Annotated in this window: 66 protein-coding genes (2 of these 66 cut by a window edge); 30 read left to right on the top strand and 36 right to left on the bottom strand. The window is 65.5% G+C overall.

The window, feature by feature from the left end:
* Window positions 1-266, bottom strand: partial view of an aspartate aminotransferase family protein gene (locus ACFSX5_RS08810; protein ID WP_386835610.1) — the start only. 1,015 nt of this gene lie to the left of the window's left edge; the window shows 266 of its 1,281 coding nt (coding positions 1-266); its start codon is at window positions 264-266; the stop codon falls past the left edge of the window.
* A gap of 160 nt (window positions 267-426) precedes the next feature.
* On the opposite strand from ACFSX5_RS08810, the gene ACFSX5_RS08805 reads away from it, so the two are divergent.
* Window positions 427-1,146: a TetR family transcriptional regulator C-terminal domain-containing protein gene (locus tag ACFSX5_RS08805; protein ID WP_386832919.1), complete on the top strand. Its 720-nt coding sequence runs from the start codon at window positions 427-429 to the stop codon at window positions 1,144-1,146.
* Between the two features lie 33 nt (window positions 1,147-1,179).
* Here ACFSX5_RS08805 and ACFSX5_RS08800 read toward each other — a convergent pair whose 3' ends face one another.
* The 12 genes from ACFSX5_RS08800 to rph form a co-directional block, all read right to left on the bottom strand.
* Window positions 1,180-1,563 carry an HIRAN domain-containing protein gene (locus tag ACFSX5_RS08800; RefSeq protein ID WP_386832917.1) on the bottom strand — a complete coding sequence of 128 codons (384 nt, stop codon included), beginning with the start codon at window positions 1,561-1,563 and terminating at the stop codon, window positions 1,180-1,182.
* A 9-nt stretch (window positions 1,564-1,572) separates the two neighbouring features.
* Window positions 1,573-2,397, bottom strand: coding sequence for a manganese catalase family protein (locus tag ACFSX5_RS08795; protein ID WP_386832916.1), 825 nt, complete (start codon window positions 2,395-2,397; stop codon window positions 1,573-1,575).
* Between the two features lie 104 nt (window positions 2,398-2,501).
* Window positions 2,502-2,666, bottom strand: coding sequence for a hypothetical protein (locus ACFSX5_RS08790; protein WP_386832915.1), 165 nt, complete (start codon window positions 2,664-2,666; stop codon window positions 2,502-2,504).
* Window positions 2,667-2,730: 64 nt separating this feature from the next.
* Window positions 2,731-3,363, bottom strand: a complete 633-nt coding sequence (locus tag ACFSX5_RS08785; protein WP_386832914.1) for a MarC family protein — start codon at window positions 3,361-3,363, stop codon at window positions 2,731-2,733.
* A gap of 6 nt (window positions 3,364-3,369) precedes the next feature.
* Window positions 3,370-3,564 (bottom strand): DUF2283 domain-containing protein, encoded by a 195-nt coding sequence (locus ACFSX5_RS08780; RefSeq protein WP_386832913.1) that lies wholly within the window; start codon window positions 3,562-3,564, stop codon window positions 3,370-3,372.
* Entirely contained in the window at window positions 3,561-3,818 is a 258-nt protein-coding gene (locus ACFSX5_RS08775; RefSeq protein WP_386832912.1) for a DUF4258 domain-containing protein, read from the bottom strand. Before ACFSX5_RS08775 ends, ACFSX5_RS08780 begins: the two co-directional genes overlap by 4 nt.
* Entirely contained in the window at window positions 3,819-4,763 is a 945-nt protein-coding gene (gene gshB / locus ACFSX5_RS08770; protein ID WP_386832911.1) for a glutathione synthase, read from the bottom strand.
* Window positions 4,764-4,833: 70 nt separating this feature from the next.
* On the bottom strand, window positions 4,834-5,214 hold the full coding sequence (locus tag ACFSX5_RS08765; protein ID WP_386832909.1) for a YraN family protein: 381 nt from the start codon (window positions 5,212-5,214) through the stop codon (window positions 4,834-4,836).
* On the bottom strand, window positions 5,183-6,067 hold the full coding sequence (gene rsmI / locus ACFSX5_RS08760; RefSeq protein WP_386832908.1) for a 16S rRNA (cytidine(1402)-2'-O)-methyltransferase: 885 nt from the start codon (window positions 6,065-6,067) through the stop codon (window positions 5,183-5,185). Before rsmI ends, ACFSX5_RS08765 begins: the two co-directional genes overlap by 32 nt.
* Before the next feature lie 90 nt (window positions 6,068-6,157).
* A complete protein-coding gene (gene hemW, locus ACFSX5_RS08755; RefSeq protein WP_386832907.1) occupies window positions 6,158-7,312 on the bottom strand; it encodes a radical SAM family heme chaperone HemW in 1,155 nt (384 codons plus the stop codon).
* 93 nt (window positions 7,313-7,405) lie between these two features.
* The gene (locus tag ACFSX5_RS08750) at window positions 7,406-8,041 is read right to left on the bottom strand and encodes a non-canonical purine NTP pyrophosphatase (protein WP_386835609.1); all 636 of its coding nucleotides are present in this window, start codon (window positions 8,039-8,041) and stop codon (window positions 7,406-7,408) included.
* 190 nt (window positions 8,042-8,231) lie between these two features.
* Window positions 8,232-8,948: a ribonuclease PH gene (rph, locus tag ACFSX5_RS08745; protein WP_386832906.1), complete on the bottom strand. Its 717-nt coding sequence runs from the start codon at window positions 8,946-8,948 to the stop codon at window positions 8,232-8,234.
* Between the two features lie 139 nt (window positions 8,949-9,087).
* On the opposite strand from rph, the gene hrcA reads away from it, so the two are divergent.
* Both hrcA and grpE read left to right on the top strand, forming a co-directional pair.
* Window positions 9,088-10,161, top strand: coding sequence for a heat-inducible transcriptional repressor HrcA (gene hrcA / locus ACFSX5_RS08740; RefSeq protein ID WP_386832904.1), 1,074 nt, complete (start codon window positions 9,088-9,090; stop codon window positions 10,159-10,161).
* Between the two features lie 46 nt (window positions 10,162-10,207).
* Window positions 10,208-10,834, top strand: a complete 627-nt coding sequence (grpE, locus tag ACFSX5_RS08735) for a nucleotide exchange factor GrpE (RefSeq protein WP_386835608.1) — start codon at window positions 10,208-10,210, stop codon at window positions 10,832-10,834.
* A gap of 834 nt (window positions 10,835-11,668) precedes the next feature.
* On the opposite strand, the gene pncA is transcribed toward grpE, so the two are convergent.
* Window positions 11,669-12,304 (bottom strand): bifunctional nicotinamidase/pyrazinamidase, encoded by a 636-nt coding sequence (gene pncA / locus ACFSX5_RS08730; RefSeq protein WP_386832903.1) that lies wholly within the window; start codon window positions 12,302-12,304, stop codon window positions 11,669-11,671.
* 154 nt (window positions 12,305-12,458) lie between these two features.
* Here pncA and ACFSX5_RS08725 point away from each other — a divergent pair, with 154 nt between their 5' ends.
* From ACFSX5_RS08725 to dnaJ, 4 genes are all read left to right on the top strand, one after another.
* Window positions 12,459-12,791, top strand: a complete 333-nt coding sequence (locus ACFSX5_RS08725) for a hypothetical protein (RefSeq protein ID WP_386832902.1) — start codon at window positions 12,459-12,461, stop codon at window positions 12,789-12,791.
* A gap of 255 nt (window positions 12,792-13,046) precedes the next feature.
* A complete protein-coding gene (dnaK, locus tag ACFSX5_RS08720) occupies window positions 13,047-14,954 on the top strand; it encodes a molecular chaperone DnaK (RefSeq protein WP_386832900.1) in 1,908 nt (635 codons plus the stop codon).
* 296 nt (window positions 14,955-15,250) lie between these two features.
* The gene (locus ACFSX5_RS08715) at window positions 15,251-16,297 is read left to right on the top strand and encodes an alpha/beta hydrolase (RefSeq protein WP_386832899.1); all 1,047 of its coding nucleotides are present in this window, start codon (window positions 15,251-15,253) and stop codon (window positions 16,295-16,297) included.
* Between the two features lie 174 nt (window positions 16,298-16,471).
* A complete protein-coding gene (gene dnaJ / locus ACFSX5_RS08710) occupies window positions 16,472-17,602 on the top strand; it encodes a molecular chaperone DnaJ (protein ID WP_386832898.1) in 1,131 nt (376 codons plus the stop codon).
* Window positions 17,603-17,855: 253 nt separating this feature from the next.
* On the opposite strand, the gene ACFSX5_RS08705 is transcribed toward dnaJ, so the two are convergent.
* Window positions 17,856-18,263, bottom strand: coding sequence for a VOC family protein (locus ACFSX5_RS08705; protein WP_386832896.1), 408 nt, complete (start codon window positions 18,261-18,263; stop codon window positions 17,856-17,858).
* Between the two features lie 117 nt (window positions 18,264-18,380).
* Here ACFSX5_RS08705 and ACFSX5_RS08700 point away from each other — a divergent pair, with 117 nt between their 5' ends.
* The 5 genes from ACFSX5_RS08700 (at window position 18,381) to ACFSX5_RS08680 (ending at window position 22,455) form a co-directional block, all read left to right on the top strand.
* Window positions 18,381-18,926 (top strand): NADPH-dependent FMN reductase, encoded by a 546-nt coding sequence (locus tag ACFSX5_RS08700; RefSeq protein WP_386832894.1) that lies wholly within the window; start codon window positions 18,381-18,383, stop codon window positions 18,924-18,926.
* A 5-nt stretch (window positions 18,927-18,931) separates the two neighbouring features.
* Window positions 18,932-19,537 carry a histidine phosphatase family protein gene (locus ACFSX5_RS08695; protein WP_386832893.1) on the top strand — a complete coding sequence of 202 codons (606 nt, stop codon included), beginning with the start codon at window positions 18,932-18,934 and terminating at the stop codon, window positions 19,535-19,537.
* Between the two features lie 57 nt (window positions 19,538-19,594).
* On the top strand, window positions 19,595-20,296 hold the full coding sequence (pyrF, locus tag ACFSX5_RS08690) for an orotidine-5'-phosphate decarboxylase (protein ID WP_386832892.1): 702 nt from the start codon (window positions 19,595-19,597) through the stop codon (window positions 20,294-20,296).
* Entirely contained in the window at window positions 20,293-21,078 is a 786-nt protein-coding gene (locus tag ACFSX5_RS08685; RefSeq protein ID WP_386835606.1) for a TIM barrel protein, read from the top strand. The genes pyrF and ACFSX5_RS08685 overlap by 4 nt, the downstream gene beginning before the upstream one ends.
* A 105-nt stretch (window positions 21,079-21,183) precedes the next feature.
* Window positions 21,184-22,455: an Hsp70 family protein gene (locus ACFSX5_RS08680; RefSeq protein ID WP_386832891.1), complete on the top strand. Its 1,272-nt coding sequence runs from the start codon at window positions 21,184-21,186 to the stop codon at window positions 22,453-22,455.
* Here ACFSX5_RS08680 and ACFSX5_RS08675 read toward each other — a convergent pair.
* On the bottom strand, window positions 22,439-23,002 hold the full coding sequence (locus tag ACFSX5_RS08675; RefSeq protein ID WP_386832890.1) for a TetR/AcrR family transcriptional regulator: 564 nt from the start codon (window positions 23,000-23,002) through the stop codon (window positions 22,439-22,441). The genes ACFSX5_RS08680 and ACFSX5_RS08675 overlap by 17 nt on opposite strands.
* 58 nt (window positions 23,003-23,060) lie before the next feature.
* Here ACFSX5_RS08675 and ACFSX5_RS08670 point away from each other — a divergent pair, with 58 nt between their 5' ends.
* The gene (locus ACFSX5_RS08670; protein ID WP_386832888.1) at window positions 23,061-23,495 is read left to right on the top strand and encodes a DUF2214 family protein; all 435 of its coding nucleotides are present in this window, start codon (window positions 23,061-23,063) and stop codon (window positions 23,493-23,495) included.
* Here ACFSX5_RS08670 and nth read toward each other — a convergent pair.
* Window positions 23,492-24,172: an endonuclease III gene (gene nth, locus ACFSX5_RS08665; RefSeq protein ID WP_386832887.1), complete on the bottom strand. Its 681-nt coding sequence runs from the start codon at window positions 24,170-24,172 to the stop codon at window positions 23,492-23,494. The two genes, ACFSX5_RS08670 and nth, sit on opposite strands and share 4 nt — an antisense overlap.
* 41 nt (window positions 24,173-24,213) lie before the next feature.
* On the opposite strand from nth, the gene ACFSX5_RS08660 reads away from it, so the two are divergent.
* From ACFSX5_RS08660 to ACFSX5_RS08650, 3 genes are all read left to right on the top strand, one after another.
* On the top strand, window positions 24,214-24,693 hold the full coding sequence (locus tag ACFSX5_RS08660) for a DUF2244 domain-containing protein (protein ID WP_386832886.1): 480 nt from the start codon (window positions 24,214-24,216) through the stop codon (window positions 24,691-24,693).
* Between the two features lie 85 nt (window positions 24,694-24,778).
* On the top strand, window positions 24,779-25,645 hold the full coding sequence (locus ACFSX5_RS08655) for a methylated-DNA--[protein]-cysteine S-methyltransferase (RefSeq protein WP_386832885.1): 867 nt from the start codon (window positions 24,779-24,781) through the stop codon (window positions 25,643-25,645).
* 75 nt (window positions 25,646-25,720) lie between these two features.
* On the top strand, window positions 25,721-26,803 hold the full coding sequence (locus tag ACFSX5_RS08650; RefSeq protein ID WP_386832884.1) for an AI-2E family transporter: 1,083 nt from the start codon (window positions 25,721-25,723) through the stop codon (window positions 26,801-26,803).
* Here the strand turns inward: ACFSX5_RS08650 and ACFSX5_RS08645 are convergent.
* Together ACFSX5_RS08645 and dapB are read right to left on the bottom strand one after the other, a co-directional pair.
* On the bottom strand, window positions 26,755-27,369 hold the full coding sequence (locus ACFSX5_RS08645; protein ID WP_386832883.1) for a 2,3-bisphosphoglycerate-dependent phosphoglycerate mutase: 615 nt from the start codon (window positions 27,367-27,369) through the stop codon (window positions 26,755-26,757). The genes ACFSX5_RS08650 and ACFSX5_RS08645 overlap by 49 nt on opposite strands.
* Before the next feature lie 25 nt (window positions 27,370-27,394).
* Complete coding sequence (gene dapB / locus ACFSX5_RS08640) at window positions 27,395-28,201, bottom strand: 4-hydroxy-tetrahydrodipicolinate reductase (protein WP_386832882.1); 807 nt, start codon at window positions 28,199-28,201, stop codon at window positions 27,395-27,397.
* A gap of 118 nt (window positions 28,202-28,319) precedes the next feature.
* Between dapB and ACFSX5_RS08635 the strand changes: the two genes are divergently transcribed.
* Window positions 28,320-28,670 carry a VOC family protein gene (locus ACFSX5_RS08635; protein WP_386832881.1) on the top strand — a complete coding sequence of 117 codons (351 nt, stop codon included), beginning with the start codon at window positions 28,320-28,322 and terminating at the stop codon, window positions 28,668-28,670.
* A gap of 163 nt (window positions 28,671-28,833) precedes the next feature.
* Here the strand turns inward: ACFSX5_RS08635 and coaA are convergent, their stop codons facing one another.
* From coaA to hisB, 8 genes are all read right to left on the bottom strand, one after another.
* Window positions 28,834-29,781, bottom strand: coding sequence for a type I pantothenate kinase (gene coaA / locus ACFSX5_RS08630; protein ID WP_386832880.1), 948 nt, complete (start codon window positions 29,779-29,781; stop codon window positions 28,834-28,836).
* A complete protein-coding gene (locus tag ACFSX5_RS08625; protein ID WP_386832879.1) occupies window positions 29,778-30,095 on the bottom strand; it encodes a phosphoribosyl-ATP diphosphatase in 318 nt (105 codons plus the stop codon). Before ACFSX5_RS08625 ends, coaA begins: the two co-directional genes overlap by 4 nt.
* A 61-nt stretch (window positions 30,096-30,156) precedes the next feature.
* Entirely contained in the window at window positions 30,157-30,954 is a 798-nt protein-coding gene (gene hisF, locus ACFSX5_RS08620; RefSeq protein WP_386832877.1) for an imidazole glycerol phosphate synthase subunit HisF, read from the bottom strand.
* Window positions 30,951-31,295 (bottom strand): hypothetical protein, encoded by a 345-nt coding sequence (locus tag ACFSX5_RS08615; RefSeq protein ID WP_386832876.1) that lies wholly within the window; start codon window positions 31,293-31,295, stop codon window positions 30,951-30,953. Before ACFSX5_RS08615 ends, hisF begins: the two co-directional genes overlap by 4 nt.
* Window positions 31,292-32,023 carry a 1-(5-phosphoribosyl)-5-[(5-phosphoribosylamino)methylideneamino]imidazole-4-carboxamide isomerase gene (gene hisA, locus ACFSX5_RS08610; protein ID WP_386832875.1) on the bottom strand — a complete coding sequence of 244 codons (732 nt, stop codon included), beginning with the start codon at window positions 32,021-32,023 and terminating at the stop codon, window positions 31,292-31,294. The genes ACFSX5_RS08615 and hisA overlap by 4 nt, the downstream gene beginning before the upstream one ends.
* Window positions 32,020-32,670: an imidazole glycerol phosphate synthase subunit HisH gene (gene hisH, locus ACFSX5_RS08605; RefSeq protein ID WP_386832874.1), complete on the bottom strand. Its 651-nt coding sequence runs from the start codon at window positions 32,668-32,670 to the stop codon at window positions 32,020-32,022. The genes hisA and hisH overlap by 4 nt, the downstream gene beginning before the upstream one ends.
* Entirely contained in the window at window positions 32,667-33,014 is a 348-nt protein-coding gene (locus ACFSX5_RS08600) for a DUF2628 domain-containing protein (protein WP_386832873.1), read from the bottom strand. Before ACFSX5_RS08600 ends, hisH begins: the two co-directional genes overlap by 4 nt.
* Before the next feature lie 138 nt (window positions 33,015-33,152).
* Window positions 33,153-33,740: an imidazoleglycerol-phosphate dehydratase HisB gene (gene hisB / locus ACFSX5_RS08595; protein ID WP_386832872.1), complete on the bottom strand. Its 588-nt coding sequence runs from the start codon at window positions 33,738-33,740 to the stop codon at window positions 33,153-33,155.
* Window positions 33,741-34,085: 345 nt separating this feature from the next.
* Here hisB and hslV point away from each other — a divergent pair, with 345 nt between their 5' ends.
* From hslV to hslU, 3 genes are read left to right on the top strand one after another with little or no spacing between them, the layout of a single operon-like run.
* Complete coding sequence (gene hslV / locus ACFSX5_RS08590; protein ID WP_386832871.1) at window positions 34,086-34,646, top strand: ATP-dependent protease subunit HslV; 561 nt, start codon at window positions 34,086-34,088, stop codon at window positions 34,644-34,646.
* Window positions 34,643-35,161 (top strand): GNAT family N-acetyltransferase, encoded by a 519-nt coding sequence (locus ACFSX5_RS08585; protein WP_386832870.1) that lies wholly within the window; start codon window positions 34,643-34,645, stop codon window positions 35,159-35,161. Before hslV ends, ACFSX5_RS08585 begins: the two co-directional genes overlap by 4 nt.
* Entirely contained in the window at window positions 35,158-36,465 is a 1,308-nt protein-coding gene (hslU, locus tag ACFSX5_RS08580; protein ID WP_386832868.1) for an ATP-dependent protease ATPase subunit HslU, read from the top strand. Before ACFSX5_RS08585 ends, hslU begins: the two co-directional genes overlap by 4 nt.
* Window positions 36,466-36,612: 147 nt before the next feature.
* Here the strand turns inward: hslU and ACFSX5_RS08575 are convergent, their stop codons facing one another.
* Genes ACFSX5_RS08575 through ACFSX5_RS08565 form a run of 3 tightly spaced genes read right to left on the bottom strand, consistent with a single transcriptional unit; the run spans window position 36,613 to window position 38,296 of the window.
* A complete protein-coding gene (locus tag ACFSX5_RS08575; RefSeq protein ID WP_386832866.1) occupies window positions 36,613-36,978 on the bottom strand; it encodes a helix-turn-helix domain-containing protein in 366 nt (121 codons plus the stop codon).
* On the bottom strand, window positions 36,975-37,565 hold the full coding sequence (locus ACFSX5_RS08570; protein WP_386832865.1) for a Smr/MutS family protein: 591 nt from the start codon (window positions 37,563-37,565) through the stop codon (window positions 36,975-36,977). The genes ACFSX5_RS08575 and ACFSX5_RS08570 overlap by 4 nt, the downstream gene beginning before the upstream one ends.
* Before the next feature lie 23 nt (window positions 37,566-37,588).
* On the bottom strand, window positions 37,589-38,296 hold the full coding sequence (locus ACFSX5_RS08565; RefSeq protein WP_386832863.1) for a Tim44/TimA family putative adaptor protein: 708 nt from the start codon (window positions 38,294-38,296) through the stop codon (window positions 37,589-37,591).
* Window positions 38,297-38,457: 161 nt separating this feature from the next.
* Between ACFSX5_RS08565 and ACFSX5_RS08560 the strand changes: the two genes are divergently transcribed.
* Window positions 38,458-38,916: an FxsA family protein gene (locus ACFSX5_RS08560; protein ID WP_386832862.1), complete on the top strand. Its 459-nt coding sequence runs from the start codon at window positions 38,458-38,460 to the stop codon at window positions 38,914-38,916.
* A 77-nt stretch (window positions 38,917-38,993) separates the two neighbouring features.
* On the top strand, window positions 38,994-39,530 hold the full coding sequence (secB, locus tag ACFSX5_RS08555; protein WP_386832861.1) for a protein-export chaperone SecB: 537 nt from the start codon (window positions 38,994-38,996) through the stop codon (window positions 39,528-39,530).
* Window positions 39,531-39,690: 160 nt separating this feature from the next.
* On the opposite strand, the gene dnaQ is transcribed toward secB, so the two are convergent.
* The 4 genes from dnaQ to ACFSX5_RS08535 are packed head-to-tail and all read right to left on the bottom strand — an operon-like array spanning window position 39,691 to window position 42,422.
* Window positions 39,691-40,413 (bottom strand): DNA polymerase III subunit epsilon, encoded by a 723-nt coding sequence (gene dnaQ, locus ACFSX5_RS08550; RefSeq protein ID WP_386832860.1) that lies wholly within the window; start codon window positions 40,411-40,413, stop codon window positions 39,691-39,693.
* A gap of 1 nt (window position 40,414) precedes the next feature.
* Window positions 40,415-41,005, bottom strand: coding sequence for a dephospho-CoA kinase (gene coaE, locus ACFSX5_RS08545; protein ID WP_386832859.1), 591 nt, complete (start codon window positions 41,003-41,005; stop codon window positions 40,415-40,417).
* Window positions 41,005-41,832 (bottom strand): shikimate dehydrogenase, encoded by an 828-nt coding sequence (locus ACFSX5_RS08540; RefSeq protein WP_386832857.1) that lies wholly within the window; start codon window positions 41,830-41,832, stop codon window positions 41,005-41,007. The genes coaE and ACFSX5_RS08540 overlap by 1 nt, the downstream gene beginning before the upstream one ends.
* Window positions 41,829-42,422 (bottom strand): Maf family protein, encoded by a 594-nt coding sequence (locus tag ACFSX5_RS08535; RefSeq protein WP_386832855.1) that lies wholly within the window; start codon window positions 42,420-42,422, stop codon window positions 41,829-41,831. Before ACFSX5_RS08535 ends, ACFSX5_RS08540 begins: the two co-directional genes overlap by 4 nt.
* A gap of 430 nt (window positions 42,423-42,852) precedes the next feature.
* Here ACFSX5_RS08535 and hemE point away from each other — a divergent pair, with 430 nt between their 5' ends.
* The 8 genes from hemE to ACFSX5_RS08495 all read left to right on the top strand — a co-directional run bounded on the left by hemE (window position 42,853) and on the right by ACFSX5_RS08495 (window position 51,376).
* Entirely contained in the window at window positions 42,853-43,893 is a 1,041-nt protein-coding gene (hemE, locus tag ACFSX5_RS08530) for a uroporphyrinogen decarboxylase (protein ID WP_386832854.1), read from the top strand.
* A gap of 10 nt (window positions 43,894-43,903) precedes the next feature.
* Window positions 43,904-44,329 carry a protoporphyrinogen oxidase HemJ gene (gene hemJ, locus ACFSX5_RS08525; protein WP_386832853.1) on the top strand — a complete coding sequence of 142 codons (426 nt, stop codon included), beginning with the start codon at window positions 43,904-43,906 and terminating at the stop codon, window positions 44,327-44,329.
* A gap of 202 nt (window positions 44,330-44,531) precedes the next feature.
* On the top strand, window positions 44,532-45,797 hold the full coding sequence (gene rho, locus ACFSX5_RS08520; RefSeq protein WP_386832851.1) for a transcription termination factor Rho: 1,266 nt from the start codon (window positions 44,532-44,534) through the stop codon (window positions 45,795-45,797).
* A 4-nt stretch (window positions 45,798-45,801) separates the two neighbouring features.
* Window positions 45,802-47,091: a tRNA uridine-5-carboxymethylaminomethyl(34) synthesis GTPase MnmE gene (mnmE, locus tag ACFSX5_RS08515; RefSeq protein ID WP_386832849.1), complete on the top strand. Its 1,290-nt coding sequence runs from the start codon at window positions 45,802-45,804 to the stop codon at window positions 47,089-47,091.
* A gap of 80 nt (window positions 47,092-47,171) precedes the next feature.
* Complete coding sequence (gene mnmG, locus ACFSX5_RS08510) at window positions 47,172-49,034, top strand: tRNA uridine-5-carboxymethylaminomethyl(34) synthesis enzyme MnmG (protein WP_386832847.1); 1,863 nt, start codon at window positions 47,172-47,174, stop codon at window positions 49,032-49,034.
* On the top strand, window positions 49,034-49,675 hold the full coding sequence (rsmG, locus tag ACFSX5_RS08505; protein ID WP_386832845.1) for a 16S rRNA (guanine(527)-N(7))-methyltransferase RsmG: 642 nt from the start codon (window positions 49,034-49,036) through the stop codon (window positions 49,673-49,675). Before mnmG ends, rsmG begins: the two co-directional genes overlap by 1 nt.
* 23 nt (window positions 49,676-49,698) lie before the next feature.
* On the top strand, window positions 49,699-50,499 hold the full coding sequence (locus ACFSX5_RS08500) for a ParA family protein (RefSeq protein WP_386832844.1): 801 nt from the start codon (window positions 49,699-49,701) through the stop codon (window positions 50,497-50,499).
* Between the two features lie 10 nt (window positions 50,500-50,509).
* Window positions 50,510-51,376 carry a ParB/RepB/Spo0J family partition protein gene (locus tag ACFSX5_RS08495; RefSeq protein WP_386832843.1) on the top strand — a complete coding sequence of 289 codons (867 nt, stop codon included), beginning with the start codon at window positions 50,510-50,512 and terminating at the stop codon, window positions 51,374-51,376.
* On the opposite strand, the gene holA is transcribed toward ACFSX5_RS08495, so the two are convergent.
* Both holA and lptE read right to left on the bottom strand, forming a co-directional pair.
* Window positions 51,373-52,395, bottom strand: a complete 1,023-nt coding sequence (gene holA, locus ACFSX5_RS08490) for a DNA polymerase III subunit delta (protein ID WP_386832842.1) — start codon at window positions 52,393-52,395, stop codon at window positions 51,373-51,375. The genes ACFSX5_RS08495 and holA overlap by 4 nt on opposite strands.
* A protein-coding gene (gene lptE / locus ACFSX5_RS08485; RefSeq protein ID WP_386832841.1) for an LPS assembly lipoprotein LptE crosses the window boundary here: on the bottom strand, window positions 52,395-52,681 show its 3' portion. It continues 226 nt past the right edge of the window; only the last 287 of its 513 coding nucleotides appear in the window; its start codon lies beyond the right edge, outside the window — the gene reads right to left on this strand; the stop codon is at window positions 52,395-52,397. The genes holA and lptE overlap by 1 nt, the downstream gene beginning before the upstream one ends.

Genomic DNA, 52,681 nt, shown 5'->3' with positions numbered 1-52,681 from the left:
CCTTGCGGGGCGATGTCGACGATGCGGTTGGCGAGTTCAAAGGCCTTGGGGTGGCCCATCTGGAAAGCCGGGGCGTAGTCGAGCTCGGCCGCCTGTTTGGCGATGGCTTCGACGATGCGCGGCCGGGCATGGCCGGCATTGACGCACCAGAGCCCGGCAGTACCGTCCAGCACCTGGCGGCCATCGGAGGTGGTGTAGTGCATGTCCTTGGCGGCAACGAACATGCGCGGCGCCTTCTTGAACTGCCGGTTGGCAGTGAAGGGCATCCAGAAGGCGCTGAGATCGTTCGGCGCAACGCTGGTTACGGACACGGTACATCTCCCCCTGCGGTCTTTGCGATTCTGGCCTTGACGCTTGGCGTCAATGACCTGAATTTTGACCAGATGGAAAAATGTTAGCACTCCCGCTTCCCTAAGCAAGGCGAAAATGCCCCCTGCCAAAGTGAAACGTGCCGAAGCAACAAGCAGCCGCAAGCGCCAGCACAAGGCGGAGGCAGAATTGCCGGCGTCCTCCCAGGCGCGGCCATTGACGCGCATCCAGCGCGAAAAGCAGGACCTGATCCTGTCGGCAGCGCTGGAAGTGTTCTCGGTACACGGCTTCCGTGGTGCCACCATCGACCAGATCGCCGAGGTTGCCGGGATGAGCAAACCGAACCTGCTCTACTATTTCCCCCGCAAGGAAGAGATCTACCGGCGGCTCCTAGCGGAACTGCTCGACACTTGGCTGGCCCCGCTCAGGGAAATGAACGCCGATGGCGACCCCTTCCCCGAGATCCGTTCCTATATCCGCCGCAAGCTCGAGATGGCGCGCGACTACCCGCGCGAATCACGGCTGTTCGCCAACGAGATGCTGCAGGGCGCCCCGCGGGTGAAGGAGATGATCGAGGTCGACCTCAAGGCGCTGGTGGACGAAAAGGCCAAGGTGCTGCTGGGCTGGATGGACGAGGGCAAGCTCGCCCGCACCGACCCCTACCACCTGATCTTTTCGATCTGGGCGACAACGCAGCACTATGCCGATTTCGACGTGCAGGTGCAGGCGGTGCTGGGGCCCGGCCGCAATGGCGAAGGGCGCTTCGAGGACGCGGCGCGTACCCTTGAGCACCTCTACCTGCACGGGCTGGTGCCGAAACCGGTACCGGCCGCGTAGAACGGCACCGCCTGCTGGCGGCGCCGTTCTGGTTCAGGCGCCGCCCAGATAAAGATCGACGTCGATGGCGGGCGTGACGCCGGCCCGAACGTTGGTCACCCGGGCGGCAAGGGCCACGCCGTTGTCGAGCAGCGGCGCGACCAGCTTGCCAGCAGTGCCGGGCAGATAGCCCAGATGCCGCTCACCGGCCAGCACCGCTACGGCGGTGGCCGGCTCGAACCGCCGGGACGGGTCACGGCGCAGCGTCAGGGCGGAGCCCGGTGCGACCGCGGCCAGGGCTGATGGCTCTAGCGCGGTGATGTAGCTGCCGGTCAACCGTTGCTGCCCAGCCGGCGTTCGACCGGCAAGACCTCCGGCCAGCAGGGGTGCCGTTGCCAGCGCACTGGCGCCGGCGGCGAGAAAGGCGCGACGGAACATCACCGCCTCCTAGAGCTGTTCCGCCTGGGCGCCGAGGCCCGGACGCGCGCGGCCGAGGTTGGGCACTTCGCCCAGGGGCTCCATGTTGCGGGTCTCGAACTGATCGTTGCCGTCGATCGACTCGCCCTCCGACCAGCGCCCCTGAGCCGGCTCGCTGCCGTCGTTCTTGAAGCCCAGATAGGAATAGCTGAACTCGCGCTTCTCCTCGTCCTGCGGGTGGCTGTTGGGAATGGGGAACACCTCGGTGGCGCCGCCCAGTTCTTCCAGAGCCGCCAGCCACTGGTTCTGGTGCATGGTGTCGCGAGCGATCAGGAACTGCAGCATGTCCTTCATGCCGGGGTCGTTGGTCATGTTGTAGAGCCGCACCGCCAGTACGCGCCCGGTCGATTCGGCGGTTACGTTGGCGGTCATGTCGGCGGCGATGTTGCCGCTGGCATAGATATGGCTCATGTCGAAGGGCACGCCATCGGAGTCGACGGGCATTGCCGAAAGGCCAGCCGACAGGAAGTTCTTGAGGTTGATACCCCCGAGCACGGATCCGCCGACCGGGTCGCGCGCCGCCTCTTCCTGCAGACCAACGGGAGCACCCTCGAGATTCATGGCAACTGCCGTCGCCAGCATTTCGATGTGCCCGAGTTCCTCGGTGGCGGTGTTGAGCAGCAGGTCGCGGAACTTGGGATTGCCGCGAGCGCCCATGGCCTGGAAGAAATACTGCATGGCCACGCGGATTTCGCCCTCGACGCCGCCGATCGCCTGCTGCAGGGCGCGTGCGAACAACGGATCCGGTGTTTCGACGCGCACGGGGTACTGCAGTTTGCCGTCTGTGTAGAACATGCTGATCTCCGTGGTGGGATTGGAGACCAGTGAACACCGTCACCCCGGCAGCGTTGCGAATTCGCTGCGCCTACGATGCGTGTTAACTCGCTGTCAGCTTCGCCTCAGCCGGGCGGCAGACCGGCCGCGATCGGGCTCAGGATTTCCGAGCGCGCCGCACTCGTATTGCTGGCGGTGGCAGCCAGCATGGCGAGGATCATCAGCGTCAGCATCACGGCAATGCGCATGGCGGCACCCAAAAGGGACAGAAGCTCTTCATGATGGCTCAAGGGGCGGCGGTCAACGCTAACGTAAAGACGTCATTAACCCTGCAATTTTTACCAAATGTGGGCGTCAGTTGCCCAAAAGACCGCTGGTACGGATGCCGTCGAAGACGAACTGCACGGCCAGCGCCGCCAGCAGGATTCCCACCACACGCGACACCACCGACAGGCCGGTCAGCCCCAGCATACGCTGGATCGGCATGGCCACCAGCAAGGTAATCCAGGCGAGACCAAGCACCAGCACCAGCGCCGCGATGACCAGCCAGAAATCGCCGTCCGTCCGAGCACCCGTTGCCAGCAGGATCACCGCGCTGATGGCTCCCGGTCCGGCGAGCAGCGGCATGGCCAGCGGAAAGACCGAGATATCCTGGGCTTTTCGGGCCTCGTCCTCCTCTTCGTGGGTCGTGCCGGTGCCACCCGAATGACGGGCAAAGACCATGTCGATGGCGATCAGCAGCAGCAAGACGCCACCGGCCGTGCGTAGCGCCGGGATGGTGATCCCGAACACATCGAGGATCGCGTTGCCGAGAAAGGCAAAGAAAATGAGGATGACGAGCGCAATGACCACGCCCCGAGTGGCAGACAGCCGCCGCTCCGCCGGGGTGTTATCCTTGGTCAACGCCGCGAAGATAAAGGCGATGTCGGCAACACCGACAGTGGCGAACAGCGTGGCAAAGGCGACGAGGAAGGGGGAGGTGTCCACGGGCGATCAGGCCGCGCGCTCAAGCAGTTGCGGAGAAAGATGCGTGCGGGCGTCCAGCACTTCCATGCCCACGATCCGCCCTTCTGCATCATAGTCGAGCACGATGCCGTCGGACACCTCCTCGCTCGCCTCGACGGGCTCGAGCGACAGCCGGATATAGGCAGCATCGGCGTCGGCGTCGTAGGTCACCGTCGGTTTCACTTCGGTTTGGCTCCGCGATCGAGGAATGCGGTCAATATACGAATTTCGGTTGCCGTTTCCACCACCACCACGACCCTGAGATAGCGTCCCTGCCGTTCCGGCAAAGCGCGGTAAAATCGCCGCGTACCTGGTCTGGATGGATCCGGCTCCACCCAATCTGGCGCAGCAAGGGTGGCTTCCACCCACGCGCGCTGCAACTCTCGTTCACGCAGCACATCAAGGGCGTGCTGGGTGTAGACGAGGGTTGGCGCCATTCAGCCGCGCCGCCGCTCGATGGCGTCCCAGATCATAACGGCGATGTCGGGGCCGCCGAAACGCTTGATTTCGCGGATGCCGGTAGGAGAGGTGACGTTGATCTCGGTGAGATAGTCGCCGATGACATCGATGCCGACGAAGATCATGTCCCGCTCCTTGAGCGCCGGCGCGATGGTGGCGCAGATTTCGCGCTCGCGGGCGGTGAGTTCGCTGAGTTCGGGCCGGCCGCCGACATGCATGTTGGAACGCGCCTCGCCCTCGGCCGGGATGCGGTTGAGTCCGGCGACGGGCTCGCCATCGATGATGATGATGCGCTTGTCGCCCTTGCGGACGTCCGGCAGGTATTTCTGGATCATGAAGGGTTCGCGGAAGCTGTTCTCGAACAGCTCGAGAAGGCTGGCGAGATTGTGGTCTCCCTCCTGGATGAAGAACACCCCTGCCCCGCCATTGCCGTAGAGCGGCTTGACGATGATGTTGCCGTGCTGCTTGCGGAACTGGTGGATCAACTGGCGATCGCGCGTCACCAGCGTGGGCGGCATCAGTTCGGGAAACTCGGTGACGAGGATTTTTTCCGGCGCGTTGCGGACGGCGGCGGGGGGGTTCACCACCAGCGTTTTGGGGTGGATCCGCTCCAGGATGTGCGTGAGCGTGATGTAGTTCATGTCGAAGGGCGGGTCCTGCCGCATCAGCACCACGTCCTGGGTGCCGAGATCGACGCGCTCTGCCTCGCCGAGGGTGAAATGCTGCCCCTTCTCCGCATCGGTGACGGTGATCGGCTGTGCCAGGGCGGTGACCCGGTTGTTCTCCAGCGCCAGCGTATCGGGGGTGTAGTGCAGCAGAGTGTGCCCACGCGCCTGTGCCTCCAGCATCATGGCGAAGGTGGAATCACCGCGCGGGTTGATGGTCTGGACGTGGTCCATCTGGACGGCGACTTTGAGCGTCATGAGCGGCGATCCGGCTTGGGAGCGTGAGTGTTGCCATGACATCGCCTGTCGGCGGGAGCGGCGCAAGAGCCTAGAGGCGGAAGGCGTCCACCCGGTGGCTGGGCCAGCGGCCCGGCGACACCAGCACCAGATCGAAGCGCAGCGTGTGCTCGGCGTAGGCCGGATGCTTCATCAGCCAGTATTCGGCGGCACGGCCGATGCGGTCGGTGTTCACGGCTTCGAGGATGTGCTCCTCGCTGGTGCCGCGGGCGCGGGTTTTGACCTCGACAAAGGCGACAGTCCCCCAGCGCTCCGCGATCAGGTCGATTTCGCCGACCGGGGTGCGGAAGCGGCGGGCGAGAATTCGGTAGAACTTGAGGCGGAGCAGCAGTGCTGCCAGCGCCTCGCCACGCTGGCCGCCGCGCTCGGCTTCGATACGTCTATTGCTGGGCCTTGAGCCGGAGGGCGGCATCGTAGACCTCCTTGCGCTTGAGGCCGTAGCGGGCGGCGATTTCGTCGACGGCGGCGCGCAGGGGCTGTTCCACCATCGCCTCCTCCAGCGCCGCCTGCCAGTCTTCGGCGGCGACGACGGTCTCGGTGGCTCCGGCGACGACGACCACCGCTTCCCCCTTCACCTCCTCGTCGGCGAAGGCGGCGGCGAGTTCGGCGAGGGTGCCGCGGCGGGTGCGCTCGAAGCGCTTCGTCAGCTCCAGCGCCACCACGGCCTTTCGCTCGCCGAAGGCTTCGGTCATGGCCGCGAGCGTATCGCTGAGCCGCCGGGGGGACTCGTAGAAGACCAGCGTTTCACGTGAATCCCTCATCGTTGCCAACGCATTGGCGCGGGCGCCGCTCTTGGGAGGCAGGAAACCGCGGAAGCTGAACGCATCGGTCGGCAGGCCCGCCACCACCAGCGCGGCGAGCAGGGCCGACGGCCCGGGAATGGGGATGACCGGCAGTTCGGCCTCGGCCATGGCGCGAATCAGCGGGAAACCGGGGTCGGAGAGCAGGGGGGTGCCGGCGTCTGAAATCAGAGCGATGGCCTCGCCGGCGGCTATGCGGGCGACGATGTCGGCGGCGCGGTCGCGCTCGTTGTGCTCGTGCAGGGCCATGCGGCGGCCCTTGATGCCGTAATGGTCGAGCAGCTTGGCCGAGGTGCGGGTGTCTTCACACAGAATTATGTGAGCAGCAGCAAGGGTTTCGAGGGCGCGGATGGTGATGTCGCGCAGATTGCCGATGGGAGTGGAGACCACATAGAGGCCGGCGGTGAGCGGGGGGGCAGCGAAGCCGGTGCCGCCGATGAAGTAGGCCGGAGTCGGGTCTGACATGCTGGATCGGTCGCCTTTCCGTGAAGGATTGGTTGCTTACCGTTACCAGAAACCCGGCTTGGTGGGCATTTCTGCTGCGTTTTTGGGAAACTAGGCGGCGAGGTCCGCCACCACGGCGTCGAGGACCGGAAAGCCCTTGTCGGTGACGCGCAGATTGCCGTTCGGCAGGGTCTCGAGGAAGCCATAGCCCTTGAGGGCGGCAATCTGGACCGGTGAGATCTGCCGGCCGGAAATGGCGGTGAAGCGGGCCGGGGAAATGCCTTCCTTGAGGCGGAGGCCCATCACCAGGAATTCGTCGCCCTGCTCTTCCCAGGTGAGGACGTCGTCGGTGACGAGACCGTGGCCGCGGCTGTTGACGCGCTTCTGCCATTCGAAGGGCAGTTTTTCGGCGGCGGTGGCATGGCGCTGGTTGTTGATCATCAGCCGGCCATGGGCGCCGGGGCCGATGCCGGCATATTCGCCATAGCGCCAGTAGAGGAGGTTGTGCCGCGACTCCTGGCCCGGGACGGCGTGGTTGGAGATCTCATAGGCCGGCATGCCCGCCTCGGCGGTGAGGTCCTGGGTCAGCTCGTAGAAGTCGGCAGCGAGATCCTCGTCCGGCATTTTCAGCTTGCCGGCCTGGTGGAGGTCGAAATAGCGCGTCCCCTGCTCGATGGTGAGCTGGTAGAGGCTGATATGGCCGTGGGCGAGCCACAGACCTTCCTTGAGCTCGTCTTCCCAATCCTCGAGCGTCTGGCCGGGACGGGCATAGATGAGATCGAAACTGGAGCGGTCGAACACCGATTGCGCGATGCGGACGGCCGCGACGGCTTCGTCGACAGTGTGGCGGCGGCCGAGTTCGGCAAGCGGCCCGGGGCGCAGCGACTGGACGCCGAGCGAAACCCGGTTGATGCCGGCGGTGCGGTAGCCGCGGAAGCGGTCGACCTCCACCGAGGTCGGGTTGGCCTCGAGCGTGATCTCGGCGTTGTTCTGCACGGTCCAATGCCGCGCGATGGCGTCGAGGATGCGCTCCACGGCCACCGGGCTCATCAGCGAGGGCGTGCCGCCGCCGAAGAAGATCGACTGGACGACGCGGCCGGGGACCAGCGCGGCCGTCGAGGCGATCTCGCGTTCATAGGCGGCAACGAACCCGTCCTCGTCGAAGGGGCCGCGATGGACGTGGGAATTGAAGTCGCAATAGGGGCACTTAGCCGCGCAGAACGGCCAGTGCACGTAAACCCCGAACATGTCGTTGGTGTTGGTCATGACCCGCGCTCCCGCAGCGAGGACGATGCGCCCCCTCCCCTCAAGGGGGAGGGAGGCGCAGGCAGCCGGAGCTCCATCGATGTGGAGAGACCGCTAGCGCTCAATCTGATTCTCCACGAACAGGGCGAAGGCGCGGGCGCGGTGGCTGAGGCCCTGTTCTCCCGGCGTCCAGGAGTGCTTCATCTCGGCGGGCATCTGGCCGAAGGTGATGTCGTAGCCATCGGGCATGAACATCGGATCGTAGCCATGGCCGCGTTCGCCGCGGGGTGGCCAGACCAGCTTGCCATCGCAACGGCCGTGGTAGATCACGTCGCGGCCATCGGGATGGGCGAGGCAGAGCGTGGCGTTGAACGAGGCACGGCGGCGGGACGGCTCGGTGGCATTGGCCGCCTGCAGCGCATCTTCCACCCGCTTCATGGCGCGGTTGAAATCGCGCGGTACGCCGGCCCAATCGGCGGTATAGACGCCGGGATCACCGCCGAGCGCATCGACGCAGAGGCCCGAATCGTCGCTGAGCGCCAGCATGCCCGATCCCTGGGCTGCGGCGTGGGCCTTGAGCCGGGCGTTTTCGGCAAAGGTGGTGCCGGTTTCCTCGGGCTCGGGCAGGCCGAGCTCTCCGGCGGAGACGAGCTCGAGACCGAAGGGAGCGAACAGCTCCTGAAATTCGGCGAGCTTGCCGGCATTGTGAGTGGCCAGGACGAGCCGGTCGCCTTCGCGGAGGCGGGGAATGGCGGTCACTTGGCGCCTCCGGGCTTCAGTTCCAGGGCGCGGGCGATGTCGTTCCAGATGGCGCAATCGGGTGCGGGCGAACCCGCCTCACCCCGCCCCTGAAGGAGAGGCGAAGAAGCTTCCACAGCACCAGCCCTTTCCTGCAGGGAGCGGTCGGTGGGCTTCGGTGCGCGCTGGAGGAGTTTGCCGATCATGCTTCGAGCGCCGCCTTCTGGATCAGGCTCAGTTCGCCGATGCCCTTCTCGGCAAGCAGCATCAACTGGTCGAGCTCTTCACGGCTGAAGGGTGCGCCCTCGGCAGTGCCCTGTATCTCGACGAACTTGCCGGAACCGGTCATGACGAAGTTGGCATCGGTCTCGGCCTCGACATCCTCGAGGTAGTCGAGATCGAGCAGTGGAGTGCCGCGATAGACACCGCAGGAGACGGCAGCGACCGAGTCGCGCAGCGCCGGACCGCGGGTGAGCTTGCGCTCGTCCATCCAGCGGATGGCTTCGGCCAGGGCGATATAGGCTCCGGTGATCGAGGCGGTGCGGGTGCCGCCATCGGCCTCGAGCACGTCGCAGTCGACCGTGACCTGGTTCTCGCCCAGCTTTTCGAGATCGACCACGGCGCGGAGCGAGCGACCGATCAGGCGCTGGATCTCCTGGGTACGGCCCGACTGCTTGCCGGCTGTGGCTTCACGGCGGGTGCGGGTGCCGGTGGCGCGGGGCAGCATGCCGTATTCGGCGGTGACCCAGCCCTGGCCCTTTCCCCGCAGCCACCCGGGCAGGCTTGTTTCCACCGAAGCGGTGACCAGCACCTTGGTGTTGCCGAAGCTGACGAGGCAGGAGCCTTCCGCCTTCATGGCGACGCCGCGCTCGATGGTGACGGCGCGCATCTGGTTGGGTTCACGGCCGGAAGGGCGCATCGGAAGTCCAGGGTCGTTGCAGTTAACCGCGTCTTAACCCTACGAGGCCCCTGCCACAAGCGCCCGAGCCTTGGCGCGGGGCGGCTATGCGCTTAAATAGGGGAGCACAGTTAAAGCCGACGATTTGAATCGAAACCCCATGCGTCCAGCCGAAGACTTTCTCTCCGTGCTCAACGCGCGCAGCCAGGACATCTTTCGAAAGATCGTTGAACGATATCTCGAAACCGGGGCCCCGGTGGGTTCGCGCGACGTCAGCCGCATGCTGCAGGTGGAGCTGTCGCCTGCTTCTGTCCGAAACGTGATGGCCGACCTCGAAGACCTCGGCCTGATTGCCGCCCCCCATACCTCTGCCGGACGCGCCCCAACCCAGGAAGGGTTGCGCTTTTTCGTCGACGCCATGCTGGAGGTGGGGGACGTCGACGAACGGGAACGCCAGCGCATCGCCCACTCCATCGGCGGGCAGCCGCAGGGACGGGTGGAAGATGTGCTGACCGAAGCCAGCCAGTTGCTGAGCGGGCTCAGCCACGGCGCCGGGGTGGTGATCGCCGTCAAGGCCGACATGGTGCTGCGCCATCTCGAATTCGTGCGACTCGACGCCACCCGGGCCATGGCCATTCTGGTCGGCCAGGATGGACAGGTGGAAAACCGCATCATGGAGCTGCCGCCGGGCTTCACCGCCTCGGCACTGCAGCAGGCGGGCAATTACCTTGCCCACCATGTGGTGGGGCGCACCCTTTCGGAAGCTCGCAAGGCGCTGACCGAACAGCGGGCGCTGCAACGGGCGGAGCTCGACGAGTTGACCGCCAAGCTGGTCGACGCCGGCATCGCCACGCTCAGCCGCCCCGGTCCCGACAACGAGCCGACGGTGATCGTGCGCGGCCGCGCCAACCTGATCAACGACGCCATGGCCTCGGACGACCTGGAGCGCATGCGCCAGCTCTTCGATGAACTCGAGAGCAAGGATGGGCTCCTGGAACTGCTCGGCGACACCGAGAAGGCGCAAGGGGTGCGCATCTTCATCGGCTCGGAGAACAAGCTGTTCTCGCTATCCGGCTCGTCGGTGATCCTGTCCCCCTACAAGGATGCCAGCGACAAGGTGGTGGGCGTGCTCGGGGTGATCGGGCCGACACGGCTCAACTATGCGCGGATCGTGCCGGTGGTGGATTATACCGCCAATGTCATAACCGCGATGATGGCGCGGCGCGACCGCTGAACCTTGCGGGTTCCCGAGGGTTGAAAAGAAGAACCCGTTGGCCGATATGGCTCAGCAAAACCCCAGTCCAAATGCGGATAGTGAGATGATGAGCGACGAAACCGCCGCCCAGGCGACAGAGGCCGAGATCGAGACCCCTGCCGAGGAGACCCCCGAGGTCGACCCGCTGGAGGCCCTGCGTGCCGAGAATGCCGAACTGCGCGACCGGCTGCTGCGCAGCGTGGCGGAGATGGAAAACCTCCGCAAGCGCACCGAGCGCGACGTGGCCGATACCCGCTCCTACGCCATTTCCGGCTTTGCCCGGGACATGCTGAGCGCCACCGATGCGCTGAACCGGGCGCTGACCATGCTGCCAGCGGAAGCGCGCGAATCCACCGATCCGACCGTGAAGTCGCTGATCGAGGGCATCGAGCTGGCCGAGCGCGAGATGCAGCGGCTCCTCGCCAAGCATGGCGTGACGCCGATCGAGGCCGAAGGGCTGAAGTTCGACCCGCACCGCCACCAGGCGATGTTCGAAGTGCCCGACCCGTCGCGGCCGGAAGGCACGGTGGTGCAGGTGGTGCAGGCAGGCTTTGCCATCGGCGACCGCGTGCTGCGGCCGGCCATGGTGGGCGTCGCCAAGGGCGGCCCGAGCCATGCCGCGGGCGACGAGGCGGTCGACAAGAGCGCCTGAGGCCCCACGCAGACTTGCTGTATGATAGCCCCCGGTTTGCCGGGGGCTTTTCTTTGTCGGGGGGCGTGCGCAGCGCCTGCGGGCTTGACCGGCCGTCTGCTTCGGTCTGCGGCGCCTTGGTGAGCACATGTATTTACCAGCCCCAGACTGCCCTCGGGCGAAGACCCGAGGGCCTGTCGCCGCCGCCATCGCAGCGTCGGTTTGCGCCGATAGTGGCCCTCGGGTCACGCCCGAGGCGCAGTGGGTGGGGCGGGAGTGCTTCCTTTGGACTTCTGAAGCAAAGGAGTGGTCGAGCGCTGAAGCCTCGACCTCCCTCCCCCTTGAGGGGAGGGGTGAGGGGTGGGGGTGTCGGAGGATGTGCACACTGGGAGTTCCCGGTCTGTCTTGAGCTCGACACCCCCACCCTCGTTCCCTCCCCTCAAGGGGGAGGGAGGCGATGGAGCCGACACCGCGGTGCACCTCAAGCGCCCTACCCCAAGATCTCGCGGCTCATGACGCGCCGGACGTCGGCGGCGTCCAGATCGGCGAGCGCCCGCTCCAGCGAGCCATCGCAGCGTCGGTGCGCGCCTATAGTGGCCCTCGGGTCACGCCCGAGGGCAGCGCAGTGGGAGGGGCGGGAGCGCTCCCTTTGGACGTCTGAAGCGAAGGAGTGGTCGAGCGCGGAAGCGTCAGGCTCCCCTCCCCCTTGAGGGGAGGGGTGAGGGGTGGGGGTGTCGGAGGATGTGCACACTGGGAGTTCGGGGGCTGTCTTGAGCTCGACACCCCCACCCTCATTCCCTCCCCTCAAGGGGGAGGGAGGCGATGGAGCCGACACCGCGGTGCATTTCAAGCGCCCTACCCCAAGATCTCGCGGCTCATGACGCGCCCGACGCCGGCGGTGTCCAGGTCGGCGAGCGCCCGCTCCAGCGAGCCGTTGCTGTCGATGGCGCGCGCAGCGTCTTCGATGACGGTGACGTCGAAACCGGCGGCGGCGCCGTCCACCGCCGTCCAGGCGACGCAGAAATCGAGCGCCAGTCCGACGACGAAGAGCCGGCCGAGGTCGCGCTCGTTGAGGTAGCCGGCAAGGCCGGTGGTGGTCTCGCGGTCCGCTTCCTCGAAGCCGGAATAGGAATCAATCTGGCGGTTGTAGCCCTTGCGGATGATGAGCTGGGCGTGGGGAATGTTGAGATCGGCCGTGATCTCGGCGCCGCGGGTGCCCTGCACGCAATGATCCGGCCACAGCACCTGCGGGCCGTAGGGCAGTTCGACCATCTCAAACGGTGCCTTGCCCTCATGCTGGCTGGCAAAGGAGATGTGATCGGCCGGGTGCCAATCCTGGGTCAGCACCACATTGCGGAAGCGCTTGGCCAACTGGTTGATCAGCGGCACGATCTCGTCGCCGCCGGCGACGGCGAGGCTGCCCTCGGGCAGGAAATCATACTGCATGTCGACGACCACCAGGACGTCGTCGGGATTGATCGCGATGGGCATGGGGCGGTCTCTCGGGCCTCGGCTATTAACCTCATGCAGCAGATTGCCCTCTCCCGAGCGCCGCGGGCAAGGCGCAATATCTTGGCGACGGCCCGGCAGCATGGCACAAGAGCGCACCGGCGGCGCGTACGCCCCGGCTGAGGGACCTTTCCAAATGCAGACCTTGATCAAGGGCGGCCGTGCCGCCCTGGCGCTCGTTGTGGGCGCCGCTTCCGTGCAAGCGCAGGACATCGAGTTCACGCTGATCAACAACAGCTCGCAGTCGCTGCACTATTTCTACGCCGCGCCGAGCAATACCAGCGACTGGGGCGACGACCTGCTGGGCGAGACCGGCACGCTCGAAGCCGGTTACCAGGGCACCGTGTTCATCGGCGACGGCTCCGACCAGTGCCTCTACGACTTCCGCTTCGAAACCGCCGAGGGCGGCCTGCTGGAAGCCTGGGAAGTCGATATCTGCTCGCTGGGCAGCTACACCATCACCGACTGACGGCGAGGCGCGCGAGGGCGCGATCCCCAAACCTCCACCACTGCTGCAGCGCCGCCTGACCGGGTTGGCGCTGCATGTTTTTCCGCCGGCCAAATGTGGCGCACGGCGCTTGAAGCAGTTGGGGCACCCCCCTATATACCGCCCGAGGCCCGGTAGCCGGGCAGATATTTTCCAAGGAACCCCGGCCGGATAGGCCAAGGCGCCGCTTCGCCAGAAGGGCTCCGCGACGGGTTTGCTATAGAGAGGCTAGAGTAAATGGCTAAAGTCATCGGTATCGACCTCGGCACCACCAATAGCTGTGTCGCCGTCATGGACGGTTCCAATCCGAAGGTGATCGAGAACGCGGAAGGTGCTCGCACCACCCCCTCGATGATCGCTTTCTCCAAGGATGGCGAGCGTCTGGCCGGCCAGCCGGCAAAGCGCCAGGCCGTGACCAACCCCGAGAACACCCTGTTCGCAGTGAAGCGCCTGATCGGCCGCCGCTACGACGACAAGACCGTCGAGAAGGACAAGGGCCTGGTTCCCTACAAGATCGTGCGCGCCGACAATGGCGACGCTTGGGTCGAGGCCAATGGCGAAAAGTACTCGCCGTCGCAGATCTCGGCGATGATCCTGCAGAAGATGAAGGAAACCGCCGAATCCTATCTCGGCGAGACCGTGACGCAGGCCGTCATCACCGTTCCGGCCTATTTCAACGACTCCCAGCGCCAGGCCACCAAGGACGCCGGCAAGATCGCCGGCCTCGAAGTGCTGCGCATCATCAACGAGCCGACTGCTGCCGCGCTCGCCTATGGCCTCGACAAGAAGAACACCGGCACCATCGCGGTCTATGACCTTGGCGGCGGTACCTTCGACATCTCGATCCTCGAGATCGGCGACGGCGTATTCGAGGTGAAGTCCACCAATGGCGACACCTTCCTCGGCGGCGAGGACTTCGACATGCGCCTGGTCGACTACCTGGCCGACGAGTTCAAGCGCGAGCAGGGCATCGACCTGCGTTCCGACAAGCTGGCGCTGCAGCGCCTCAAGGAAGCGGCGGAAAAGGCCAAGATCGAGCTGTCGAGCGCGACCCAGACCGAAATCAACCTGCCCTTCATCACCGCCGATGCCTCGGGTCCGAAGCACCTGACGCTGAAGCTGAGCCGCTCCAAGCTCGAATCGCTGGTGGAAGACCTGATCCAGCGCACCATCGAGCCGTGCAAGCAGGCCATGAAGGACGCCGGCGTCTCCGCTTCGCAGATCGACGAAGTGGTGCTGGTGGGCGGCATGACCCGCATGCCCAAGGTGCAGGAAGCGGTGAAGCAGTTGTTCGGCAAGGAGCCGCACAAGGGCGTCAACCCGGACGAAGTGGTGGCCATGGGTGCTGCCATTCAGGGTGGCGTGCTGCAGGGCGACGTCAAGGACGTGCTGCTGCTCGACGTGACTCCGCTGTCGCTCGGCATCGAGACGCTGGGTGGCGTGTTCACCCGCCTGATCGACCGCAACACCACCATCCCGACCAAGAAGTCGCAGACCTTCTCGACCGCCGAGGACAACCAGTCGGCCGTGACTATCCGGGTGTTCCAGGGTGAGCGCGAAATGGCGGCCGACAACAAGCTGCTCGGCAATTTCGATCTCGCCGGCATTCCCCCGGCCCCGCGCGGCGTGCCGCAGATCGAGGTGACCTTCGACATCGACGCCAACGGCATCGTGCAGGTGTCGGCCAAGGACAAGGGCACCGGCAAGGAGCAGCAGATCCGCATCCAGGCCTCGGGTGGCCTGAGCGACGCCGACATCGAGAAGATGGTCAAGGAAGCCGAGGCCAATGCCGAGGCCGACAAGCGCAAGCGCGAGGCGGTGGAAGCCAAGAACCAGGCCGAGTCGCTGATCCACTCGACCGAGAAGTCGCTCAAGGACTATGGCGACAAGGTTTCGGCCGAGGACAAGACCGCCATCGAGACCGCGATCACCGATCTCCGCGGCGTGCTTGAGGGTGACGACGCCGAGGCGATCCGCAGCAAGACCGAAGCGCTGGCCCAGGCCTCGATGAAGCTGGGCGAGGCCATGTACAAGGCGTCGCAGGCCGAAGCCGAAGCCAAGGCGAGCGGCACCGCGGATGCGGATGACGACGTGGTCGACGCCGAGTTCGAAGAGGTCAAGGACGACGACCAGAAGTCCGCGTAAGCGGTTCTGGGAAGAACAGGAGGCCCGGCGCAAGCCGGGCCTTTTTTTGTTCACTCCCTAACCTCTCCCCCGAGGGGAGAGGTCGCTGCGCAGCGGCGGGTGAGGGGTTCAGAGTTGCGGTTCCTGCCGAGAGGGTGAACCCCTCACCCTAACCCTCTCCCCTCAGGGGAGAGGGGACGCGGAGCGGAGGGCCCCTGCCTGTTCCACGTGAATCACTGCCGCGAAATGGGCTAATTGGCGCCCAAGTAGCGGCCGGTTCTTGGCTCCTACTGGCCGCTCAGCAGCGAGGCGGCGGCATGAGCAACGTGACATCGGAACATTCGGGCGACAGCATCGGCAGGCTGGCGGAACTGATCGGTGGCAGTCCAGGCGATCGGCTCGATAGCGACATCAAGCACGTGCTCGACGTGCTCGAGGAGCTGGGTGCCGCGCCGCTCGAACTCGCCAGTCCGGAACGTGCGCGCCGGATGCCGAAGCCGGCAGACGCCATCGGAGCGATCTTCGCCCGTCAGCAGCGGGATCTGCCCGACGATGGGGTCAGCGCCGAGGACACCGAGTTCACCAGCGGCGAAACCCACCTGCCTGTGCGCCTCTACCGGCCGCCGGGGCTGCTCAGCCGGCTCAATCCGGTGCTGCTCTATTTCCATGGCGGCGGGTTCGTGACCGGCGACCTCGACAGCCATGACGATTCGGCGCGGGCGCTGGCGCGCCGCACCGGTGCGCTGGTGGTTTCGGCCGACTACCGGCTGGCGCCGGAGCACCGCTTCCCCGCAGCGCACGAGGATGCTCTCGCCGCCTGGCGCTGGCTGACCCGGCAAGTGCATGCGCTCGGGGGTGACCCGCGGCGGATCGCCATTGCCGGCGAGGACGCCGGCGCCAATCTGGCGATGAACGTCGCCCTGACGGCTCGGGACGGGTATGGCGTCCGGCCGGTGCACCTGCTGCTGATCCACCCCATCGCCGGGCATGATTTCAGCACCCCGTCCTATGGCGAGGCGCTGCGGGCCCGCCCGGTCGGCATGGCGGCGATGCGCTGGCGCTTCCGCCATCTTGCGGCCAACGCGGCCGAACTCGACGACCCCCGCATTGACCTGGCGGCCCGCAAGGATCTCCGCGGCTTGCCATCGACCTCGATCGTGCTTGCCCAGGTGGACCCGCTGCGGTCGGAAGGCGAGGCGCTGGCCGAAGCGCTCTCGGCGGCAGGGGTGAACACCGAGTGCTGGGTCTATGAGGGGATGGCGCAGGGCTTCTTCGGCCTTGGCCAGATGGTCACCCGCGCGCTGTTTGCGCAAGCGGACGCGGCCGGAGCCCTCTACCGGGCGTTCACGACTCCGCGCGCCTGAGGCGAAACGGGGCAGCATTATTGCCCCAATCGGCCGCTCTTGCTAAGCACCATGCCTGTTCCGACCCCATGCCCCTCTTGCGGGCGGTGGGGCCGATGCTCATCTAGGGGCATGCAATCAGGGCATTGAAGCGGGGCGCGCTGTCGCGACCTGCCGGTTCGGAGTTGAATTTTCTTGGCCAAACGGGATTTCTACGAGGTGCTCGGCGTTGAGCGGGGAGCCGACGAGGCAAAGCTCAAAAGCGCCTATCGCAAGCTCGCGATGCAATTCCATCCCGATCGCAACCCGGGCGACAAGGAAGCCGAAGGCAAGTTCAAGGACATCAACGAAGCCTATGACACGCTGAAGGACCCGCAGAAGCGGGCAGCCTATGACCGCTTCGGCCATGCCGCCTTCGAAAATGGCGGCGGGCGCGGCCCGGCCGGGTTCGGGCCGGAATTCACCTCGTCCATGTCCGATATTTTCGAGGACATTTTCGGGGATTTCATGGGCGGCGGCCGGCGCAGTGGCGGCGGTGCCGCACGCATGCGCGGCAGCGACCTGCGCTACAACCTAGAGATCAGCCTCGAAGAGAGTTTCGACGGCCGCACCGTCGAAATCGACGTGCCGACGCTGGTCGGCTGCACCACCTGCGAGGGCACCGGCGCCAAGCCCGGTACCGGCACTCACACCTGCCGGCAGTGCAATGGCCACGGCAAGGTGCGTGCGGCTCAGGGCTTCTTCACCATCGAACGCACCTGTCCGGTTTGCCAGGGCCGCGGGCAGATGATGGACCAGCCCTGCACCGATTGCGGTGGCCAGGGTCGCCGGCAGGAGAACCGCAAGCTCTCCGTCGATATTCCCAAGGGCATCGAGGACGGCACCCGCATCCGCCTTGCGAACGAGGGTGAGGCCGGTATTCGCGGCGGCCCGTCGGGCGATCTCTACATCTTCGTGTCGATCCAGCCGCACGACCTGTTCCAACGAGACGGCGCCGACCTCTATGCCCGCGTGCCGATCTCGATGACGACGGCAGCGCTGGGCGGCGAGTTCGAGGTGCCGACGCTGGACAATGCCCGCGCCAAGGTGAAGGTCGCCGCCGGCACGCAGCCCGGCCAGCGCGTCCGCCTCAAGGGCAAGGGCATGCCTGTGCTCCGCTCCAAGGATGTCGGCGACCTTTACGTGCAGCTCGATATCGAGACGCCGCAGAACCTGTCGCGGCGCCAGCGCGAACTGCTCGAAGAGTTCGCGCGGCTCGAGACCGAAGAAACCAGCCCGACCTCGGGCGGCTTCTTCGAAAAGCTCAAGAAGATGTTCGACGCCTAAGCTTCAGCCGGCGGCGCTGGGCGTAACCAGCCTGCTGTCGTCCAGCTCGCGCGAGAGAGCCGTCAGCGCCTCGCGCGCTGCGGCTTCCACCCCCTCGATCGAGGTCCCGAAGGGCACCTCGAGGCCGAGGCGCTTTTACGGATCATCGGCCCAGACGAACGACACATAGGACTTGCGTGCCGCAAGGTCGTGGCTGAGATGCGTGACGTTGAGCGTGGAAGCCATGATCTTCTCCAGGTGTGTGGCCCGGCTATTACTCCGTCGGCATCTGGCTCATGTCCATCCAGATGAACTCCCAGACATGGCCGTCGACGTCGGCGACGGCGCGCGAATACATGAAGCCGTAATCCTGCGCGGCGCGCACTTCGCGGCCACCGGCCTTGATGCCGGCTTCGGCAATGGCATCCACCCCTTCACGGCTGTCGCGCGAGAGCCCGTACAGCGCCTGGGTCTGGGTGTTCGGATCGGGAATCGGATTGGGCGAGAAGCTGAGGAACTTCTCATGGGTGAGCACCATGAAGTAGATGCTCTCGTCGATGACGATGCAGGAGGCGGTCTCGTCGGTGAACTGCGGATTGTGATCGAAACCGAGCGCCTTGTAGTAGGCCATCGAGGCCTTCAGGTCGCGCACCGGGATGTTGACGAAGATCGATGACGGCATGCTCTGGATCCTTATGCTTGGGCTACTGAGTGTAGGCGGTACGGCCACTCGGGCTGTTTCCCTTGCACCGACGAAGCAGCCGGGCCAGTTTCGACATGCCATATCGAGGGAGACGACATGAAGACGGCCCTTACCCTGTCGGGGTCCATCCGCCGCGGCTCGTATAACCGTGTGCTGCAACTGCATGTGGGCCGCAAGTTGCGGGAGGCGGGCGTGGCGGTGAACGAACTCGACCTCGCCGATTTCGAGATGCCGATCTTCAACGAAGACCTCGAGCCTGACCAGGTTCCGGAAGCCGCGATTCGGCTGGCGGAGCTATTCCGCAGCCATGACATCGTTTTTCTCGCCAGCCCCGAATACAATGGCGGGGTGCCGCCGCTGGTGGTCAACACCATCACCTGGCTCAGCCGGCAGAAACCGAGCCCCTTTCGCCACGCCGTGTTCGGCATTGGCGGAGTCAGTTCCGGCAAGTACGGCACCATCTGGTCGCTGAGCCATCTGCGCGATTCGTTGAGCAAGATCGGTACGCTGGTGGTGCCGACGCTGCTCGGCATCGGGCCGGCCGACGAAGCCTTCGACGAGCATGGTGATCCGGTGGAGCCGGCGATCATCCGCAAGGTCGGCCAGATGGTCGACGAACTCACCCAGTTCAGCCGAGGGTGATGGCGATGCGGGCGCTCTATGTCAGTCACCCGCAAGTCGAGATCGATCCCGAAATTCCCGTGCCGCTGTGGCCGCTCTCCGCCGATGGCCGGGCGCGGGCTCGTGCCTTCGCGGTGAGCGGGGTGATTCCGCCTGCGGCGATGATCTTCTCGAGCCGCGAGCGCAAGGCGCTGGAGCTGGCCGAGATCCTCGCCGAATATGCCGGGACGCTGGTGATGGCCGATCACCTGATGGGGGAGAACGACCGCAGCTCCACCGGCTTCCTGCCGCCGGCGCTGTTTGAAGCCACCGCCGATCGCTTCTTTGCCCATCCGGAAGAGAGCATCGATGGGTGGGAGCGGGCGGTTGATGCTCAGGCGCGGATTGTGGAGACCGTTACCACCGCGATCGCCTGCCTCTCGCCAGAAACACCGGCGGTGTTCTGCGGTCATGGCGGCGTCGGCACCCTGCTGAAGTGCCACATCGCGGGGCGCGCGATTTCCCGTGACGAAGACCAGCGCCGACTTGCTCATCGTGGCGGCGGCAATTGCTTCAGCTTCGATCTCGACCCGCCGCGGCTGGGCTGCGACTGGACACCCATGGAGGTGATGCGGCCGGGCTGGTTCCGCTGAGCTTGCCGCCCGTGGCGGTTTGCTCTAGTCCGGCTCGCTAGCGAGGGAGGTGCCAGCATGGCCGCAGAACTGATCGTTGGTCTCGACGTGTCGTCGCGAGCGCGAGCCGAGGAGATCGTCTCGCTGCTGGGTGACACCGTCAGCTTCTACAAGATCGGATACCAATGCTTCTATGGCGCCGATGGGCTGGCCCTCGGCAAGGCGCTGATCGCGGCCGGCAAGAAGGTGTTCTTCGACCTCAAGCTCCTCGACATCGACAACACGGTTGAAAAAGGCGCCGCGGCGATCGCCGCCACCGGCGCGCATTTCCTGACCGTGCACGCCTATCCGAAAACCATGCGGGCCGCTCGCAAGGGCGCCGAGGGGTCGAACCTTTCCATCCTCGGCGTGACGGTGCTGACCTCGATGGACGACCAGGACGTCAAGGACGCCGGCTATGCCCGCGATGCGGCTGGCCTCGTGGCCCTCAGGGCGCAGCAGGCCCGGGACGCCGGCATCGGCGGCATCGTTGCCTCGCCGCATGAGGCGGAGATGGTGCGGACCATTATCGGGCCGAAGATGGCCATCGTCACCCCCGGTATCCGCCCCGCCGGCAGCGCCGCCGGTGACCAGAAGCGGGTGATGGGCCCGGCCGAGGCCATCGCTGCCGGAGCCACGCATCTGGTGGTGGCGCGGCCGATCATCGAGGCGCCCGACCCGGCCGAGGCGGCGCGCGGGATTCTCTCCGAGATGCAGAGCGGCGGCACGCGGTTCGCCTGATGCAACTCTCCGCCTGCATCGAGATGCTGTTCACGGTCGAGAGTCCCGACCCGGCCGAGCGCATCCGGCTGGCCAGGGCGGCCGGGGCCGATGCCGTGGAGTTCTGGCGCTGGTCCGACAAGGATCTCGGCGCCATCGGTGCGGCGCTGAAGGAAACCGGTCTGCCGCTGGCCGGGATGGTAGCAGAGCCGTTCGCGACGCTCACCGATCCGGCGGACCATGGTCGCTTTCTGGACGGGCTCGACGACAGCATCGCGGTGGCGCAGAGCCTTGGCTGTCCGGTGCTGATCGCCCAGGCGGGACCGGACCAGCCCGAGGTCGACCGGCGCACCCAGCGCGCGGCACTGGTGGCGGTGCTGCGTGCGGCCGGGGAGCGGCTAGTGGGCACCGGCATCCGCCTTGGCGTGGAGCCACTCAACACGCGTGTGGATCATCCCGGCTATTTCCTGCCCTCGACGGCGGAAGCGCTCGACATCATCGACGAAGTCGGCTGCCCGGAAATCGGGCTGGTGTTCGACCTCTACCATTCCGGGGTGATGGAGGAGGACCTCGAACGGGTTCTCGCTGGCCGCGTCGACCGATTGGTGCATGTGCATGTGGCCGACCATCCCGGACGGCACGAGCCGGGGAGCGGGTGGCTCCGGTTGCGCGAGGGCGTGCATTGGCTGCTGGGCCAAGGCTACACCGGGCGGATCGGGCTCGAATTCCGCCCCACCATCGGATCGGCGGCGGCACTGACCGCGAGCCGGATGGCGCTTGGGATCGGCACCCGCCTCTCCTGACGCTTCGGTGGCGTGCCGAGGCGGTTGCCATGATCCCGCAGTCCCCCTATAGAGGCCGCCCCGCGCGCCTGCCGCGCTTCCCCCTTTTGCGAGAGAACGGCCGGCATGGCGTATTGCGGTCTCGATTTCGGCACGTCCAACTCGACGCTCGGGCACATCGGTGCGTCCGGCCAACCCGAGCTGGTCACCCTGGAGGAGGATCACCGCACAATTCCGAGCGTCCTGTTCTTCGGCTTCGAGGACGACGGGCTCTATTTCGGCCGCGCCGCCGTCAGCGAATATGTGAGCGGCGCCGACGGCCGCCTGATGCGCTCGCTCAAAAGCGTGCTGGGCACCCCGCTGTTCTCCGACCGGACCCGGGTGAAGGCGCGGCAACTGGGTTTCGGCGAGATCATCGGCAGCTTCGTCGGTGAACTGCGGCGCCGTGCCGAACAGGCGCTGGGGGTCGACCTCACGCAGGTGGTGCTCGGCCGGCCGGTACACTTTGTCGACGATGATGCGGAGGCCGACCGCGCTGCGCAGGATCAGCTCGAAGCAGCGGTGCGGGCGCAAGGCTTCGATGAGATCGCCTTCCAGTTCGAGCCGATCGCGGCGGCGCTCGACTATGAGCGGCAGGTGAACGCGGAGAAACTGGCGCTGATCGTCGATCTCGGCGGCGGCACTTCGGACTTTTCCCTGGTGCGCGTCGCGCCGGAGCGGCGGGGCCTGGCAGACAGGTCCGGCGACATTCTCGCAACCGCGGGCGTTCATATCGGTGGGACCGACTTCGACCGGCTACTGGCCATGGCACGCATCATGCCGGAGCTTGGGCTCGGGACGCGCACGCGCGACGGCAAACGGCACCTGCCGGTGGCGCCCTATGTCGAGCTCTCCACCTGGCACCGCATCAACCGTCTCTATGACGCCAAGGCGCTTCGCGACCTCCGCTCCACCGCGCGTGAGGCGGCCCGACCGGAACTGGTGGAAACCATGGTGATGCTGGTGGAGGAGCGGCTGGCGCATCGGCTGATCGGGGCGGTGGAGGAGGCCAAGATCGCCCTCTCCTCTGCCGAGGAGGTCGAGTTCGACTTCGGTGTCCGCGACCGGCACATTGCGGTGACGATCACCGTGGCCGAGCTCGGCGCGGCCATCGCCGATTCGGTCAGGCGGCTCGAAGCCACAGTCGGCGAGGTGCTGCGGCGGGCCGGAGTGGACGGCGGTGCGGTGGATAGCCTGATCCTTACGGGCGGCTCGACCCTGGTGCCGGCGGTGGCCAACCGGCTGCGGGCGCTTTTTCCGGAAGCAGAACTGGTGCGGACCGATGTGCTGGGCAGCGTAGGGCTCGGGCTGACGCTCGAGGCAGAGCGGGTGTTCGGCGCCCCTAGCGGCGTTCGATGATCTCGGTCACCAGCGCCTCGATGTCCTCACCGGCTTCGATGGCAATCTGGCCGTCGAGCAGCAGCACCGCCAGTCCGTGCACCCGCGCCCAGGCGGCGAGCGCCGCGACGCGGTTGGCGCGGACGTCACCGCCGATCACATGGCGCAGGGTCCGGAAGGCCGCATCTGCCGCCATGCGCAGGCCCGGCAGCTTGTCGCGCTTGAGCTGGGGCGAGAACATCAGGCGGAAGAGATTCGGATTGTCGAGGGCGAACTTCACATAGGTGCGGCCCATGGCCGTGGCCGGATCGAGCGTGTCGCTGGCGGCCACTGCCTCCATCGCTTCGGTGAAGCGACGATAGCCGGTGACGGCCAAAGCTTCCAGGAGGGCCGCCCGACTGGCGAAATGCCGGTAGGGCGCCGCGGGTGATACGCCCACCGCCCGCGCCAGATCGCGCAGCCCAAGCCCCGCCTCCCCGTCCCGCTCCAGCAGCACCAAGGCGGCTTCGAGCAGTGCCTGGCGCAGATTGCCGTGGTGATAAGGCGCGTTAGTGCCGGATGTTGACATTGTTCACATCAAGTGGTGAGTATGTGAGCACTGATCACATACTGCCGGGGAGAAGGCAATGGATTGGGATCTGGCTCTCGCCGGCGCGCACCATCTGGCGGTGTTCACGCTGGTTGCGATCTTTGCTGCGGAGTTCGCGCTGTTGCGGCCGGGACTGGCATCGGACCGGCTGCCGCAGCTGGCGCGGCTCGATGCGGCCTATGGAGGCGTCGCCACGCTGGTGATCCTGGTGGGCGTTGCCCGCGTCATCTTCGGCAGCATGGGCTGGGAATACTATGTGGCGAACACTGCCTTCTGGGCCAAGATGGCAGCGTTCGGCGTCATGGGCGCGCTGACGGTGCCGCCAACCCTCGCCATCCGCCGCTGGCTCAAGGCCGGGACACCAGCGGAAACGGAGATTGCGGACGCCCGCCGTTACCTCCACTTGCAGGCAGCAGCACTGCTGCTGATTCCGCTCTTCGCCGCGGCCATGGCACGCGGCTACGGCAGCTAGGCTCCGTTCGGCGCCGGAGTCTTCGGCTCGTAGCGGCACCACTCGCGAATCGGGCAGCGCCAGCATTCCGGCCGGCGCGCTTTGCAGATGTAGCGGCCGTGCAGGATCAGCCAGTGGTGGGCATGGAGCATGAAGCGCTCCGGCACCACCTTGAGCAGGATCTGCTCCACCGCGAGGGGGTTGTCCGCGACGGCAAGCCCGGTGCGATTGCCGACGCGGAACAGGTGGGTATCGACGGCGATGGTGGGCTGCTTGAACCAGATGTTCAGCACCACATTGGCGGTCTTGCGCCCGACGCCGGGCAGCGCCTCCAACGATCCGCGGTCCGCCGGCACCTCGCCGCCATGCCGCTCCAGCAATTGCTGGCTCAGCGCGAAGACGTTCTTGGCCTTGTTGCGGAACAGGCCGATGGTCTTGATCTCGGCTTCGATGCCTTCGACCCCCAGCGCCGCCATCGCTGCAGGGGACGGTGCAAGCTGGAACAAACGCTTCGTCGCCTTGTTCACCCCTGCGTCGGTCGCCTGCGCCGACAGCACCACCGCGACCAGCAGGGTGAAAGCGTTGACGTAGTCGAGCTCGCCCTTGGGCTCCGGCTCGATCTCGTGGAAACGGGCGAAGATGGCCTCCACATCGGCCGGCGGCAGCGATTTCACTTTTTTGGCAGCGGGCATTCTCATGGCCTCGATTCTGGGCCTATAGTTAGCGCGAAGAGACCGCCATGCCCATGCAAGCCACCACCACCACTCCGCTGTTCGCTGCAGCCTTGCGGCCCGACGCGCCGCTGCGCGCCACCGGCGGCTGGGTGGCACTGGCCATCGCCGCGGTGGTGGCGGCCCCGATCATGGTGGCGGTTCCCGAATTCGCCATTCCAGGCGTTGCGGCCTTCGGGTTGACTGGTGGCGGGTTGGTCGCGCTCGGCCTCAGGCAGTCGCGGCGGCGCAAGCTGGTCGAGCACGTCACGCTGTGGCCGGACCAGCTCGAGATCAGCAGCATCGATGCTGCCGGCAATCGCCAGTTGAAGCGCTTCGAGCCGCATTCGGTGCGGCTGGTGCTCGATCGCGACGAGAACGAGCGCACCCAGGCCATCCGGCTGCGTGCCGCCGACGAGACGGTGGAAATCGGCGCCTTTCTCAGCAGCGACGACAAGGCGAGCTTCGCCAAGGCGTTCGGATCGGCGCTGCGGCGCGCCCGGCGGTAGACTCGCACGCATCGTCAAAAGCGGGTCGCCCCCGTTTGTCCCTGACCCTAGACAGGGGCTCGATTCACGTTTCGACGGTGCTGCCATGAACCAGATGACCGCGCTTTCCCCCGCCGACGACTACAACATCGTGCGGCTTGCCATCGAGCAGCTTTCGGCCGGCGGCGAGACAGCCGATGTCAGCAGCCTTGCCCGTTCGCTGGGCCTCAGCGAACGTCAACTGACCGACCTGTTCCGCCGCTGGTGCGGGCTCAGCCCCAAGAGCTTTGCCCAGGCGGTAGCGCTGGACCACGCCAAGGCTTTGTTGCGCGCCAATGCCAATGTGCTCGACACCGCCTATGAAGTGGGACTGTCGGGCCCCTCGCGCCTCCACGACCTGTTCGTGACCTATGAGGCGATGCCGCCGGGCGCGTTTCGCGCCGGTGGGGCGGGGATCGACATGGTCTGGGGCGTCGCGCCCTCGCCCTTCGGCACCGCCGTGGCGACGGCGACCGAATATGGCCTCTCAGGGCTGGGCTTTGCCGATGCGGACACGACGGTGGAACAGGCCTTCGAGGACTTGGCCCGGCGCTGGCCGAACGCCCGCTTCCGCCGCGACGACGCGCGCGTGGCGCCGGTCATTGCGCAGGTGTTCGACCCGAGCCGCTGGTCCGCCGATCGCCCGGTGCGGGTGGTTCTGATCGGCACCGATTTCGAAGTGCGGGTGTGGGAGACGCTGCTGAAGGTGCCGGTGGGGAAAGCCACTACCTACCAGCAGGTGGCGAGCCATATCGGCCGCCCGACCGCCAGCCGCGCCGTGGGTGCTGCCGTCGGCAAGAACCCGATAAGCTTCGTGGTGCCCTGCCACCGGGTGGTCGGCACTTCAGGAGCCTTGACCGGCTACCATTGGGGCGTGCCGCGCAAGCGCGCAATCCTGGGTTGGGAAGCCGGGGTGATTTCGGCGCGCCACTGACGGCGTGTTCCACGTGAATCCGGCCGTGCCGGAACCAAACCTCGTTGATCGGCTTAGCCGGAGGCGAGGACAGGCATGGCCGAAGGCACCAGATCGATTCTCATAGGCGTAGTGGTGGCGGCGGCGCTGTTCCTCGCCTGGCAGATTTCGACCATTCTGCTGCTGATGTTTGCCGGCATCCTGATCGCCACCTTGCTCGATGCCATTGTGCACGCCATCCGCAAGGTGGTGCCGGCGCCGCGGCCGCTGCTGGTGGTGGGCGTCGCCTTCTGCATCTTTGCGCTGCTGGTGGTTGGGCTGAGCCTGGGTGGCGCCAGCCTCAGCCAGAGTGTCAACCAGCTCTGGGACATGCTGAGCCAGCAGGCGACGCGGCTCTATGACCGATGGCGCGAAATGCAGATCGGCAATGGCACCGTTGAAGAGGGCGACGAGGGCTCGCTGCTCTCAACCATTCTTCCCGGCGCTTCCGAGCTGTTCAGCCAGGCCGGGTCGTTGTTCAACCTGACCCTCGGGATCGCCAGCAATTTCGTCATCATCACCTTCCTCGGCCTGTTCTTTGCGCTGAACCCGGCCGGGTATCGTGACGGCTTCCTGCTGCTCTTGCCGCGGGCCCAGCGCAAGCGGCTGCGCGCGGCCTTCTCAGCCACCGGCGAAGCTCTCCGCGGCTGGCTGGTGACGCAGGTGGCAATGATGGTGCTGATCGGAACGCTTATCTTCCTGCTGCTGACGGCACTGGATGTGCCCAATGCCGGGCTCCTGGGCGTGTTGTCGGGCTTGCTGAACTTCGTGCCGTTTCTCGGCCCGATCATCTCGGCGGTCCCGGTGATGCTGACCCTTGCTGCCGAGGACATGACGACGCTGCTGCTCGGCGCCGCCGGCCTGCTGCTGATCCAGAACCTAGAAGGCTATATCCTGACCCCGATGCTGCAGCAGCGGATCATCCACCTGCCGCCCGCTTGGTCACTCGCAGTGATGGCGGTCATGGGGGCGCTGTTCGGGCCGCTCGGCATCGCCCTCGCGACGCCGATCTTCGCAGTGGCCCGTACACTCACCAATGAGCTCTATATCGATCCGCGCGAGGAGGACGAAGCCACCCCGCTCGATGTCGATCAGAGCACGACCTTTTCGGCCAGCGAACCATCCGAGCCGATCTTGTAGACGGTGGGCTCGCCGGTGGCGATTTCGCGCGCCAGGATTTCGTCGGAGGTGAGTCCCTCGATCGCCATCACCAGCGCCCGCAGCGAGTTGCCGTGCGCGGCAACGAGCACGGTCTTGCCATCCTTGAGCGCGGGCAGGATTTCGCGCTCGTAGTAGGGCAGCGTCCGGGCCGCAGTGTCCTTGAGCGATTCGCCGCCCGGCGGGGGCACGTCATAGGAGCGGCGCCAGATGTGGACCTGCTCCTCGCCCCACTTGGCGCGGGCATCGTCCTTGTTGAGGCCGGCGAGGTCGCCATAGTCGCGCTCGTTCAGCGCCGTGTGACGCACGATGGTAACGTCGACGATGCCCATCTCCTCGAGCATCAGGTCGAGCGTGTGCTGCGCCCGGCGCAGCGCCGAGGTGTAGTAGAGGTCGGGCACGATACCGGCGGCCTTGAGCTTCTTGCCGGTGTCGCGCGCTTCCTCGATGCCCTTTTCGGTCAGGTCCGGGTTGCGCCAGCCGGTGAACAGGTTCTTGAGGTTCCACTCGCTCTGGCCATGGCGAACCAGGATCAGGGTGCCGGTCATGTGTGTCGTTCCTAGCGTTTGACGTTCAGTTGAGGCCGAGCACGTCGGCCATGGAATAGAGCCCGGCCGGCTGCCCGGCCGCCCAAAGTAGAGCCCTTATGGCGCCGTTGGCATAGATGGTGCGGTCCTGGGCGCGGTGGTTGAGTTCGATCCGTTCAGACGGGCCGGCGAGAATCACCATGTGGTCGCCGATGACATTGCCGCCGCGCAGGGTGGCGAAACCAATCGTCCCAGCCTCGCGCGGACCGGTATGGCCGTCGCGCACCTTGACCCACTTGTCCTTAAGGGACACGTGCCGGCCGCGGGCCGCAGCCTCACCCAGCATCAGGGCGGTGCCGGAGGGGGCGTCGACCTTCTGGTTGTGGTGCATTTCGAGGATCTCGACGTCGTAGTCGGACAGGGCCGCCGCAGCCTTTTCGACCAGCGCCGTCAGCGCCACCATGCCCGGCGAAAAGTTGCCGGACTTGACGATGCGGGCACCGGCAACCGCGGCTGCGGCGATGGCGGCTTCGTCGGCATCGGAAAAACCCGTGGTGCCGATAATGTGGACCAGCTTGCGGGAGCCGGCGGCTGCGGCGAGTTCGACACTGGCTGCCGGAGCGGTGAAGTCGATGATGGCGTCGGCACCATCGAGTGCCTGCTGGAGATCGCTGGTGACGGTGACGCCGAGCGGCTCAAGACCGGCCAGCGTGCCGGCATCACGGCCGACCGAGGCACCCGGGCGGTCCAGCGCACCCACGAGCTGTAGCTGCGGCGCGGCGGCCACGGCTCGCAGATTGGCCTGGCCCATGCGCCCGCCAGCGCCCGCAATCACCACCTTCAGCCGATCCATGCCGCCTCTCCCGTTTCGCCCCGGCTATAGCAGCGCCGCTTGCCGCAGCCAACCGCGATGGCCTTTGCCGCTGGACATGATACGATTCGCCCAACCGAGGCTCAGCCCCAGAGAGGCCATGACCATCACCAATGCCCTTGCCGGCATCGCGGTGGAAGACATCGCCGAAGCCAGCGACTTCTACGAACGCCTGTTCGGCCGCGAACCGGACGCCCGCCCCATGAAGGATGTGGCCGAATGGAAGCTGCCCGGCGGCGGCTGGGTGCAGGTGCACACCGATGCCGATCGTGCCGGCGCGGCGGTGCTGACGCTGATCGTCGACGACATCGCCGAGGAACTCGGCCGGCTGGCGCTGCACGGGCTGATGCCGGTGTCGAAATCGGTCGGCGATTTCTTCAAGACCGCCAAGTTCCGCGATAGCGATGGCAACACCATCATCCTGAGCCAACCGCAGCCGGGGACGTATTGAGAGGCCCACGAACAGTCCCCTCTCCCCTGAGGGGAGAGGTCGCCGCTTGCGGCGGGTGAGGGGTTCAGCGCTGGGGTCCTGCAGTGAGGGTGAACCCCTCACCCTAACCCTCTCCCCTCAGGGGAGAGGGGACAGCAGCGGGGTGCTTGTCGACGCCAGTATCCTAAACCCGCCGCAGACGCACTTCTTCGATCAGGTGATCGCGGCCCTTCTTGAGGATCAGGTCGGCGCGGCCGCGGGTCGGCAGCACGTTGTCGAGCAGGTTGGGCAGGTTGATGCTGCGCCACACCTGTCGGCCGAACTCGCCGGCCTCTTCCTGGCTCATCTCGGCGAAACGGCGGAAGAACGAGGTGGGGTCCCGGAAGGCGGTGTCGCGGAGGCGGAAGAAGCGCTCCATGAACCAGGCTTCGAGATCCTCCGGCTCGGCGTCGATATAGACCGAAAAATCGAGGAAGTCGGAGGCGAACAGGATCGGGTTGCCGGTCCGCGGCAGTTCACCCGGCTGGAGGATATTGAGCCCTTCGACGATCAGGATATCAGGACGGTCGATGACCACCTCTTCCCCGGGCACCACGTCGTAGACCAGGTGCGAGTAGACCGGCACCCGCACCTCCCCATGACCAGACTTGATGTCGGCCAGGAACTGCACGAAGCGCGGACGATCATAGCTCTCGGGGAAACCCTTGCGCTCCATCAGCCCGCGCTCGGCGAGCACGGCATTGGGGTAGAGAAAGCCGTCGGTGGTGACGAGATCGACCTTGGGGCTCGACGGCCAGCGGGCGAGCAGCGCCTGCAGGATGCGGGCGGTGGTCGACTTGCCCACCGCAACCGACCCGGCGACCCCGATGATGAACGGCACCTTGTGGTCGGGCGCATTCAGGAACCGGGTCGAGACGTTGTGGAGGCCCTGGATAGCCTCGACATAATAGGAGAGGAGCCGCGTCAGCGGCAGGTAGACCTCTTCCGCCTCTTCTAGCGAGATCGGGTCGGACAGCGTGCGTAGCCGCTCGATATCGGCCTGGGTCAGCGTCATCGGCTGGCCGTCGCGCAGCTTGCTCCACTCGGCCTTGGTGAAGGAATGGTAGGGTTCGAGCGTCCGGGTCGGGGTCACGGCTGAGCCTTTCGCGCAGCCTTTTCGGCCAGGCCCGACTGCGCCGTGCGGGAATCGAGTTCGGCCATCACCTCGGCCAGCGGCACACCGGCGGCGCGCAGCACCACCAGCAGGTGGTAGAGCACGTCGGCCGATTCCTTGACCAGTTCGGCGCGGTCTTTGGTCACCGCAGCGATCACCGCCTCGGTCGCTTCTTCGCCGAGCTTCTGGGCGGCCTTGTTGATGCCGCGCGCGATCAGCTTGGCCGTATAGCTGTCCTCCGCCGAGGCGGCAGCGCGCGTGGCGATCCGCTGTTCGAGTTCTTCAAGCGTCATTGACCAGCCCCCCGATGGTGAAAGCTCTACGGCAAAAGCGTGGGCGTCGTCACCCCGGACCTTAGGCTGCCCTGTCCATTCGCACCGCGACGCCGTGGTCGCGCAGATACTGCTTGGCTTCGGGAATGGTGAAGGTGCCGAAGTGGAAGATCGAGGCGGCGAGCACGGCGCTGGCATGGCCTTCCTTCACCCCATCGACAAGGTGCTGCAGCGTGCCGACGCCGCCCGAGGCAATCACCGGCACTTCCACCGCGTCGGCAATGGCACGGGTGAGCTTGAGGTCGAAGCCGGACTTGGTGCCGTCGCGATCCATGGAGGTGACCAAGAGCTCCCCTGCCCCGCGCTCGACCATGCGCGCGGCGAACTCGACCGCATCGAGCCCCGTCGCCCGCCGGCCGCCATGAGTATAGATCTCCCATTCCGAACGGTTGTCGCCGCCCGGCCGCTCCTCGAGCCGCTGGCGCGCATCGACCGAGACGACGATGCACTGGTTGCCGAACTTGTCGGCAGCGCGGGAGATGAAGTCGGGGTCGTTCACCGCCGCCGAGTTGATGGCGACCTTGTCGGCCCCGGCCAGCAAGAGCTTGCGAATGTCCTCGATGCTCTTGACGCCGCCACCCACGGTCACCGGCATGAAGCAGTGTTCGGCGGTGCGCGCCACCACGTCGAAGATGGTGTCGCGGCCTTCGTGGCTGGCGGTGATGTCGAGAAAGGTCAGCTCGTCGGCACCGGCAGCGTCATAGGCGATGGCGGCTTCCACCGGATCACCGGCATCCACCAGGTCGACGAACTGCACGCCTTTGACCACGCGGCCACCGGCAACATCGAGGCAGGGAATGAGGCGGGTCTTCAGCGTCATGACGTGGACTCGGGTGGTTGGAGCTGCTGGTGCCGGCGCCAGGCCAGCCAGTGAATGATGGCAACCACGAGCAGCACCAGGAGGGCGCCGGCGCCAAGCGGGATGGTTGCAAGCATGAACCAGCCCAGCACGAACCAGGTGTAGAGCGCGCCGCCCCAATCGGTCCCGCCGATCACGCAGGGGTGGGTGGAGGCTTCATTGAGGGTGCAGCCGTGACTTTCCGCAATCCAGCCGCTGATGGCGACCCCTGCCAAAGGCCACAAGGCGAAGACCAGCACCAGCACGGTCACAATGGCGTAGATGCCCCAGGGGAAACGCCGCTTGCGGGCTGCTGCGCTCACGCCGCCGCCCGCAACATGGCCAGTGCTTCACGTGAATCAATACGCCCGTCATAGAGGGCGCGGCCGGAGATTGCCCCTTCCAGCACCTGGTATTCGGGCTGGGTCATGCGCTCGATGTCAGCCATGGAGGCGAGGCCACCAGAGGCGATCACCGGAATGGTGGTGGCGCGGGCCAGCTCGAGGGTCGAGTCCCAGTTGATGCCGGCGAGCACGCCATCGCGGTCGATGTCGGTATAGATGATGGCAGCAACGCCGGCGCCTTCGAAGCGCTTGGCGAGTTCGATCACCGAGAGTTCGGACGTTTCGGCCCAGCCTTCCACCGCGACCATGCCCTTGCGGGCATCGATGCCGACGGCGACCTGCCCCGGCCATTTGGCGGCCGCTTCCTTGACCAGCGCCGGATCGCGCACCGCGACGGTGCCGAGGATGACGCGGGCGAGCCCCTTGACGAGCCAGCTCTCGATATGCGCCAGCGTGCGGATGCCGCCGCCGAGCTGCACCGGGAAACTCACCTCTTTCAGGATCGCCTCGACTGCCGCGCCGTTAATGCTTTCGCCGGCAAAGGCGCCGTTGAGGTCGACGACGTGGAGGTACTCGAAGCCCTGACTCTCGAAGCTCCGCGCCTGGGCGGCGGGGTCATCGTTGAACACGGTGGCCTGGTCCATGTCCCCCAGCTTGAGCCGGACGCACTGGCCGTCCTTGAGGTCGATGGCGGGGAAGAGGATCACGGCGTCCACCTCAGGAAATTGCCGATCAGCCGCAGGCCGAGGGTCTGCGACTTTTCGGGATGGAACTGCGCACCGAACAGATTGTCGCGCGCCACGCAGGCCGTGACCGGCCCACCATATTCAGTGGTGGCGACGCAGGTCGACGGGTCGTCGGTCACAAGGTGGTAGGAGTGGACGAAATAGGCATGGAGCCCATCCGGGCCGTCAGGGATGCCCTCGAACAGCTTGTGCGGCCGGGTGAAACTCAGCGTGTTCCACCCCATGTGCGGGATCTTGAGGTCGGGAGCGTTCGGGCGAATGCGTTCCACCGCGCCGCTGATCCAGCCGAGACCAGGCGTCACGGCTTTCTCGCGACCTTCCGTGGCCATCAACTGCATGCCGACGCAAACGCCGAGAAAGGGCGTGCCGCCGCGGATCACCTTCTCCTCGAGCATCTCCACCATGCCCGGCACGGCATCGAGCCCGGCCTTGCAGTCGGCAAAGGCGCCGACGCCGGGCAGCATGATGCGGTCGGCAAGACGGACCCGCTCGGGATCGGCCGTCACTTCAACGGTGGAATCGCCGACCTCGTCGGCCATGCGCTGGAACGCCTTGGCGGCCGAGTGAAGGTTGCCGGCGCCGTAGTCGATGATGGTGACAAGGCTCATCGCAGCGCCTCCAGTTGGGCCATATCAGGGGAGGCGGCGACGCGATCGCCGCGGAACCGCCAGCCCTGACGGGCGAGTTTCTGCCGGCGCCAATCGGGAGCAGAGAGGCCGATCCAGATGGCAGCAAGGACATAGAGCAGGAAGGCGGTACCGCCACCGAGGTAGCGGGCGAGCAGGACCAGCGCTGCCGTCTTCACCAGCCACACCAGCACTTCCAGCCACAGCCGATGGCCGAGCAGATAGACCGGCGGCAACAGCATAGCGAGCCAACTGAACCGCTCCGGCACCACGCGCGGCAGTTCGGCGGAACCGGACTTGGGATCGAAGATGGCGTAAAGGGTCACAACTCTCTCCACACCCTCGATGTCATTCCCGCGCAAGCGGGAAGCCATCTTGAAATGTCAGTATGGACCCCGGCTCTATGCCAGGGTGACACCAGTGTTTGCCGGTGACTTAGTGCAAAAAGGCTGGATGTTCCAGCCTCAGAGCGTGCCCTTGGTCGACGGCACCCGGCCGCCGGCACGCGGATCGATCTCCACCGCCTGGCGCAGCGCCCGCGCCACCGCCTTGAACATCGATTCCGCCAGATGGTGGTTGTTGTCGAAGTAGAAGTTCTCGATGTGGAGCGTGATGCCGGCATTGACCGCAAAGGCCTGGAAGAACTCGCGGAACAGCTCGGTGTCGATTTCGCCGATCTTGGCCTGGCTGAACTCGGCCCGGAACACCAGGAAGGCACGACCGGACACGTCGACCGCCGCGCGGGTCAGCGTGCCGTCCATCGGCAGGTCGCAACTGGCATAGCGGGTTATACCGGCCTTGTCGCCCAGCGCCTGCTTCAGCGCCTGGCCGAGTGCAATGCCGACGTCTTCCACCGTGTGGTGGAAGTCGATGTGGAGATCGCCGGTGCAGCGCACCTCCATATCGATCAGCGAGTGGCGCGAGAGTTGGTCGAGCATGTGGTCGAAGAAGCCGACGCCCGTCGCCATGGTGTGTGCGCCACTGCCGTCGAGGTTGATCGACACGTCGATCGCGGTCTCGTTGGTCTTGCGGCTGATGCTGGCGGTACGCATGGGGATATCTCCGGACGCGGGCGGCTCTAGCAGATAGGCACGCCGGCGTGAAGATTGGGTTGAGGCCGCTCAGCCGAGCAGCACCCAAATGAGCCAGCCGAGACCAATGACTAGCGCCCATGTCGCCAGTGCCAACGCGATGATGACGTAGATGGGCGGCATGGACACTTCCCCGATCGTAGGGCTTGAAGAGTCACGCTGCAGGGTGCTGCCCAACCTCGTCCGAATTGCGGCTTTCCACGGGGGGCGATCCGCGGGGTCACGGCTTCTGGCCATCGGCTGCACCCGTTGCAATCGCCCGCTTCGCGCCTAAATAGAACGCAACAGTTCGGAGTACCTCCCCCTATGAGTGAATCTCAATTTCCCGGCTGGCACGGGACGACCATCGTCTCCGTGCGCAAGGGCAACAAGGTCGTGGTGGCCGGCGATGGCCAGGTCTCCATGGGCCAGACCGTGATGAAGCACGGCGCCAAGAAGGTGCGGCGGCTGGCGGGCGGCAAGGTCATCGGCGGCTTTGCCGGCGCCACGGCCGACGCCTTCACCCTGTTCGAGCGGCTCGAGGCCAAGCTCGAGCAATATCCCGACCAGTTGATGCGTGCCGCCGTCGAACTTGCCAAGGATTGGCGCACCGATCGCTATCTGCGCCGGCTCGAGGCGATGATGATCGTCGCCGACAAGCGCGAAACGCTGGTGCTGACCGGCACGGGCGACGTGCTTACCCCCGATTACGGCGTCACCGCCATCGGTTCGGGCGGCAACTACGCGCTCTCCGCCGCCCTGGCGCTGGCGCAGAACACCGAACTCGACGCCGAGCACATCGCCCGCGAAGCCATGAAGATCGCCGAGCAGATCTGCGTCTACACCAATGGCAACGTCACGGTGGAAAGCATCGAGCTGGAGGCGTGACCTATTCGATCCGCAGGCTCGGGCCGCAGGATCTCGGCGCCTACCGGGCACTGAGGCTCGAGGCTCTCGAGGCGGCGCCGGAAGCATTCGGGACTGCGCATGAGGAAGCGGCCCGGCAGTCGGACGCCTACTTCCGGAGCCTGCTGGAGCGGCTGGCGGTATTCGGCGCCTTCGATGCCGAGGGCACACTCGCCGGCATGGTGGCCTTCGCTCGCCGTGAAGGTGTAAAGGCCCGGCATGTGGGAGATATCATCTCCGTCTATGTCGGCCCCTCCCTGCGCGGCACCGGCGCGAGCCTCGCGCTGATCGAAGCAGCGGTGGACCACGCCCGCCATCACGTCATCCAGCTCGAGCTGGGTGTCGGCACCTACAACACGGCGGCAATCCGGCTCTACGAGAAGGCCGGCTTCCGCACATATGGGACCGAGCCCCGGGCCCTCTTCGTGAACGGTCGATTTATCGACGAACACCAGATGGTGCGCTTCCTCGACAAGGCACCTGGAGAAGACCAATGACCGAAACCAATTTTTCCCCGCGCGAGATCGTCAGCGAGCTCGACCGCCACATCGTCGGCCAGAAGGATGCCAAGCGGGCCGTTGCCGTGGCGCTGCGCAACCGCTGGCGCCGGCAGCAGCTTCCGGCCGACCTGCGCCGCGAAGTCAGCCCCAAGAACATCCTGATGATCGGGCCCACCGGCGTCGGCAAGACCGAGATTTCGCGTCGGCTGGCGCGGCTCGCCCAGGCTCCGTTCATCAAGGTTGAAGCCACCAAGTTCACCGAGGTCGGCTATGTCGGCCGCGACGTCGAGCAGATCGTGCGCGACCTCGTCGAAGCCGGCATCACCGTACTGCGTGATCGCCGCCGCCGGGATGTTCAGGCCCAGGCGCACCACAATGCCGAGGAGCGCGTGCTTGATGCGCTGGTCGGCACCTCCGCCACACCGTCGACCCGCGAAGCCTTCCGCAAGAAGCTTCGCGACAACGAACTCGACGACAAGGAAGTGGAGATCGAAATGACCCCGGCAACTCCGGGCGGCTTCGAGATCCCGGGCATGCCTAACGGTGGCATCGGCATGATCAATCTGTCCGACATGTTCAAGCAGGCCATGGGCGGGCGCGGCGTCAAGCGCAAGATCAAGGTCAAGGACGCCTATGAGCCGCTGATCGCCGAAGAGGCCGACAAGCTGCTCGACCAGGACCAGTTGAAGTCGGAAGCCATCGAGCTGGTGGAGAACCACGGCATCGTCTTCATCGACGAGATCGACAAGGTCGCTCACCGCGAGGGCGGCGTGCAGGGTGGTCCGTCGCGCGAAGGCGTGCAGCGGGACCTCCTGCCGCTGATCGAAGGCACCACGGTCGCGACCAAGTACGGCCCGGTGAAGACCGACCACATCCTGTTCATCGCCTCGGGCGCCTTCCATGTGTCGAAGCCCAGCGATCTGCTGCCGGAACTCCAGGGCCGCCTGCCGATCCGCGTCGAACTGCAGGCACTCACCCGTGAGGACTTCATCGGCATCCTCAACGACACCGAGGCCAGCCTGATCAAGCAGTATGTAGCGCTGATGGGCACCGAAGGGGTGACGCTGGAGATCACCCAGGATGCGATCGAGGCCATTGCTGACGCGGCGGTGCAGGTCAATTCCAGCGTCGAGAATATCGGCGCCCGACGCCTGCAGACGGTGATGGAACGGCTGGTGGAGGACATCAGCTTCGAAGCCCCCGACAAGCAGGGTCAGACCATCACCATCGACGCCGCCTTCGTCCGCGAGAAGGTGGGCGTGCTGGCGGGCGACAGCGATCTCAGCAAGTTCGTGCTGTAAGGGGCAATCTTCACCCCCACGGTGCTGCCCTCGGACTTGATCCGAGGGCCTTTGTCAGCGCACACCGCGTTACGAGTGGCCCTCGGGTCAGGCCCGAGGGCAGGCCGGTGGTGTGGAATGCCACAAGCACGCGCCTGCGCTAAACCCCTATCGTCCCACCTTCCGGCGGTTGAGTTCGTTGATCAGGGCCCGCAGATCCTCCACCTCAAGCTTGCCGATATCGCTGGCCAGCCGATTCGCGAGTTCCGTCGCCTCAGGCGCCAATCCGGCCGTGTCGATGGTGACCTTCGGGTCGCTCAGTTCCGCCAGCCGCTGCAGTTCCTCGGCCTCGTCCCAGATCACGTTGAAATAGGCGATGATGCGGTGGAGCAGGAAGCCGGTCGGCTTGCCGCGCTTGCCGTGTTCCAGCGCCGATAGGTACGCGCTCGACACGCCGAGCGCTGCCGCCATGTCCTTGAGCGACACGCCGCGCTCCTCGCGCAGCTCGCGGATGCGCTGGCCAAGCGGGGTCATGCGCGCCGCAGGCGCACATACCACGCCCCCTCCCCGCCATGGCCGCGGGCAGCAATGCTCCAGCCGGACACGTAGCGCGCCAGCGCCGGCTCGTTCAGCCAGACCGGCAGCATGGTTCTCAACACCCCGCGTTCGTTCATCGCGGCGATGAAATCGTCGTCGTTACGAGCACCCTTGCCGGTGATCACCAGCAAGGTCCGGTCGCCGCGCGCCGCCCGCGCCAGGATGAAACGGTGCAGCGCCTCGCGCGCTTCCGCCTGGGTCATGCCGTGCAGGTCGATGGTGCCGTCGATATCGATGCGGCCACGGCGGACCTTCTTGTGCGTTGCCGGATCCACTGCCTTGTCGGGAGCCGCCCGGTGCTGGGGCGGCGCCTGATACGGGGGCAGAAAGGGCTCGCGCGGCTGCAATCGCGGTTTGGGCGGACGGCGGATTTCGGGAGCAAGCGCCGTTTCCGGCGGCAAGGGCAGCGGGGCGTTGCCGTGGGGCTGCACCAGGCGCTTGCGCCGCAACGGCTCGACGGTTTCCGCTACCGCCGTCCACAGGTGGAAGTCGTGCGGGAGGCGCTTCGGCTCACGTTTCGACATGGCACGCGCCAACCGCCTCGGGATCAGTCGAGCTGGCTGGTGGCGACGACTTTCCAGTTGGGGTCGCGCGACTTGGGGTTGCGCTGGAAGGTCCACTCGTCGGCGACGGCCTGGATCTGCTCGGCATCGCCCTCGACGATGGTGCCGTCCTTGTCGCGAGTAGCCGAGACCACTTCGGCGTGGAAGCGCACGGTCACGATGACGTTGCGCTTGTCGTATTCAGCCTCGGAAATCTCCACCTTGGGCAGGCCGACAAAGGTGAAGTCCACCTTCTGGCCGGCGCCTTCGCGCTCACTGATGGCGCGGACGAAGCCATCATAAACGTCCTTGTCGAGCAGGTTCTTGAGCGTCTGCCGGTCGCCCTCGGCAAACGCCGTGACGATCATCTCATAGGCCTGCTTGGCGCCATCGAGGAAGAATTTCGGGGTGAAGCTGCTGTCGGCTTCCGCCACCGCCCGGAGGCCGGCGGCCAGATCGGCGTCGCCGCGGGAGAACTGTTCGATCTCGGATTCGAGCTTGCGGGCGCGCCGCTCGGTGTCCATCTCGGGAGCCGGTGCCGGACGCGGACGCAGCGGCACCACGGTCTCTTCGCCAGCCTCGGCCGGGCGGCGGCGCTCCATCGGCGGGCGCTCATTGCCGGTGCGCGTGCCAAGCACCGAGCGCAGCCGGAACAGCACGAAGACCGCCACGGCGATCACGATGAGCGTTGGCAGATCGAAGAATTCATCCATCGGACAGTAGACCTTTCGAGCGCCTTGCGGCGCGATCGCGCCTCGCCGGACGCCGGAACTGAACCTATATATAGACGAAGCTCATCCTGAAACCAGTTCACGATGGGTCAAGTTGCAACATGCCGCACCACGCATAGCGGGTGGCGAAGGGAGAACCGGCCGTGGCCCGATTGTTTCTGATAGGGGTGATCCTCTACCCGATCCTCGAAATCGCGGTGCTGATCAAGGTCGGCCAGACCATCGGCCTGTGGCCGACGCTGGCGCTGGTGATCGGCGCTGCGATCCTGGGTGGCATCCTGTTGCGCAATGAAGGGCTCGGGGCCGTGCGCCGGCTGGCCGGTACCGTGCAGCAGGGGCAATTGCCCGGGCGTGATCTTGCCGATGTGATGATGCTCGGCCTCGCGGCGGTGCTGCTGATGCTGCCGGGGCTGATCACCGACGTCCTGGCTCTGGCGCTGCTGCTGCCGCCGGTACGCCATGCCATCTATGGCTGGCTCGCCCGCCGGGTGACGGTGGTCGAGACCACGACCAGCTACTACCGGCATGAGTCTCCCGCCGATCCCCGGCTCGGCCAGCGCGGGACCATCGAGCTCGACGACGACGAGTTCCGGCCGCGCTGAACACCCCGGAAGCTTGTGACGGCGGGGCAAAAATGCTAGCCACCGCCGGAAAACTCGAGACACCAAAGGACAAGACCATGGCCGACGAGACCCAGGGCGGCGCCGCTCCGCAGGCAGCCGCCAACCCGCCTTCGATGAACCTCATTGGCCAGTATATCCGCGACCTCAGCTTCGAGAACCCGGGTGCGCCGGGCTCCATGCTCGGTGGCGGCGCCAATCCGGCCTTCAACGTCAACATCTCGGTTGGCGTGAAAAAGCAGAACGACGATACCTATGCCGTCGAGCTGACGCTCAACGCCAAGGCCAACCGCGAAGAAGCAGTGCTGTTCAACGTCGAGCTCGTCTATGGCGGCGTGTTCCGCATCCGCAACATTCCGGACAACCAGCTCAGCGCCATCCTGATGATCGAGTGCCCGCGGCTGATCTTCCCGTTCGCGCGTCAGGTGCTGGCCAATGTCACCCAGCAGGGCGGCTTCCCGCCGCTGATGATGGAGCCGGTCGATTTCACCGCCATCTACCGCCAGAACCTGCAGAAGCTCGCGGCCCAGCAGCAGGCCGGCGGCGGCGCCGCTCCTGCCCCTGCCAATGGCGGCGGCGAGCCTACGGTGAACTAGGAATCAAAACGGCGCCTCCGGGCGGCGTTTTTGTTTGGAACAAGCGTTCTCATAGACCTCACCCTGAGCTTGTCGAAGGGCGAGGTCGCGGCCCGGTGTTACCGACCTCGTGGTTCGACAGGCTCACCATGAGGTCTGCGAAACCTCCGGGTGTCCGAAACTATTCCGCTGCGACCACGGCTTCGGCCGGTTCGGCATAGCGGGACCAGATCGAGTCCGCTCCGAGGGATTCCACCATGGTCATGTGTGCGGCCAGTTCGGCCTCGCTCACGCGCGGCGGCAAAGGCGTCGGCCGCGGCCGGGCCGGCACCCGCGTTGCCATGGCGGCGGCGGCAGAAACCTCGATCTCGGCGGTCAGCGCCAGCGACACCTGCTTGCCGCCGATCAGCTCGAGATAGACTTCGGCCAGGATCTCGCTGTCGAGCAAAGCGCCATGCAGCGTGCGGCGGGAATTGTCGATGCCGTAGTGCTTGCACAGCGCATCGAGGCTGACGCGGGCGCCGGGGTGCTTGTCGCGCGCCAGCATCACCGTATCGACCACGGGATTGCCGAGCGGCCGCCGGCCCGACTGCTTCAGCTCGTAATTGAGAAAGCCGATGTCGAAGCTGGCATTGTGGATGACGAGCTGGGCGTCGCCGATGAAGTCGAGGAACTCGTCTGCCACCGCCTCGAACACCGGCTTGTCGGCCAGGAATTCGTCACTCAGCCCGTGCACCCGGAAGGCTTCCTCGGGCATGGAGCGGCGCGGATTGATGTAGACGTGATAGTGGCGGCCGGTCGGGATGTGGTTGATCAGCTCGACGCAGCCGATTTCCACCAGTCGATCCCCGCCCTCGGGGGCAAGGCCGGTGGTTTCGGTATCAAGCACGATCTCGCGGTTCATCTCAGTCCTTGCCGGTACGGATCGAATCGACCAGCGCTGCCACAGCGGCACGAGTCTCGGCGATCGACGTGCCGGTGTCTATGAGGTAGTCGGCGCGCCCCTTCTTTTCGGCCTGCGGCATCTGCCGGGCAAGCATGGTGTCGAGCTTATCCCCGCTCATTCCCGGCCGCGCCAGGGCCCGGCGGCGCTGCTCGGCCTCCTCGACATGGGTCACCGCGACCGCGTCGAACCCGTAGTCGTAGCCGCTTTCATAGAGCAGCGGCACTTCCACCACCGCCAGGGCATATCCCGCCTCCTCGGCACTGGCGAGAAAATCGCCGATTCGGCCGCGCACCAGCGGATGAACCACCGCCTCGAGTTTCTCAAATCCGGAGGGGTTGGCCCGCAACCTATCGGCCAACTTCTGCCGATCGATCACGCCATCCACGGCAACACCGGGAAACAGCGTCTCCACCGCCTGTACGGCTTCGCCCGCATAAAGCTCGGCGACCGCCGCATCGGCCGAATAGACCGGCACGCCAAGATCCTTGAACGCCTCCAACACCGTCGACTTGCCGGTAGCGATGGAACCAGTCAGCCCGAGCCGGAACATCACCCCTCCAGTGTTGCTTCGATACGAGCGCGCAGGTCCGGCGTCACGTTCGGCCGCACCCCGAACCACGCCTCGAAGCCCGGCACCGCCTGGTGCAGCAGCATGCCCAAACCATCGACGGTCCTGAGCCCCTGCGCCCGCGCATCGGCGAGCAGCGGCGTGACCAGCGGCGAATAGACGATGTCGGTCACCAGCGTGTCGGGCCGCAACGCGGTGGCGTCGAACCCCTCGAAGCGCGTCCCGTGCATGCCGACCGACGTGGTGTTGACCACCAGCCCCGCATGCGGCGCGGCATCGGCGAGCGCATCGAGCGTAGCCACAGTGATATCGCCCTCGAATTCGGCTGCCAGCTTGTCGGCCGTGGCGCGGGTGCGGTTGAGCAGCAGGATGGGAATGCCCCGGCTCTGCAGCGCCACGATCACCGCCCGCGCGGCGCCACCCGCCCCCAGCACCAGCGCCCGGTCCAAGCTGTCGGACCAGCCGGGTGACCCGGCATCGAGATTGCCGAGAAAGCCGAGATAGTCGGTGTTGGTGCCGTGTACCTTCCCGTTGCGGGCGACCAGGGTGTTCACTGCCCCGATCTGTTCCGCCAGCGGATCGACAGTGTCGCACAGCTCGAACACCGCTTCCTTGTGCGGGATGGTGACATTGCCGCCGGCAAACTCACCCGAACGCAAGCGCTCGAAAAAACCCGGCAGCGCTTCGGGCGACACGTCGATGGCTTCATAGCTGCCGTCGATGCCGTGCTCGGCCAGCCAGGTGCCGTGGATCAGGGGCGAGCGGGAGTGGGCAATGGGATGGCCGATGACGAAGGCTTTGATGGTCACTGCAGAAGTTCCGGCGCAAGGGTCCTGAGGGCGGAGAGCACCGGCAGCAGCGGCAGCCCGAGGATGGCGAAATAGTCGCCATTGACGCTCTCGAACAGCCGGGCGGAAGGCCCCTCCAGCCGATAGGCGCCGACCGACCCCAGCACCGCCTCGCCTTCGAGCTGGAGAACCCGGTCGCGTTCCTCGGTCGAGAACTCGTGCATGGTCAATTCTGCCGTCTGCAGCCCGGACCAGAGCACCACGCCATCGCGTATCAATGCGGCAGCGGCATGCAGGCGGTGCGTCTTGCCGCGCAACCGGTCGAGCTGCGCCGCTGCCTCTTGCATCGTCTCGGGCTTGTGGAAGAGTTCCGTGCCGAGGCTCAGGGTCTGGTCGGCACCGAGCACCATCCGCCCCGGATGGCTTGCGGACACTGCCATCGCCTTGCTCTCGGCAAGACGTCGAGCAACGTCGCGCCCGTCTCCGCCAGCGGCGATCGTCGCCTGTTCCTGTGCTCGCTCGTCCAGGCTGGCTGGCACGGTCTTCACGGCAAGACCGGCTTGTTCCAGCAGGGTTTTTCGGGTCTGGCTCTTGGACGCAAGGATCAGCATGGCCGATCTTTTCCACACAGTTCTCCCCGCCTCAACCGGGAACTGTGATCTCGACTCATGAGTTTTGGGCTGAGCCGAAGTTGTTCGACTTGGTTTACGAACCATTAACAGCCCGTTTCCGCACCCGCTCGCCCGGGGCTTTGGAGAAGTCTGGGGAAAGCTCCGCATGGCGAGAGGCCGTTGCCGACAGCTTCTCAACAGCCGGATTCGAATCGTTGACTCCGGAGTCGCCGGGTTAACGCTTCGTTAACCATTCCGGATAGGCGCTAGGAGGGCGCTGGCAAGATTCACACTCTGGACCTGCGCTGAACTGCCTGCGCCCTTGTGCCGCCATGCTGCCGATTGTGAACGGCCGCGAATTCCAGCAAAACACCCCCATGATGATGAAGATAAAAGAACAGAAAGATTCTTTTGGGTTTGGAAGGGCGCCATGACCGACACATCTCGCCCGGAGCGGGCGCTGCTCAACACGGTGCTCGGACAGCGCCAGGAGCGCCCGCCGATCTGGATCATGCGCCAGGCTGGTCGCTACCTACCCGAATATCGCGAAACCCGCACCAAGGCCGGTAACTTCCTCGACCTCTGCTATACGCCGGATCTGGCGGTGGAAGTCACCCTGCAGCCGTTGCGGCGCTTCGATCTCGATGCAGCGATCCTGTTCTCCGATATTCTTGTCGTGCCCGACGCGCTCGGCCAGTCGGTGCGTTTCGCAACCGGTGAAGGCCCGCTCCTTGAACCGGTAACCGAAACCGGGCTCGGTGTGCTTCGCCCGGAACAGGCTTTGGAACGGTTGGCGCCGGTGCTGGAGACGGTATCGCGCCTCCGTGGCACCATCGACGCCGACAAGACCCTGATCGGCTTCTGTGGCTCTCCCTGGACGGTCGCGACCTACATGATCGGCGGCCGCGGTTCGCCCGATCAGGCAGCAGCGCGACTTTATGCCCTCCGCCACCCGGAGGACTTCGCCCGGCTCATCGACATTCTCGTCGACACTTCGATCAGCTACCTCGTCGCCCAGTTCAATGCCGGTGCCGACGTGGTGCAACTGTTCGAGAGCTGGGCCCTCAATCTCGACGAGGTGGCCTTCGCCAACTGGGTGATCGAACCCAATCGTCGCATCGTTGAGGGCGTGCGGCGCGTGATACCGGATGCGCCGTTCATCGGCTTTCCCCGCGGGGCGGCCGGAAACCTGCCGGCCTATGCCGCGGCGACCGGGGTCAACGCCCTCGGCCTCGACTATGCCACGCCGCTGGGCTGGGCCGGTTCGGCGCTGCCGTCCGCGTTGCCGGTTCAGGGCAACCTTGATCCGCTGCGCCTTGTCGCGGGCGGCGAGCAGCTCGACCGGCGTGTCGACGAAATCATTGCCGGCTTCTCGAACCGTCCGCACATCTTCAATCTTGGCCACGGCATCGTGCCGGAGACCCCGATCGCCCATGTGGAGCGGCTTGTCGCCCGGGTGAAGGGACGCTAGGAACGCGCTCATGCTCGAGTGGATCAAGGCCCTTCACGTCATTTCCGTCATCGCCTGGATGGCGGGCATGCTCTATCTGCCGCGCCTGTTCGTTTACCATTCGGTGGCCGAGATCGGTTCGGACAAGTCCGAGACCTTCAAGGTCATGGAACGCCGACTCTATCGCGGCATCATCACGCCGGCGATGATTGCCACCTGGTTCTTCGGCCTCGCCATGGTCGCCCATGGGGTGGTCGACTGGAGCCAGGGCTGGCCTTGGGTCAAGGCTGTGGCAGTGATCGCGCTCAGCGGCATTCACGGGATGCTGGGCAGCTATCTGCGCGCCTTTCGCGAGGATCGGAACACCAAGCCGCAGCGCTTCTTCCGCATCATCAACGAGGTGCCCACTGTTTTAATGGTCATCATCGTCATCGCGGTGATCGCCCGGCCGTTCTGACCGGCAACAACCGGTTTCACTTGAATCGTTTTCCTTGGCGGGTCCACCTTGAAACTTGCCGAGGATCACGCTACATCACCCGCCAACGCATCCGACGTCTTTTCTGGCTGACCTCCCCGGTCGTGCCCGCGATGCCTACCCCCTCCCCAAGTATCTGCGTCCTTCGCCGATCCCGTTTCCCGCCAAAGGGTCAAACCGCTCTATGCAGAATGTGAAGCTCAGTGAGCTCAAGGCCAAGTCACCGGCCGAATTGCTTGTGTTCGCCGAAGAATACGAGGTCGAGAACGCCTCGACTATGCGCAAGCAGGAGCTGATGTTCGCCATCCTCAAGCAGTTGGCGGAGCATGAGGTCGACATCACTGGCGAGGGCGTGGTCGAGGTTCTGCCCGACGGTTTCGGTTTCCTTCGTTCGCCGGATGCCAACTACCTGCCGGGCCCCGACGACATCTATGTCAGCCCGTCGCAGATCCGCCGCTTCGGCCTCAGGACCGGCGACACCGTGGAAGGCCAGATCCGGTCGCCCAAGGAAGGCGAGCGCTATTTTGCGCTGCTCAAGGTCAACACCATCAATTTCGAAGATCCCGAGGCCGTCCGCCACAAGGTCAACTTCGACAACCTCACCCCGCTCTATCCCGAAGAGCGCCTGCGGATGGAACTGCCGGACCCGACCCTCAAGGATCGCTCTGCCCGCATCCTTGATCTGGTGGCACCGCTCGGCAAAGGGCAGCGTGCCCTGATTGTTGCGCCGCCGCGCACCGGTAAGACCGTTCTGTTGCAGAATATTGCACAGTCGATCGCCACCAACCACCCCGAGTGCTACCTCATCGTGCTGCTCATCGACGAGCGCCCCGAGGAAGTCACCGACATGCAGCGCTCGGTGAAGGGCGAGGTCATCTCCTCGACTTTCGACGAGCCCGCCTCCCGCCACGTGCAGGTCACCGAGATGGTGATCGAAAAGGCCAAACGCCTGGTCGAGCACAAGCGGGACGTGGTGATCCTTCTCGATTCGATCACCCGCCTCGGCCGCGCCTACAACACCGTCGTTCCGAGCTCCGGCAAGGTGCTGACCGGTGGCGTTGACGCCAACGCCCTGCAGCGCCCCAAGCGCTTCTTCGGTGCCGCCCGTAACATCGAGGACGGCGGCTCGCTGACCATCATTTCCACGGCGCTGATCGATACCGGCTCGCGCATGGACGAAGTGATCTTCGAAGAGTTCAAGGGCACCGGTAACTCCGAAATCATTCTCGATCGCAAGGTCGCCGACAAGCGCGTCTTCCCGGCCATCGACATCACCAAGTCGGGCACCCGCAAGGAAGAGCTGCTAGTCGAGCCGGACATCCTCAAGAAGATGTACGTCCTGCGCCGCATTCTCAATCCGATGGGGACGATCGATGCCATGGAGTTCCTGATGGACAAGGTCCGTCAGACCAAGACGAACTCCGACTTCTTCGACTCGATGAACACCTGACCTCATGCGTGACGGCGACACCATTGCGGCGCTGTCCTCGGGCGCGCTGCCCGCCGGTGTTGCCGTCATCCGCCTCTCCGGCCCCCAGGTGCCGGACCTGCTCGAACGCCTTGCCGGTGGCGTACCCGAGCCTCGCAAGCTGGCGCTGCGCCAGATCGGCGCCGATACCTGGCTCGACCGTGGGCTCGTAGCCTACTTCCCTGCCCCGCACAGCTTTACCGGCGAGCACTGCGCCGAACTACAGGTCCATGGCTCGCCTGCCGGTGTTCGTGCGATCCTCAAGCTCCTGGTGCAGCACGGCGTGCGTCTCGCCGAGGCCGGCGAGTTCACCCGCCGCGCCTTCGAGAACGGCAAGCTCGACCTCGTCACCATCGAAGGGCTGGGTGATCTGCTCGAGGCCGAAACCGAGAACCAGCGGCAGCAAGCGCTCGACCGGCTGGAAGGTGGGCTTACGCGCCAGCTCGACTCTTGGCGCGAGCAATTGCTGGATCTCCGCGCGGAACTCGAGGCTCGTCTCGACTTTTCCGATGAAGGCGATGTGGACGAACTCCCCGAGAGTTTTTCCGCTTCGTTGGTCGCGCTACGCCAGGACTTCGAGGCAGCACTCACTGGCTTCGATCGCGGTCGCCTGCGTCGTGAAGGCGTAAGGGTTGCGCTTGCCGGACCACCCAACGCCGGCAAGTCCAGCCTGATCAACGCCCTCTCCCGCTCCGACGTGGCCATCGTCACCGACGAAGCCGGCACCACGCGCGACGTCCGAGAGGTTCCGCTCGACCTTGGGGGTCAATTGTTCATTCTGCTCGACCTTGCGGGTTTGCGGGAGACGGACAGCAAGGCCGAGGCTGAGGGCGTACGACGGGCCGAAGCTGCGATCGCCGGAGCAGATCTGGTCCTATGGCTGGTGGCACCTGATCTACCCGAGTATCCCGCGCCGTCCACCCCTGCCCCGCTCTGGCGGATCGGCACCAAGTCGGACCTTGGGCAAGCAACTCAGGTCAAGCTGGCTCTGTCCACGCAAACCGGCAGCGGTGTCGACATTCTGCTCAACGCCATCGAAGAGTTTGGCGCCGACATGGTGCGGGGTGAACCGGTGTTGGTCAGCCGCGAACGCGACCGGCAGGCCCTGCTTGCTGCAGTGGAGGCGGTCCGCGAGGCCGAGCGCGTGGTGGCACAACCCGAGCTCGCGGCAGAATCGCTGCGGCGAGCGTCGCACGCTCTCGAGCGGCTGCTGGGTCGCCTCGACCCCGAGCGTGTGCTCGACCAACTGTTCTCACGCTTCTGCATCGGCAAGTGATTCACGTGAAACACGGCTGTGAACAGGCGTGGATTGATTCACGTGAAACACTGCCCTAGAGCGGATCATCGGAGATGGTCATGACAGATTTCGACGTCATTGTTGTAGGAGGCGGGCACGCGGGCTGCGAAGCCGCGGCCGCTTCGGCGCGCCTGGGCGCCCGCACCGCTCTGATCACCCACCGATTCGACACTATCGGCGAGATGAGCTGCAACCCGGCCATTGGTGGTCTGGGCAAGGGCCACCTGGTGCGCGAGATCGATGCGCTGGACGGCCTGATGGGTCGCGTGGCCGACCAGGCCGGCATTCAGTTTCGGGTGCTGAACCGCCGCAAGGGACCGGCAGTTCGCGGCCCACGTGCGCAGGCCGACCGCAAGCTCTACAAGCAGGCGATGCAGGCAGCCATCACCGACCAGCCGAACCTTACCGTCATCGAGGGGCAGGTTGACGACATAGAGGTCGTTGATGGTCGCGTCAGCGGCACCGTGCTGCTGGACGGCCGTCGCTTCTCCACCTCTGCCGTGGTTCTCACCACCGGCACTTTCCTCCGTGGCTTGATTCATCGCGGCGAAGAAACCGTGCCGGCCGGTCGCGTCGGCGAGAAGCCGGTGCTTGGCCTCTCCACCCGCCTCGAAACCATGGGCCTGCGGCTTGGCCGCCTGAAGACCGGCACCCCGGCCCGGCTCGACGGCACCAGCATTGACTACGCACAACTGGAAGAACAGCCCGGCGACGACGTCCCGGAGCCATTCTCCAGCCTGACCGAGGCGATCACCACGCCGCAGATCAGTTGCCACATCACCCACACCACGGCCGAAACACACCGGATCATCGCCGACAATCTCCACCGCTCGGCCATGTATTCGGGGCGCATCCAGAGCCGCGGCCCGCGCTACTGTCCGTCGATTGAGGACAAGATCGTCCGTTTTGCCGATCGCGAAAGCCACCAGATCTTCCTTGAGCCGGAAGGGCTCGATGACAGCACCGTGTATCCCAACGGTTTGTCCACGTCCCTCCCCGCCGAGGTCCAGGAAGCGTTCCTGCGCTCGATGCTGGGGTTGGAGAATGTCCGGATCATCCGTCCGGGTTACGCCATCGAATACGACTATGTCGATCCGCGCGAGCTACACTCCACCTTGGAAGTTCGCCGGCAGCCCGGCCTTTATCTCGCCGGGCAGATCAATGGCACCACCGGCTACGAGGAAGCCGCTGCCCAAGGTGTGCTCGCCGGCGCCAATGCGGCCCTGGCTGCCGCGGGACGTGAATCGCTCGTGCTGTCCCGCACCGACAGCTATCTCGGCGTCATGGTTGACGATCTCGTCACCCGTGGCGTCTCCGAGCCCTACCGCATGTTCACCTCGCGCGCCGAGTTCCGCCTGCATCTGCGCGCCGACAACGCCGATCAGCGGCTGACGGAACTCGGGACAAAGCTCGGCCTCGTTGGCGAAGAGCGCCAGGAGATCTACGCTCGCAAGGCCAGCGAACTCGGCCGGGCCAGGTCCCTGCTTAGTCGGCTGACCATTACTCCCAGCGCCGCTCGCAAGGCCGGCGTGCCGGTGAATGCCGACGGCAAGGTTCGAACCGCCTTCGAGCTGCTGTCCTATCCTGACATCGACACGACAGTGGTGCAGCGCCTTTGGCCCGAACTGAACGACGTGACCGCGTCCATCATGGAACAGGTCGCTGTCGACGCGCAGTACGCGGTCTACCTCGACCGGCAGCGCAACGACATCGAAGCGGTACGCCAGAACGAACAGCGGGCCATCCCGTCCGACTTGGACTTCACCGCCATTGCCGGCCTCTCATCAGAGCTCCGGCAGAAGCTGCAGCAGCACCGCCCGACCACAATCGCGCAAGCTCAGGCAATCGACGGGATGACCCCTGCCGCCATTACGCTTCTGCTTGCAGTGATTCGTCGGGGTGAGTTGCGCCGGGCCGGGTGATGAGCAATCTGCCGTCCATCGAGCGCTATCTGCCGTTCATGTTTCGTTCAGCTTCGTTCATCGAGGCGGACCTTCAGGCGTATGCCGAGCTGCTGAACCGCTGGCAATCGGTTCAGAACCTTGTTTCACGTGAAACTCTTAGCGCCCTCTGGGAGCGGCATTTCGCGGATAGTCTGCAACTGCTCCCGCTTCTACACAGTACTGACAAGATCTTCCGGGATCTTGGCAGTGGCGGCGGCTTCCCCGCCCTGCCCCTGGCAATCGCCTGCAAGGGCGACGGCCGGCACTTTCACCTGGTTGAGCCGACGGCCCGTAAGGTCAGCTTTCTCCGCACGGTTGCTCGAGAACTTGATCTTTCCGTGACGGTCCACGGTAGCCGCATCGAGCAACTTGATTCACGTGAAACACCGGACGTCATCACATCCCGGGCGTTGGCTTCCCTGCCGCAGCTCTGCAGCTGGATGGCGCCGTTCTTCGGCTCCAAAACCCGCGCGCTGCTGCACAAGGGCAAGGAACATGGTGAAGAAGTTCGTGAGGCGCGTGCGCAGTGGGATTTCGATGTGGTAGAACATCGAAGCGATACCGATCCTGCGGGAGTCGTGCTGGAGATCAGCAATCTGCGGGAGCGGCCAACAGCGTAACGGCAGATTCGTGGAGGCCGGCCTTGGCGCCTAGAATTCTTACCTTGGCCAATCAAAAGGGCGGCGTGGGCAAGACCACGACGGCGATCAATCTCGCGACGGCTCTCGCCGCCATCGGCGAGCGCGTCCTGATCGTCGACCTCGATCCGCAGGGCAACGCCTCCACTGGCTTGGGGATTTCTCGTTCGGATCGCGAAGTCTCCTCGTACGACCTGCTCGTCGGCGAAGCCACCGTGGCGCAGGCAGCGGTCATGACCACGGTACCGAACGTCGCCATCGTACCGTCAACCATGGACCTGCTCGGCGTCGAGCTGACCATTGCCGGACAGGCCGACCGCGCCTTCAAGCTACGCAATGCGTTCAAGCAACTTGGCGATCTCACCATTGCCGACCGGCCGGTCAGCTATATCCTTATCGATTGCCCGCCCTCGCTGAATCTGCTCACGGTAAATTCCCTGGTCGCGGCCGACGCCGTGCTGGTGCCGCTGCAGTGCGAATTCTTCGCCCTGGAAGGCCTCAGCCAGTTGCTGCAGACCATTGAGCAGATCCGCTCCACTCTTAACCCGCGCCTTTCCATTCAGGGCGTGGTGATGACCATGTTCGACAAGCGCAACAATCTCAGCGAGCAGGTGCTGCAGGACGTGCGCAGCGAAATGGGCGAACTCGTCTACGACACCGTCATTCCCCGCAACGTCCGGCTGAGCGAGGCGCCGTCTTACGGTAAGCCGGCGCTGCTCTACGATCTCAAATGTGCCGGCAGCCAGGCCTATCTGCGGCTTGCCACCGAAGTCATCCGTCGCGAGCGCCAGCTCGCGGCTGCCTAGGAGTTCCGCCATGACCGATAGACCCAATCGCCTCGGCCGCGGCCTCGCCGCCCTGATCGGCGACATGGCCAGCGTGGAAGGTGTGCGCGTCACCGAATCGAGCGGCGTCAAGCGCCTGCCGGTGGAACTGATCATCGCCAACCGCGCCAATCCGCGCCGCACTTTCGATAATGATCAGCTTGAGGAGCTGACGAACTCCATTCGCGAAAAAGGCGTGATGCAGCCGCTGCTGGTGCGGCCAAGCGAAGACCCGAACGTCTTCGAGATCATCGCCGGTGAGCGGCGTTGGCGCGCCGCGCAGAAGGCGGGGCTGCATGATGTCCCGGTGATCGTGCGGGAGGTGGGCGACAAGGAAGCGCTCGAACTCGCCATCATCGAAAACGTGCAGCGCGCCGATCTCAACCCGCTGGAAGAGGCCATGGGCTACAACCAGCTGATCGAGCAGTTCGAGTACACCCAACAGGATCTGGCGCAGGTGATCGGCAAGAGCCGGTCCCATGTCGCCAACACCCTGCGCCTTCTGCGCTTGCCCGAAGATGTCCGTGGCATGGTGTCGAGCGGTCAGCTCACCGCTGGCCATGCCCGCACGCTGATCACCGCCGAAGACCCGGCCACCTTGGCGCGTCAGATCGTTGACCAGGGTCTCTCCGTGCGCGAGGCTGAGGCCCTCAGCCAGCAACGTGAACCCGCAGCGCAGCGGCGCAAGCCTTCTGAAGCCGTGCGGGATGCTGACACGGTAGCCCTGGAGCGGCGGCTCTCGGATGCGTTAGGGCTGTCCGTGTCGCTGTCACACGGCGAACGTGGTGGACGGCTGGAAATCCGCTACCGCACGCTGGAGCAGCTCGACGGGCTGTGCCTGAAGCTGGCCGGCAGCTAGCCGCTCGCGGCCATCGTTGCAACGGCCAGCAGGGCTCGCCGCAGCGTTGCCTCGGCCAGGGCAGGGCGTCGGCGGCTTTCCGCCGTCGCGGACAGAATTCGTTCCGTGGCGGCCGCCAGGCCTCGGTCGGACCATTGCCGCAACTGCTGCTCGAGCGTACCGGCTCGCGAGAAATGGGGCCGGGGCTTTAACCCCTCGATGACGGCGCGAGGGGTTTTTCCTCCATCCACTTCTGTGCGCCAGCGCCGCAGATTGGCGAAATGGATTGTTGCCATGGCGAGCAGCCGCTGTGGGTCCACATTCGCACTGAGCGCCCGGTTGACGGCCAGCTCCAGCTTCTCGGCATGACCGCTTCCGGCGGCGTCGAGGATGGCGTCGATCACCAGCGCACCATTGTCGGCGCAGAGCAGCAGCACCTCGTCCCGACTGAGCGTCTTGGTTGTCGCGGCGTAGAGCGTCAACTTGTCCAGCTCGCGGCGGGTGACCTCACGGTCGTTTCCGAGGTTCTCGCGCAGCGTGGGGATGACGTCGGGGTCGATGCGGATACCTTCCTTGTTGAAGGTCTCGAGGATCAGGTTGGTCAGCATCTCGTCGCTGTCGGCGAAGCAGGGCAGGGCGCGGCCCAGCTTCGCGGTCTCCACAAGCGCGCGCAACGGATCGCGCGGCGGCAGATTGCCAGCTTCGACGATGATGGCGGTGTCGCCGGGATCGTCCCGAAGTTCGGTCAGCGGCATCACCAGCGATTTGCCGCCACCTCGCACCCGCACGATGCGCTTGCCGCCGAACAGTGAAACTGTCTTGGCTTCCACGGCGAGCAGCGAGGGATCGGCGTCGATCTCGCTTGCGTCCAGGGTGACGAGGCTCACGCCCTCCGGATCGTCGCCGCCCAGCTGACGGATCAGGCGTTGCGCGGTTTCCCGCACCAGACCGCCATCCGGTCCATAGGCGAGGAAGATGCCGGCCTGAAGATCCGGACGGGTGAGAAAGCGCGCAACCTCGTGCGCCTTGAGGGCAGTCATCAGCGGCTAAGATCGGCCAGCAGTGCCAAGCGCAGCGACTCGGCGACCGCCTTGGCGGCGCGCTCCGCTGCCTCGTCGGCAGCAGCATTGGCGGCCAGGACCTGGTTGGTCGAGACATAATCGGCCGTTGCCACGCGGGTGATGGTCAGCGGCCTGGCCTCGCCCGGGCGGGTGATCGTCAGGTTAGCCGTCACCATGACGCGCCGCGCATCGTTCATCAGGATGGTGTTGGTTTCGGCCAGGGTGGGGTCGGTGGCGACGCTGACCACCGTAACCCTCGCCTTCG

Origin of the sequence: Devosia albogilva (assembly GCF_042685625.1) — a bacterium.
GTDB lineage: Bacteria > Pseudomonadota > Alphaproteobacteria > Rhizobiales > Devosiaceae > Devosia > Devosia albogilva.
The sequence above is the reverse complement of the archived record's forward strand: the minus strand, read 5'-3'. Positions and strand labels throughout refer to the sequence as shown.

What these genes read in the sequence shown, in the direction of transcription:
- hisF (WP_386832877.1), bottom strand. Translation starts at nt 30,954, where the DNA reads ATGACGCTGAAGACCCGCCTCATTCCCTGCCTCGATGTTGCCGGTGGC.
- ACFSX5_RS08775 (WP_386832912.1), bottom strand. Translation starts at nt 3,818, where the DNA reads ATGGCGCCAACCCTCGTCTACACCCAGCACGCCCTTGATGTGCTGCGT.
- mnmE (WP_386832849.1), top strand. Translation starts at nt 45,802, where the DNA reads ATGCGTGACGGCGACACCATTGCGGCGCTGTCCTCGGGCGCGCTGCCC.
- grpE (WP_386835608.1), top strand. Translation starts at nt 10,208, where the DNA reads ATGGCTCAGCAAAACCCCAGTCCAAATGCGGATAGTGAGATGATGAGC.
- rph (WP_386832906.1), bottom strand. Translation starts at nt 8,948, where the DNA reads ATGCGCCCTTCCGGCCGTGAACCCAACCAGATGCGCGCCGTCACCATC.
- hslV (WP_386832871.1), top strand. Translation starts at nt 34,086, where the DNA reads ATGAGTGAATCTCAATTTCCCGGCTGGCACGGGACGACCATCGTCTCC.
- hrcA (WP_386832904.1), top strand. Translation starts at nt 9,088, where the DNA reads ATGCGTCCAGCCGAAGACTTTCTCTCCGTGCTCAACGCGCGCAGCCAG.
- ACFSX5_RS08655 (WP_386832885.1), top strand. Translation starts at nt 24,779, where the DNA reads ATGAACCAGATGACCGCGCTTTCCCCCGCCGACGACTACAACATCGTG.
- ACFSX5_RS08765 (WP_386832909.1), bottom strand. Translation starts at nt 5,214, where the DNA reads ATGCCGCCCTCCGGCTCAAGGCCCAGCAATAGACGTATCGAAGCCGAG.
- ACFSX5_RS08625 (WP_386832879.1), bottom strand. Translation starts at nt 30,095, where the DNA reads ATGACGCTTGAAGAACTCGAACAGCGGATCGCCACGCGCGCTGCCGCC.
- ACFSX5_RS08535 (WP_386832855.1), bottom strand. Translation starts at nt 42,422, where the DNA reads ATGCTGATCCTTGCGTCCAAGAGCCAGACCCGAAAAACCCTGCTGGAA.
- ACFSX5_RS08695 (WP_386832893.1), top strand. Translation starts at nt 18,932, where the DNA reads ATGCGGGCGCTCTATGTCAGTCACCCGCAAGTCGAGATCGATCCCGAA.
- rho (WP_386832851.1), top strand. Translation starts at nt 44,532, where the DNA reads ATGCAGAATGTGAAGCTCAGTGAGCTCAAGGCCAAGTCACCGGCCGAA.
- pncA (WP_386832903.1), bottom strand. Translation starts at nt 12,304, where the DNA reads ATGCCCATCGCGATCAATCCCGACGACGTCCTGGTGGTCGTCGACATG.
- ACFSX5_RS08575 (WP_386832866.1), bottom strand. Translation starts at nt 36,978, where the DNA reads ATGACCCCGCTTGGCCAGCGCATCCGCGAGCTGCGCGAGGAGCGCGGC.
- secB (WP_386832861.1), top strand. Translation starts at nt 38,994, where the DNA reads ATGGCCGACGAGACCCAGGGCGGCGCCGCTCCGCAGGCAGCCGCCAAC.
- ACFSX5_RS08495 (WP_386832843.1), top strand. Translation starts at nt 50,510, where the DNA reads ATGACCGATAGACCCAATCGCCTCGGCCGCGGCCTCGCCGCCCTGATC.
- dnaQ (WP_386832860.1), bottom strand. Translation starts at nt 40,413, where the DNA reads ATGAACCGCGAGATCGTGCTTGATACCGAAACCACCGGCCTTGCCCCC.
- hemE (WP_386832854.1), top strand. Translation starts at nt 42,853, where the DNA reads ATGACCGACACATCTCGCCCGGAGCGGGCGCTGCTCAACACGGTGCTC.
- ACFSX5_RS08675 (WP_386832890.1), bottom strand. Translation starts at nt 23,002, where the DNA reads ATGTCAACATCCGGCACTAACGCGCCTTATCACCACGGCAATCTGCGC.
- ACFSX5_RS08805 (WP_386832919.1), top strand. Translation starts at nt 427, where the DNA reads ATGCCCCCTGCCAAAGTGAAACGTGCCGAAGCAACAAGCAGCCGCAAG.
- mnmG (WP_386832847.1), top strand. Translation starts at nt 47,172, where the DNA reads ATGACAGATTTCGACGTCATTGTTGTAGGAGGCGGGCACGCGGGCTGC.
- dnaK (WP_386832900.1), top strand. Translation starts at nt 13,047, where the DNA reads ATGGCTAAAGTCATCGGTATCGACCTCGGCACCACCAATAGCTGTGTC.
- ACFSX5_RS08700 (WP_386832894.1), top strand. Translation starts at nt 18,381, where the DNA reads ATGAAGACGGCCCTTACCCTGTCGGGGTCCATCCGCCGCGGCTCGTAT.
- hisH (WP_386832874.1), bottom strand. Translation starts at nt 32,670, where the DNA reads ATGAGCCTTGTCACCATCATCGACTACGGCGCCGGCAACCTTCACTCG.
- ACFSX5_RS08565 (WP_386832863.1), bottom strand. Translation starts at nt 38,296, where the DNA reads ATGGATGAATTCTTCGATCTGCCAACGCTCATCGTGATCGCCGTGGCG.
- ACFSX5_RS08645 (WP_386832883.1), bottom strand. Translation starts at nt 27,369, where the DNA reads ATGACCGGCACCCTGATCCTGGTTCGCCATGGCCAGAGCGAGTGGAAC.
- holA (WP_386832842.1), bottom strand. Translation starts at nt 52,395, where the DNA reads ATGACTGCCCTCAAGGCGCACGAGGTTGCGCGCTTTCTCACCCGTCCG.
- coaE (WP_386832859.1), bottom strand. Translation starts at nt 41,005, where the DNA reads ATGTTCCGGCTCGGGCTGACTGGTTCCATCGCTACCGGCAAGTCGACG.
- ACFSX5_RS08800 (WP_386832917.1), bottom strand. Translation starts at nt 1,563, where the DNA reads ATGTTCCGTCGCGCCTTTCTCGCCGCCGGCGCCAGTGCGCTGGCAACG.
- ACFSX5_RS08705 (WP_386832896.1), bottom strand. Translation starts at nt 18,263, where the DNA reads ATGCCGTCATCGATCTTCGTCAACATCCCGGTGCGCGACCTGAAGGCC.
- hemW (WP_386832907.1), bottom strand. Translation starts at nt 7,312, where the DNA reads ATGACCAACACCAACGACATGTTCGGGGTTTACGTGCACTGGCCGTTC.
- ACFSX5_RS08795 (WP_386832916.1), bottom strand. Translation starts at nt 2,397, where the DNA reads ATGTTCTACACAGACGGCAAACTGCAGTACCCCGTGCGCGTCGAAACA.
- ACFSX5_RS08670 (WP_386832888.1), top strand. Translation starts at nt 23,061, where the DNA reads ATGGATTGGGATCTGGCTCTCGCCGGCGCGCACCATCTGGCGGTGTTC.
- ACFSX5_RS08650 (WP_386832884.1), top strand. Translation starts at nt 25,721, where the DNA reads ATGGCCGAAGGCACCAGATCGATTCTCATAGGCGTAGTGGTGGCGGCG.
- rsmI (WP_386832908.1), bottom strand. Translation starts at nt 6,067, where the DNA reads ATGTCAGACCCGACTCCGGCCTACTTCATCGGCGGCACCGGCTTCGCT.
- ACFSX5_RS08725 (WP_386832902.1), top strand. Translation starts at nt 12,459, where the DNA reads ATGCAGACCTTGATCAAGGGCGGCCGTGCCGCCCTGGCGCTCGTTGTG.
- hemJ (WP_386832853.1), top strand. Translation starts at nt 43,904, where the DNA reads ATGCTCGAGTGGATCAAGGCCCTTCACGTCATTTCCGTCATCGCCTGG.
- hisB (WP_386832872.1), bottom strand. Translation starts at nt 33,740, where the DNA reads ATGCGTACCGCCAGCATCAGCCGCAAGACCAACGAGACCGCGATCGAC.
- dapB (WP_386832882.1), bottom strand. Translation starts at nt 28,201, where the DNA reads ATGGATCGGCTGAAGGTGGTGATTGCGGGCGCTGGCGGGCGCATGGGC.
- pyrF (WP_386832892.1), top strand. Translation starts at nt 19,595, where the DNA reads ATGGCCGCAGAACTGATCGTTGGTCTCGACGTGTCGTCGCGAGCGCGA.
- rsmG (WP_386832845.1), top strand. Translation starts at nt 49,034, where the DNA reads ATGAGCAATCTGCCGTCCATCGAGCGCTATCTGCCGTTCATGTTTCGT.
- ACFSX5_RS08680 (WP_386832891.1), top strand. Translation starts at nt 21,184, where the DNA reads ATGGCGTATTGCGGTCTCGATTTCGGCACGTCCAACTCGACGCTCGGG.
- gshB (WP_386832911.1), bottom strand. Translation starts at nt 4,763, where the DNA reads ATGACGCTCAAAGTCGCCGTCCAGATGGACCACGTCCAGACCATCAAC.
- ACFSX5_RS08660 (WP_386832886.1), top strand. Translation starts at nt 24,214, where the DNA reads ATGCCCATGCAAGCCACCACCACCACTCCGCTGTTCGCTGCAGCCTTG.
- ACFSX5_RS08570 (WP_386832865.1), bottom strand. Translation starts at nt 37,565, where the DNA reads ATGTCGAAACGTGAGCCGAAGCGCCTCCCGCACGACTTCCACCTGTGG.
- nth (WP_386832887.1), bottom strand. Translation starts at nt 24,172, where the DNA reads ATGAGAATGCCCGCTGCCAAAAAAGTGAAATCGCTGCCGCCGGCCGAT.
- ACFSX5_RS08635 (WP_386832881.1), top strand. Translation starts at nt 28,320, where the DNA reads ATGACCATCACCAATGCCCTTGCCGGCATCGCGGTGGAAGACATCGCC.
- ACFSX5_RS08715 (WP_386832899.1), top strand. Translation starts at nt 15,251, where the DNA reads ATGAGCAACGTGACATCGGAACATTCGGGCGACAGCATCGGCAGGCTG.
- hslU (WP_386832868.1), top strand. Translation starts at nt 35,158, where the DNA reads ATGACCGAAACCAATTTTTCCCCGCGCGAGATCGTCAGCGAGCTCGAC.